This window comes from uncultured Nitratireductor sp., from assembly GCF_913053745.1.
Classification (GTDB): domain Bacteria; phylum Pseudomonadota; class Alphaproteobacteria; order Rhizobiales; family Rhizobiaceae; genus Nitratireductor.
On the sequence record NZ_CAJXGF010000011.1, the window covers coordinates 1 to 50,386 of the forward strand.

General features: G+C 59.8%; 53 protein-coding genes, 1 tRNA gene and 1 riboswitch. Of the genes, 29 read left to right on the plus strand and 25 right to left on the minus strand.

Features of this window, described 5'->3' with window-relative positions; genetic code table 11:
* Position 1: 1 nt before the first annotated feature.
* On the plus strand, positions 2-466 hold the full coding sequence (locus tag QZ638_RS03225) for a MarR family transcriptional regulator (protein ID WP_295806786.1): 465 nt from the start codon (positions 2-4) through the stop codon (positions 464-466).
* A 2-nt stretch (positions 467-468) separates the two neighbouring features.
* On the opposite strand, the gene QZ638_RS03230 is transcribed toward QZ638_RS03225, so the two are convergent.
* The gene (locus QZ638_RS03230) at positions 469-1,101 is read right to left on the minus strand and encodes a queuosine precursor transporter (protein ID WP_295806788.1); all 633 of its coding nucleotides are present in this window, start codon (positions 1,099-1,101) and stop codon (positions 469-471) included.
* Between the two features lie 146 nt (positions 1,102-1,247).
* The gene (gene rpmB, locus QZ638_RS03235; protein ID WP_295806793.1) at positions 1,248-1,544 is read right to left on the minus strand and encodes a 50S ribosomal protein L28; all 297 of its coding nucleotides are present in this window, start codon (positions 1,542-1,544) and stop codon (positions 1,248-1,250) included.
* A gap of 256 nt (positions 1,545-1,800) precedes the next feature.
* Between rpmB and QZ638_RS03240 the strand changes: the two genes are divergently transcribed.
* Positions 1,801-2,565 (plus strand): DUF3108 domain-containing protein, encoded by a 765-nt coding sequence (locus tag QZ638_RS03240; protein ID WP_295806794.1) that lies wholly within the window; start codon positions 1,801-1,803, stop codon positions 2,563-2,565.
* A 26-nt stretch (positions 2,566-2,591) separates the two neighbouring features.
* Positions 2,592-3,482, plus strand: coding sequence for an EamA family transporter (locus QZ638_RS03245; RefSeq protein ID WP_295806795.1), 891 nt, complete (start codon positions 2,592-2,594; stop codon positions 3,480-3,482).
* Between the two features lie 11 nt (positions 3,483-3,493).
* On the opposite strand, the gene gloB is transcribed toward QZ638_RS03245, so the two are convergent.
* Complete coding sequence (gene gloB, locus QZ638_RS03250) at positions 3,494-4,261, minus strand: hydroxyacylglutathione hydrolase (RefSeq protein WP_295806797.1); 768 nt, start codon at positions 4,259-4,261, stop codon at positions 3,494-3,496.
* A 104-nt stretch (positions 4,262-4,365) separates the two neighbouring features.
* Between gloB and QZ638_RS03255 the strand changes: the two genes are divergently transcribed.
* The 3 genes from QZ638_RS03255 to QZ638_RS03265 all read left to right on the plus strand — a co-directional run bounded on the left by QZ638_RS03255 (position 4,366) and on the right by QZ638_RS03265 (position 6,618).
* Positions 4,366-5,130, plus strand: a complete 765-nt coding sequence (locus QZ638_RS03255; protein WP_295806800.1) for a class I SAM-dependent methyltransferase — start codon at positions 4,366-4,368, stop codon at positions 5,128-5,130.
* Between the two features lie 3 nt (positions 5,131-5,133).
* On the plus strand, positions 5,134-6,219 hold the full coding sequence (locus QZ638_RS03260; RefSeq protein ID WP_295806804.1) for a nitronate monooxygenase: 1,086 nt from the start codon (positions 5,134-5,136) through the stop codon (positions 6,217-6,219).
* Between the two features lie 66 nt (positions 6,220-6,285).
* Complete coding sequence (locus QZ638_RS03265) at positions 6,286-6,618, plus strand: DUF1330 domain-containing protein (RefSeq protein ID WP_295806809.1); 333 nt, start codon at positions 6,286-6,288, stop codon at positions 6,616-6,618.
* 4 nt (positions 6,619-6,622) lie between these two features.
* Here the strand turns inward: QZ638_RS03265 and metA are convergent, their stop codons facing one another.
* Positions 6,623-7,546, minus strand: coding sequence for a homoserine O-succinyltransferase (gene metA, locus QZ638_RS03270; RefSeq protein ID WP_295806811.1), 924 nt, complete (start codon positions 7,544-7,546; stop codon positions 6,623-6,625).
* A 53-nt stretch (positions 7,547-7,599) separates the two neighbouring features.
* Positions 7,600-7,677, minus strand: a riboswitch (SAM riboswitch).
* A gap of 119 nt (positions 7,678-7,796) precedes the next feature.
* Here metA and hisC point away from each other — a divergent pair.
* The gene (gene hisC / locus QZ638_RS03275) at positions 7,797-8,897 is read left to right on the plus strand and encodes a histidinol-phosphate transaminase (RefSeq protein ID WP_295806813.1); all 1,101 of its coding nucleotides are present in this window, start codon (positions 7,797-7,799) and stop codon (positions 8,895-8,897) included.
* Positions 8,898-8,900: 3 nt separating this feature from the next.
* Positions 8,901-9,836: a prephenate/arogenate dehydrogenase family protein gene (locus QZ638_RS03280; protein ID WP_295806815.1), complete on the plus strand. Its 936-nt coding sequence runs from the start codon at positions 8,901-8,903 to the stop codon at positions 9,834-9,836.
* Positions 9,837-9,839: 3 nt separating this feature from the next.
* Here QZ638_RS03280 and QZ638_RS03285 read toward each other — a convergent pair whose 3' ends face one another.
* Positions 9,840-10,835 (minus strand): DUF2125 domain-containing protein, encoded by a 996-nt coding sequence (locus QZ638_RS03285; RefSeq protein ID WP_295806818.1) that lies wholly within the window; start codon positions 10,833-10,835, stop codon positions 9,840-9,842.
* 75 nt (positions 10,836-10,910) lie between these two features.
* Between QZ638_RS03285 and QZ638_RS03290 the strand changes: the two genes are divergently transcribed.
* Positions 10,911-11,444: a gamma-glutamylcyclotransferase gene (locus QZ638_RS03290; protein ID WP_295806819.1), complete on the plus strand. Its 534-nt coding sequence runs from the start codon at positions 10,911-10,913 to the stop codon at positions 11,442-11,444.
* Positions 11,445-11,453: 9 nt separating this feature from the next.
* Here the strand turns inward: QZ638_RS03290 and QZ638_RS03295 are convergent, their stop codons facing one another.
* The 4 genes from QZ638_RS03295 to ftsE form a co-directional block, all read right to left on the minus strand.
* Positions 11,454-12,242 carry a 1-acyl-sn-glycerol-3-phosphate acyltransferase gene (locus tag QZ638_RS03295; RefSeq protein WP_295806821.1) on the minus strand — a complete coding sequence of 263 codons (789 nt, stop codon included), beginning with the start codon at positions 12,240-12,242 and terminating at the stop codon, positions 11,454-11,456.
* 69 nt (positions 12,243-12,311) lie between these two features.
* On the minus strand, positions 12,312-13,028 hold the full coding sequence (locus QZ638_RS03300; RefSeq protein ID WP_295806825.1) for a YdcF family protein: 717 nt from the start codon (positions 13,026-13,028) through the stop codon (positions 12,312-12,314).
* 81 nt (positions 13,029-13,109) lie between these two features.
* A complete protein-coding gene (locus QZ638_RS03305) occupies positions 13,110-14,099 on the minus strand; it encodes an ABC transporter permease (RefSeq protein ID WP_295806826.1) in 990 nt (329 codons plus the stop codon).
* Complete coding sequence (ftsE, locus tag QZ638_RS03310; protein WP_295806827.1) at positions 14,092-14,751, minus strand: cell division ATP-binding protein FtsE; 660 nt, start codon at positions 14,749-14,751, stop codon at positions 14,092-14,094. The genes QZ638_RS03305 and ftsE overlap by 8 nt, the downstream gene beginning before the upstream one ends.
* Positions 14,752-14,919: 168 nt before the next feature.
* Here ftsE and QZ638_RS03315 point away from each other — a divergent pair, with 168 nt between their 5' ends.
* The 3 genes from QZ638_RS03315 (at position 14,920) to QZ638_RS03325 (ending at position 16,598) form a co-directional block, all read left to right on the plus strand.
* Positions 14,920-15,552: a hypothetical protein gene (locus QZ638_RS03315; RefSeq protein WP_295806828.1), complete on the plus strand. Its 633-nt coding sequence runs from the start codon at positions 14,920-14,922 to the stop codon at positions 15,550-15,552.
* A 66-nt stretch (positions 15,553-15,618) separates the two neighbouring features.
* Positions 15,619-16,161, plus strand: a complete 543-nt coding sequence (gene hpt, locus QZ638_RS03320) for a hypoxanthine phosphoribosyltransferase (RefSeq protein WP_295806829.1) — start codon at positions 15,619-15,621, stop codon at positions 16,159-16,161.
* Between the two features lie 71 nt (positions 16,162-16,232).
* Positions 16,233-16,598, plus strand: a complete 366-nt coding sequence (locus QZ638_RS03325) for a response regulator (RefSeq protein ID WP_295806830.1) — start codon at positions 16,233-16,235, stop codon at positions 16,596-16,598.
* A gap of 42 nt (positions 16,599-16,640) precedes the next feature.
* On the opposite strand, the gene QZ638_RS03330 is transcribed toward QZ638_RS03325, so the two are convergent.
* Positions 16,641-17,063 carry a helix-turn-helix domain-containing protein gene (locus QZ638_RS03330; RefSeq protein WP_295806831.1) on the minus strand — a complete coding sequence of 141 codons (423 nt, stop codon included), beginning with the start codon at positions 17,061-17,063 and terminating at the stop codon, positions 16,641-16,643.
* 91 nt (positions 17,064-17,154) lie between these two features.
* Between QZ638_RS03330 and QZ638_RS03335 the strand changes: the two genes are divergently transcribed.
* Positions 17,155-17,661 carry an SRPBCC family protein gene (locus QZ638_RS03335; RefSeq protein ID WP_295806833.1) on the plus strand — a complete coding sequence of 169 codons (507 nt, stop codon included), beginning with the start codon at positions 17,155-17,157 and terminating at the stop codon, positions 17,659-17,661.
* Positions 17,651-17,986: a TfoX/Sxy family protein gene (locus QZ638_RS03340; protein WP_295806834.1), complete on the plus strand. Its 336-nt coding sequence runs from the start codon at positions 17,651-17,653 to the stop codon at positions 17,984-17,986. Before QZ638_RS03335 ends, QZ638_RS03340 begins: the two co-directional genes overlap by 11 nt.
* Positions 17,987-18,055: 69 nt before the next feature.
* Here the strand turns inward: QZ638_RS03340 and QZ638_RS03345 are convergent, their stop codons facing one another.
* From QZ638_RS03345 to argH, 4 genes are all read right to left on the minus strand, one after another.
* Positions 18,056-20,644: a TIGR02302 family protein gene (locus QZ638_RS03345; protein WP_295806837.1), complete on the minus strand. Its 2,589-nt coding sequence runs from the start codon at positions 20,642-20,644 to the stop codon at positions 18,056-18,058.
* Between the two features lie 124 nt (positions 20,645-20,768).
* On the minus strand, positions 20,769-22,040 hold the full coding sequence (gene lysA / locus QZ638_RS03350; RefSeq protein ID WP_295806841.1) for a diaminopimelate decarboxylase: 1,272 nt from the start codon (positions 22,038-22,040) through the stop codon (positions 20,769-20,771).
* An 84-nt stretch (positions 22,041-22,124) separates the two neighbouring features.
* Positions 22,125-22,328, minus strand: a complete 204-nt coding sequence (locus QZ638_RS03355; protein ID WP_295806842.1) for a lipoprotein — start codon at positions 22,326-22,328, stop codon at positions 22,125-22,127.
* Positions 22,329-22,364: 36 nt separating this feature from the next.
* Positions 22,365-23,786: an argininosuccinate lyase gene (gene argH, locus QZ638_RS03360; RefSeq protein ID WP_295806847.1), complete on the minus strand. Its 1,422-nt coding sequence runs from the start codon at positions 23,784-23,786 to the stop codon at positions 22,365-22,367.
* 32 nt (positions 23,787-23,818) lie between these two features.
* Between argH and QZ638_RS03365 the strand changes: the two genes are divergently transcribed.
* Positions 23,819-24,499 carry a TlpA disulfide reductase family protein gene (locus QZ638_RS03365; protein WP_295806850.1) on the plus strand — a complete coding sequence of 227 codons (681 nt, stop codon included), beginning with the start codon at positions 23,819-23,821 and terminating at the stop codon, positions 24,497-24,499.
* Between the two features lie 57 nt (positions 24,500-24,556).
* Here QZ638_RS03365 and QZ638_RS03370 read toward each other — a convergent pair whose 3' ends face one another.
* Positions 24,557-24,916: a 6-carboxytetrahydropterin synthase gene (locus QZ638_RS03370; RefSeq protein ID WP_295806853.1), complete on the minus strand. Its 360-nt coding sequence runs from the start codon at positions 24,914-24,916 to the stop codon at positions 24,557-24,559.
* A 321-nt stretch (positions 24,917-25,237) separates the two neighbouring features.
* Between QZ638_RS03370 and QZ638_RS03375 the strand changes: the two genes are divergently transcribed.
* Both QZ638_RS03375 and QZ638_RS03380 read left to right on the plus strand, forming a co-directional pair.
* Positions 25,238-25,720 (plus strand): oxidoreductase, encoded by a 483-nt coding sequence (locus tag QZ638_RS03375; RefSeq protein WP_295806912.1) that lies wholly within the window; start codon positions 25,238-25,240, stop codon positions 25,718-25,720.
* Between the two features lie 44 nt (positions 25,721-25,764).
* Entirely contained in the window at positions 25,765-28,158 is a 2,394-nt protein-coding gene (locus tag QZ638_RS03380; RefSeq protein ID WP_295806856.1) for an EAL domain-containing protein, read from the plus strand.
* A 37-nt stretch (positions 28,159-28,195) separates the two neighbouring features.
* On the opposite strand, the gene QZ638_RS03385 is transcribed toward QZ638_RS03380, so the two are convergent.
* Together QZ638_RS03385 and QZ638_RS03390 are read right to left on the minus strand one after the other, a co-directional pair.
* The gene (locus QZ638_RS03385; protein WP_295806859.1) at positions 28,196-29,821 is read right to left on the minus strand and encodes an AMP-binding protein; all 1,626 of its coding nucleotides are present in this window, start codon (positions 29,819-29,821) and stop codon (positions 28,196-28,198) included.
* 49 nt (positions 29,822-29,870) lie between these two features.
* A tRNA-Leu gene (locus tag QZ638_RS03390) sits at positions 29,871-29,955 on the minus strand.
* A gap of 157 nt (positions 29,956-30,112) precedes the next feature.
* On the opposite strand from QZ638_RS03390, the gene QZ638_RS03395 reads away from it, so the two are divergent.
* The gene (locus QZ638_RS03395; protein ID WP_295806861.1) at positions 30,113-30,694 is read left to right on the plus strand and encodes a YqaA family protein; all 582 of its coding nucleotides are present in this window, start codon (positions 30,113-30,115) and stop codon (positions 30,692-30,694) included.
* 9 nt (positions 30,695-30,703) lie between these two features.
* Positions 30,704-31,210 (plus strand): disulfide bond formation protein B, encoded by a 507-nt coding sequence (locus tag QZ638_RS03400; protein WP_295806863.1) that lies wholly within the window; start codon positions 30,704-30,706, stop codon positions 31,208-31,210.
* Between the two features lie 66 nt (positions 31,211-31,276).
* On the opposite strand, the gene QZ638_RS03405 is transcribed toward QZ638_RS03400, so the two are convergent.
* Together QZ638_RS03405 and QZ638_RS03410 are read right to left on the minus strand one after the other, a co-directional pair.
* Entirely contained in the window at positions 31,277-31,834 is a 558-nt protein-coding gene (locus QZ638_RS03405; RefSeq protein WP_295806865.1) for an HNH endonuclease, read from the minus strand.
* 123 nt (positions 31,835-31,957) lie between these two features.
* A complete protein-coding gene (locus tag QZ638_RS03410) occupies positions 31,958-32,611 on the minus strand; it encodes a DNA-3-methyladenine glycosylase 2 family protein (protein WP_295806868.1) in 654 nt (217 codons plus the stop codon).
* Between the two features lie 88 nt (positions 32,612-32,699).
* Between QZ638_RS03410 and gluQRS the strand changes: the two genes are divergently transcribed.
* The gene (gene gluQRS, locus QZ638_RS03415) at positions 32,700-33,590 is read left to right on the plus strand and encodes a tRNA glutamyl-Q(34) synthetase GluQRS (RefSeq protein ID WP_295806871.1); all 891 of its coding nucleotides are present in this window, start codon (positions 32,700-32,702) and stop codon (positions 33,588-33,590) included.
* Here gluQRS and QZ638_RS03420 read toward each other — a convergent pair.
* Positions 33,574-33,864, minus strand: coding sequence for a hypothetical protein (locus tag QZ638_RS03420; RefSeq protein WP_295806873.1), 291 nt, complete (start codon positions 33,862-33,864; stop codon positions 33,574-33,576). The genes gluQRS and QZ638_RS03420 overlap by 17 nt on opposite strands.
* Positions 33,865-33,996: 132 nt before the next feature.
* Between QZ638_RS03420 and QZ638_RS03425 the strand changes: the two genes are divergently transcribed.
* Entirely contained in the window at positions 33,997-34,902 is a 906-nt protein-coding gene (locus tag QZ638_RS03425; RefSeq protein WP_295806876.1) for a DMT family transporter, read from the plus strand.
* On the opposite strand, the gene QZ638_RS03430 is transcribed toward QZ638_RS03425, so the two are convergent.
* A complete protein-coding gene (locus QZ638_RS03430) occupies positions 34,866-35,720 on the minus strand; it encodes a YihY/virulence factor BrkB family protein (protein ID WP_295806879.1) in 855 nt (284 codons plus the stop codon). The genes QZ638_RS03425 and QZ638_RS03430 overlap by 37 nt on opposite strands.
* Before the next feature lie 99 nt (positions 35,721-35,819).
* On the opposite strand from QZ638_RS03430, the gene QZ638_RS03435 reads away from it, so the two are divergent.
* From QZ638_RS03435 to QZ638_RS03465, 7 genes are all read left to right on the plus strand, one after another.
* A complete protein-coding gene (locus tag QZ638_RS03435) occupies positions 35,820-36,653 on the plus strand; it encodes an SDR family oxidoreductase (RefSeq protein WP_295806882.1) in 834 nt (277 codons plus the stop codon).
* A 19-nt stretch (positions 36,654-36,672) separates the two neighbouring features.
* Complete coding sequence (locus QZ638_RS03440; RefSeq protein WP_223021638.1) at positions 36,673-36,873, plus strand: twin transmembrane helix small protein; 201 nt, start codon at positions 36,673-36,675, stop codon at positions 36,871-36,873.
* A gap of 8 nt (positions 36,874-36,881) precedes the next feature.
* Positions 36,882-37,463 (plus strand): cob(I)yrinic acid a,c-diamide adenosyltransferase, encoded by a 582-nt coding sequence (locus QZ638_RS03445; protein WP_295806889.1) that lies wholly within the window; start codon positions 36,882-36,884, stop codon positions 37,461-37,463.
* Between the two features lie 40 nt (positions 37,464-37,503).
* Positions 37,504-38,271 (plus strand): rhomboid family intramembrane serine protease, encoded by a 768-nt coding sequence (locus tag QZ638_RS03450; RefSeq protein ID WP_295806891.1) that lies wholly within the window; start codon positions 37,504-37,506, stop codon positions 38,269-38,271.
* Positions 38,272-38,454: 183 nt separating this feature from the next.
* Entirely contained in the window at positions 38,455-39,204 is a 750-nt protein-coding gene (locus tag QZ638_RS03455) for an electron transfer flavoprotein subunit beta/FixA family protein (protein ID WP_295806893.1), read from the plus strand.
* 18 nt (positions 39,205-39,222) lie between these two features.
* Positions 39,223-40,152: an electron transfer flavoprotein subunit alpha/FixB family protein gene (locus QZ638_RS03460; protein WP_295806895.1), complete on the plus strand. Its 930-nt coding sequence runs from the start codon at positions 39,223-39,225 to the stop codon at positions 40,150-40,152.
* Positions 40,153-40,355: 203 nt separating this feature from the next.
* Positions 40,356-41,237, plus strand: coding sequence for a 3-hydroxybutyryl-CoA dehydrogenase (locus tag QZ638_RS03465; RefSeq protein WP_295806897.1), 882 nt, complete (start codon positions 40,356-40,358; stop codon positions 41,235-41,237).
* A gap of 9 nt (positions 41,238-41,246) precedes the next feature.
* Here QZ638_RS03465 and QZ638_RS03470 read toward each other — a convergent pair whose 3' ends face one another.
* The 4 genes from QZ638_RS03470 to secA form a co-directional block, all read right to left on the minus strand.
* Positions 41,247-43,541 (minus strand): acyl-CoA dehydrogenase, encoded by a 2,295-nt coding sequence (locus QZ638_RS03470; protein WP_295806899.1) that lies wholly within the window; start codon positions 43,539-43,541, stop codon positions 41,247-41,249.
* Positions 43,542-43,628: 87 nt separating this feature from the next.
* Positions 43,629-44,894, minus strand: a complete 1,266-nt coding sequence (locus QZ638_RS03475) for a GNAT family N-acetyltransferase (protein ID WP_295806902.1) — start codon at positions 44,892-44,894, stop codon at positions 43,629-43,631.
* Positions 44,891-46,303: a lipopolysaccharide biosynthesis protein gene (locus tag QZ638_RS03480; protein ID WP_295806903.1), complete on the minus strand. Its 1,413-nt coding sequence runs from the start codon at positions 46,301-46,303 to the stop codon at positions 44,891-44,893. Before QZ638_RS03480 ends, QZ638_RS03475 begins: the two co-directional genes overlap by 4 nt.
* A 164-nt stretch (positions 46,304-46,467) precedes the next feature.
* The gene (gene secA, locus QZ638_RS03485) at positions 46,468-49,197 is read right to left on the minus strand and encodes a preprotein translocase subunit SecA (RefSeq protein ID WP_295806906.1); all 2,730 of its coding nucleotides are present in this window, start codon (positions 49,195-49,197) and stop codon (positions 46,468-46,470) included.
* Between the two features lie 244 nt (positions 49,198-49,441).
* On the opposite strand from secA, the gene QZ638_RS03490 reads away from it, so the two are divergent.
* Positions 49,442-50,353 (plus strand): peptidylprolyl isomerase, encoded by a 912-nt coding sequence (locus QZ638_RS03490; protein ID WP_295806909.1) that lies wholly within the window; start codon positions 49,442-49,444, stop codon positions 50,351-50,353.
* The last annotated feature ends 33 nt before the right edge of the window (positions 50,354-50,386 follow it).

Below are 50,386 nucleotides of genomic sequence, written 5' to 3' on the forward strand. Positions count from 1 at the left end.
GATGAGCGTGGAGCACAACAAGCTCAAGGTTCTGGCCGGCGGCAAGTCGGCCGATGCTTACGATTTGAGCGAACAGGTCGGCTTTGTGCTGCGCAAGGCCAATCAGCGCCATCTGGCGATTTTCGCAGCCCGGATCAGCGATCTGACCCCACCCCAGTTCGCAGCTCTTGCCAAACTCTATGAAGTGGGCGCGACATCTCAGAACCAGCTCGGCCAGTTGGTGGCAATGGACGCGGCCACTATTAAGGGCGTTATCGACCGGTTGAAGGCGCGCGCACTCGTCGCGCTCGAACCTCATGGGCGCGACCGGCGCCGGCTTGTGGTCAGCCTGAGTGAGAGCGGCAGGGATCTGATCGAAGCGCTGTTGCCGGAGGCGCTGGAGGTAAGCGAGGAAACGCTCGCCCCACTCACACCGCGTGAAACCGCTACGTTCCTGCGCCTTTTGGCAAAGCTCGCCGAGGGCTAAACCTATCCGCGATCATAGGCGGGGCCGGCGCGCTGTGTGGCGAGCAATGCGCCATAGGGCACAAGCATGGCCAGGCCGATCAGGATTTTTACCGCAAAATCCCCAAGCGCCAGAGAAAGCCATAATGGTGCTTCGATCCCGGTGCCGAACAGCGAAACCGGGAAAGCCAACGACCCGTCTTCAAGACCGAACGCGGTATCGAGGAAGGCGAAATTGGCGGCAAACGCCAGCGAGAAGAACAGAACGGTATCGAGGACGGAGCCGAACAGTGTCGAGATCAGTGGGGCATGCCACCATGCGTTGCCCCGCAGCCGGTCGAAAACGGCTACGTCGAACAGCTGCGCAAAAAGGAATGCCGCGCCCGAGGCAATGGCGATGCGAGGGCTGGCAAGCCAGATCGAGAGTATCGCGGCCAGCACAAAGCCGGAAAATACAACGCGCCGCGCGGCGATCGGGCCGAAACGGCGATTCGTCAGGTCATTGATGAGGAAAGCCACCGGATAGGTGAAGGCACCCCAGGTGAGCAGGTCGCCAAGGCCGAAATGTTGGAACGGATACTGGACGAGAAAATTCGAAGCGGTGACGATCAACGCCATGGCGGCCATGAAAGGCCAGATCGCATAAAGACGGTTCATTTTTTTAACCTGGGTGATGGAACCAGAAAGCCCGCCATCAGTACATGCTCGGAAAGAAGGCGAAAGCCTTGCTCATCCGGTGCACGGCCATGGCAGGCCATGATCTTGTCGAGCACTGCCTCCGGCTATGCCGGAGCAATCACCAATCAAGCAGCGGCCTGTTCAGCGATCTTCTTCTCGATCTGCTTCTTGAGCAGACGAGCGCGCTGGGACAGTTCGCCAATCTTCGCCTTAACGAGGAATGCGTCGAGACCGCCGCGATGCTCCACGGTACGCAGGGCATTTGCGGAAACGCGCAAACGCACATTCTGGCCGAGGGTCTCGGACTGCAGCGTCACGTGGCACAGATTCGGCAGAAAGCGACGACGCGTCTTGTTGTTCGCGTGGCTCACATTGTTGCCGGTCATAACGGCTTTGCCGGTCAATTCGCAGGCGCGGGACATGTTTCAAACCTTCATCGTCTTGGCCCGTCCATACCCCACTGCCGCACCTGAAATTGGCGGCGCGCGGTCGGTCATTGGCGGCCTTATGGAAAAAGTTGCCGTTCCATAGAGATATTTGGCGTGTGGGTCAAGCGCCCAGCGCCGACGTTCGGACAATCTCCATGGCCATTTTTCAAAGAAATGCCGTATTATTCTTCTCTACGCAAGGGGAGGGACATTGTCGGCTTTCCGGCCTCGCTGGAGGATACCGCCCGTGATGCGGCCCGCTGCATATCGTCTCTGTCTCGCAATTACGCTGGTCGGGTTGGCCGGCGCTGCCCATGCGGACAGCGAAATCCATCGTCTTCGCTACAGTGCTTCCCTGTTTGGCATCCCCATTGGAAAAGCCGATTTCACGAGCCGATTGGAAGAAAGCGATTTCGAGGTGTCCGGCCGCTTTGCCAGTGCCGGTGTCGCCCGCTTGTTCGACAAGACCGACGGAACGGTGACATCGAAAGGACGGCTCTCAGGCCAATCCGTGGTGCCGTCTTCCTACGAATTGGCTTATACCAGTGGCAGAAAACGTGAAACGACCTCCATTCGCTTTGCCCGGGGGCGGGTCTCCGAAACGGTGATAACACCCAAACCCAAAAAGCGCGCCAAGGACTGGGTCGCGGTGACGAAAAAGGATCTCGCGGGGGCGCTCGATCCCCTCTCCGCCCTGTTGTCCCCAACGGCCGATGCGGAGGAAGTCTGCAATCGTCGCTTCAAGGTGTTCGATGGCGAAATGCGCGCCGATATCGCTTTTTCGCCGGCGGAGCGCGGCGAGCGGATCGGTAAGGACCTGATCACCTGCAAGGCACGTTTCATTCCCGTGTCGGGTTACCGCAAGGGGCGTTCGACCATCGCTTTCCTGCGCGATAAAGCTCGTATATTGGTTGCCTTCAGGCCGCTTGGCGCGCGTGGTCACCACACGCCTGTCGAAGCGCGAATCGGAACCAAGATCGGCACGGTTCATATTCAGGGCCATCCGGTCGAGTAAGCGCGCGAGTGCGCCGGGAGAGAAATTTGGCGCGCGCCACTCTGGTTGGTTTTTCGGCGGTTGTTATGTGGGCGCTTCTGGCGCTCTTCACTGCCGGGTCGGGAACGGTGCCGCCGTTTCTCCTCTCCGCACTTTCTTTTTCGGTAGCGACACTGATCGGCCTCATCATACGCGTGGCTGCGCCGACCTCGGCGCCCTCCGTTTCCATCCCGCCGGCGGTCTGGCTGATCGGCATTTCAGGGCTGTTCGGTTATCACTTCTTCTACTTCACGGCGTTGCGCAACGCGCCAGCGGTGGAAGCGAGCCTGATCGCCTATCTCTGGCCGCTGCTTATCGTGCTGGGGTCCGCACTGATGCCGGGCGAGCGACTGGGCTGGCACCACATCGCCGGTGCGCTTCTCGGCCTTGCCGGCACGGCGCTCATTATCACCAAGGGCGGCGGTTTCACCTTCGAAAGCCGATATGCACTGGGCTATATGGCGGCAGGAGCCTGTGCGCTTTTCTGGTCCGGTTATTCGCTGTTGTCCAGGCGGTATCAAGCGGTTCCGACAAGCGTCGTCACGTGGTTCTGCGCAGCAACCGCCGTCCTTTCCGCGCTCTGTCACATCTTGCTGGAGGAAACCGTCTGGCCGGTCTCATCGGCGGAGTGGCTGAATGTGCTCGGTCTCGGTCTGTTGCCGGTCGGAGCAGCTTTCTATGCGTGGGATTTCGGCGTCAAACGCGGCAACATTCAGGTCTTGGGCGCGGCGAGCTATGCCGCCCCGCTGCTTTCCACTCTTATTCTGATCGCTGCCGGTGCGGCCGAACCCACCGCGAACATCATTGTGGCCTGCCTTTTGATCACATTCGGCGCGGCGCTCGCGGCGAAAAACATGATCCTCAAACGGCGAAAGAAACACGTCGGCGAAGCGGCTTAGCTTCGAGTGACTCAGGAAATATCCTTGCGCTTTCTGATCTCGGCAAAGACGGCCTCGTCGCTAGCATCTTCCATGCCGAGATTGCGGCGGATGACCGGGTCGTGCCAGCGCAGGAAGGGGTTGGTTGCCATTTCCGCGCCGATGGTGGTCGGCAGTGTCGGTTTGCCCTCGCTTCGCAGGCGGGAAACTTCCTTTGCGCGCTCTTTGAGAACCGAGTTGGTCGGGTCCACCGTCAATGCGAAGCGAGCATTGGTTTCCGTGTACTCATGGCCGCAATAAACTGCCGTTTCGAGCGGAAGCGCGGTTAATTTCTTCAACGAAGCGAGCATTACCGGCGGTTTGCATTCGAAAAGACGCCCACAACCGAGCGCAAAGAGTGTATCGGCTGTGAAGGCTATGCTGGCCTCTGCAAAATAATAGCTCACATGTCCGGCTGTATGTCCCGGCGTTTCGATCACCTGTGCCGTGTGTTTGCCTATGGAAACCGTGTCGCCTTCCCTCACCGCCCGGTCGATGCCGGGAATGCGGTCGGCTTCCGCCGCCGGGCCGGTAATTGTAAGACCGAAGTGCTCCTTCAAGGAAAGATTGGCTTCCACATGGTCAGGATGATGATGGGTGGTCAGGATCATGGTGGGACGCCAGCCCGTGCGCTCCACCGCCGACAGTATGGCGCGCTCTTCCGGCGCGTCGATCAGCGCGGTTTCGCCCGTCTCGGTGTCATGGGCCAGAATGCCGAAATTGTCGCTCCGGCATATGAACTGTTCGATTTCCAGGGCCATGAATCTCTCCGTTGTCGCTCGGACGATAGGGCCAGGGCGGCGGCTTGTCACGCAGGGTGCGACAATTCTTGCCGGTGTCCTGGAAGGGGGATACCGTCCCAATCATGATTTCGGACATCGTTGCGCTTCGAGCTTTCTATTCTTCCTTGCTTGGCCGTCTGGCCGAGCGCTCCATCGCCATGGCGCTATCTTCCATCTGGTCGAAAAGCACCAGCGAGCGTTTTGTCGGTCTTGGCTACACCCTGCCCTGGCTCGATCGGTTCGGGGCCGATGCGGAACGCACCTTCGCATTCATGCCGGCCATGCAGGGTGCGGTGCCCTGGCCGACGGGGCAGCCTTCCGCCACAGCGCTGGTGTTCGAGGAGGAATTGCCGCTTCCCGATTCGTCGGTCGACCGGATTCTGATGGTTCATGCGCTGGAGCATGCGGAGAATCCGCAGCAGGCTCTCCTGGAAATATGGCGCGTTTTGGCACCGGGCGGACGTCTGATAATCGCCGTGCCGAACCGGCGTGGCATGTGGGCTCGCTTCGAGCATACGCCTTTCGGGACAGGCCGTCCTTATTCACGTGCGCAGCTTGCCGAGGCGTTGCGCGAGGCTAACTTTACCGCGACCGCATGGGGCGATGCCCTTCATTTTCCACCCTCGGAGCGGCGCTTCGTTCTGCGCCTGCACCGGTTGCTGGAACAGGCCGGACGGCGGTTCTGGCCGATTTTCGCAGGTGTTCTGGTGGTGGAAGCTGAAAAGCGTCTTTATCAGGGTTTGCCGGTGGCGGCCCGTGCATCGCGCCGTGTCTTCGTGCCGGTGCTGTCGCCCCAGGGGGCGACACGGATCGGTGCTGTTCGCTGCAATCAGGGAAAGGAATACTGAATCATGGCGATGGACAGCCGAATTACCGACCTTTTCGGTATCGACCTTCCGATTCTCCTTGCGCCGATGGCGGGTTCGGCCGGATCGGAACTTGCCATTGCGGTGAGCGCTGCAGGCGGACTGGGATCGCTACCTTGCGCCATGCTGACACCGGAAAAGATTCGCGCCGAGATGGGGGTCATTCGGCAGCGTACCGACAAACCGGTCAATCTCAATTTCTTCTGCCATGTGCCGCCGGCACCGGATGCCATACGGGAAGCGGCCTGGCGCGAGCGGCTTCGGCCCTATTACTCGGAGTTCGGCATCGATCCCGATGCGGCGCCGCCCGGTGGAGGGCGCAACCCCTTCAACGATGAAAGCTGCGCGATTGTCGAGGAGTTTCGTCCCGAAGTGGTGAGCTTTCATTTCGGCCTGCCGGACGAAGCGCTGATGAAACGTGTCAGGGCGGTTGGGGCGAAGATCGTCGCATCCGCTACGACCGTTGCAGAGGCCCGTTTTCTGGAAGAGAACGGTTGCGACGCCATCATCGCGCAAGGAGCGGAGGCCGGGGGGCATCGCGGTGTCTTCCTTGAACCGGACATTGCCACGCAACCCGGCACACTGGCTCTGGTGCCGCAGGTGGTCGACGCCGTATCCGTGCCGGTTATCGCGGCCGGAGGTGTTTGCGATGGTCGCGCGGTCGCTGCCTGTTTTATGCTCGGCGCTTCCGCAGTTCAGGTCGGCACGGCCTATCTTCAGTCGCCAGAAGCCCTGACCGGCTCCGGCCACCGCGACGCGCTGGCATTGGCGCGCGACGATCGTACGGTCCTGACCAACGTTTTCACGGGCCGACCTGCGCGGGGGCTGCTGAACCGTTTCGTCAGCGATGTTGGACCGATGAGCGATGAGGCTCCAGAGTTTCCCCTGGCGACAGCCGCAATCGGTCCACTGCGCGCCGCGGCCGAAAAGGCCGGTGTGAGCGATTTTTCGCCACTCTGGGCAGGACAGGCGGCGCCCCTTGCAATCCCGATGCCAGCGGGCGAACTGACGGTGAAGCTCGCCCGTGATGCGGCAGTGCTCCTGGGAGAGCGACGTTTACCTCAGGGGTAATTGGTTTCATTCGGCAAGCGTTGCAGAGTGCCTTCGAACATCGATTGAGACAGAAGGATTATCCACATGCCAGCTTATGCCGTCGGCCATATTCGCAATGTCGTTATGGGACCCGCCCTCGTGGAATATCTCGAGCGTATCGACGAAACGCTCGAGCCGTTCGGCGGTCACTACGTCATTCATGGCGGTTCACCGGAGGTGAAGGAGGGCGATTGGAGGGGCGATCTGATCGTGATCGCTTTCCCCGATCGTGAGCATGCGAATGCCTGGTACGCATCTTCGGCCTATCAGGCCATCAAGAAGCTGCGCAGCGACAATTCGCAGGGCGAGATCCTGTTGCTCGACGGTGTCGATGCCGGCCACAAGGCAACCGACGTCCTCATTCACGCCGGCGAGTGACCGGCTAACCCCTCACACCGATATGCTCGAGCTCGTAGGGCGTGGACTGATAGACCTGGTTGATCCAGTTGCCGAAGAGCAAATGCGCGTGCGAGCGCCAGCGATTGAGCGGCGGTCGGCCGGGGTCGTCGGAAGGGTAGTAACCGTGAGGCACAGCGACCTCGATGCCCGATGCGACATCGCGGTCGTATTCTTCCTTGAGCGAAGTGGAATCGTACTCGATATGGTTGAACATATAGAGCCGGTTGCCGGTCTTCTCCGTCAAAAGACAGGGTCCCGTGACTTCCGATTCCATCAGCACCTGAAGCCCACGATCTGTAGGGATATCGGTGGAGCGGACCTCGGTCCAGCGTGAAACGGGAATGGCGAAATCGTCGGAAAACCCGGCGAGGAACGGCGAGGCGGGTGCGTTGTTGCGATGCCGGAAGACGCCGAAAGCTTTTCTGTCCAGCGTGTATTTGGGAACACGATGGAAATGCCATGCAGCGGCCATCGCGCCCCAGCAAATGTAGAAGGAGGAATGAACGTTGGTCACCGTCCATTCGAAGATCTGCTCCAGTTCCTTCCAGTAGGTGACGTCCTCGAATGGAAGAAGCTCGATCGGCGCGCCGGTGACGATGAAACCATCGAACTTGCGCGCGCGAACCTCCTCCCAGGTTTGGTAGAAAGAGATAAGGTGATCTTCCGGTGTGTTCTTTGCGCGGTGATTGCCGATGCGCACAAGGGACAGCTCCACCTGGAGGGGGGACGCACCGATCAGTCGGGCGAACTGGGTTTCAGTGCGAATCTTGTTGGGCATGAGGTTGAGAAGCCCGATCTGCAGCGGCCGGACGTCCTGCCGCAGCGCTGTTTTCTCGTCCATGACGGACACACCCTCGCGTACAAGCACGTCGCGGGCTGGAAGCTGATCGGGAATCTTGATCGGCATTGCGTTGCTCCAACAAAAAAGACCGGCGGCGAAATCGCGACCGGTCTCAGCAAACTCTGCTTCGCTCGGTCTTTTAGCGAGTTGTTTAACGTGGCTGCAAGCCGACCGGCCAAATCACCACGAATGGAGCTTACTATTTAAGGTGGCGTTTTCTTTGCGTCAATCGCTCTCATGGTCTAAAGCAACGGACGGATTTTCACCTTGCGCGGTGGGAGGTCCGTCAACCGTTTTCCAATCACAGGACCAGTCAATGAGCATGTCCGTCCGTCCCGAACCGAAGCCCGGTGTCATGGATATTGCCGCTTATGTGCCCGGCCGCGAGAGCGCTCCCGGTGCGACGAAGGTGTGGAAGCTTTCCTCGAACGAGTCCCCGCTCGGCCCGTCGCCGGCGGCCGTCGAAGCGATTTCCAACGCCATGGGGCATCTGGAGCTTTATCCGGACGGGTCGGCGTCCAAGCTGCGTGATGCGATTGCGGAGACGCACGGTCTGAACCCGGCCAATATCCTGTGCTCGAATGGGTCCGACGAGCTCCTGGGCCTGCTCGCGCAGACCTATATCAAGCCGGGTGACGAAAGCATTTTCACCGAACACGGTTTTCTGGTCTACCGCATTCAGACCCTGGCCGCCGGCGGCACCCCGGTGGTGGTGAAAGAAAACAACGAGCGTGCGGATGTGGATGCGATCCTGGCGGCGGTGACGCCGAAGACGCGTGTCGTTTTCCTCGCCAATCCGAACAATCCGACGGGCACCTACCTGCCGGTTGACGAGGTGCGCCGTCTGCAGGCAGGACTGCCGAAGGATGTGCTTCTCGTGCTCGATGCCGCCTATGCCGAGTATGTGCGTCGCAACGATTACGAATCCGGCATCGAGCTGGTCTCTTCGAGCGAAAACGTCGTAATGACGCGCACATTCTCGAAGATTCATGGCATGGCGGCGCTGCGCATCGGCTGGATGTATGCACCGGCCCATGTGGTGGATGCGGTGAACCGTGTACGCGGACCTTTCAACGTTAACGCGCTGGCGATTGAAGCGGGGGCGGCGGCAATCCGAGACAAGGGACATATCGATCGCGCCATCGCGCACAACGAGACCTGGAGCGTCTGGCTGGTTGAGGAACTCGTGAAACTTGGCCTGCGCGTCACGCCGAGTGTCGGCAATTTCCTGCTGATCCACTTCCCCGAAAACGGTGGAAAATCTGCGGCGGATGCGGATGCCTTTCTAGGAACACGCGGCTATGTGCTGCGCCGGGTCGTGCCTTACGGTTTCCCCAATGCGCTGCGCCTGACCATCGGTCCGGAAGAGGCCAATCGCGGCGTTGTGGCCGCCCTCAAGGAATTCATGGAAGGCTGAACTGTGTCCGACCCACTTTTCGACAAGGTCGCGCTGATCGGCATCGGCCTGATCGGTTCGTCACTGGCGCGCGCCATCCAGCATGCCGGGCTGGCGACCACTGTCGCGGTCTCCAGCCGCAGTGGCAAAACGCTCGCGAGAGCGGGTGAACTGAAACTGGGGGACGTCTATGAACAGAATGCAGCCGAGGCGGTGCGCGATGCGGATCTTGTGATCGTTTCTGTACCGGTCGGCGCATCGGCTGCCATGGCGCAGGCCATTGCGCCGGGGCTCAAGCCGGGGGCGATCGTCACCGACGTCGGATCGACCAAGGCTTCAGTCATCGCGCAGATGCAGCCGCATCTGCCGGACAACGTGCATTTTATTCCCGGCCACCCCATCGCTGGCACCGAGGATTCCGGCCCGGATGCAGGTTTTGCCGATTTGTTCGAAGGACGCTGGTGTATTCTCACCCCGCTGCCTGATACGGATGCGGACGCGCTCGCGCGCTTGACCGCCTTCTGGGAAGGTTGTGGCGCCATGGTCGACAGGATGGATCCCGAGCATCACGACATGGTGCTGGCCATTGTTTCGCATCTGCCCCACATCATAGCCTACAACATCGTTGGCACAGCCGACGATCTGGAAGCTGTTACCAAATCGGAAGTCATCAAGTATTCGGCCTCCGGTTTCCGCGACTTCACGCGTCTGGCAGCCTCCGACCCGACTATGTGGCGGGACGTGTGCCTGCACAACAGCGATGCGATCCTGGAAATGCTGGCCCGTTTTTCGGAAGATCTTTCGGCGCTTCAGCGCGCAATCCGCTGGGGCGATGGAGAAAAGCTTTTCGAAATGTTCGAGCGCACGCGTGCGATCCGCCGCTCCATCATCGAAGCGGGGCAGGATATCGACGTGCCGGACTTCGGCCGCCACGCGTTGGCACATCCCGAAAAGACCTAGAGCCTACTTTACCGGCGGCAATTTTCCGAGCGGTAGAAACCCAACGAAGATACGGCCCTGGCGGATATTGACCGGCAGGGTCGGAGCGGAACCGAGATTGGCAAGCCCTGCCGTTATCCCGTCGATTTCGTTGCGTTTGTCCGGGAAGATTTGCCCGACGAGCTGCGCGATTTTCTGCGGTTCATTGACGGTGACGCGCAGCTCGGCATCGACCAGCCCGTTGTTATCGATCCGGATCGGACCGTTGAGGCTGATCCCGGCGCCGCCTTCCGCCGCCTTTATGTTGAGATTTTCGATGGTGCCCGAACGGCCGCTCAATCCCGGCGCGGCATTACCGACCAACGCCACGCCATCGTTCAACGTAACGAGCAACTCACCGTCGAGGGCCGGCATCGCGGCGTCCCTTGTCAGCGTGGGATCGATCGACAGGCCCTGCGCGATGAGGGCGATATCCAGATCCGCTCCGTTCTGGCGGGTGTGTGCCTGAATGCTTTCGGCGCGCGCGATGGGTTGCCGGGCATCGTCGTCCAGTGTCAGCACGACCTTTTTTGCCTGGCTTGAGATGCGTTCGGGCAGGCTTGCCGTCAGGTGCGCACTGATGCGCATATTGTCCCAATCGGCTTCGATGGCCGGCAAATAGGGAGTGGCGATGCGGGCCGGAGCGTCCAACTCGCCGACCGTGCGCATTGGCTGATAAACCTGTGCGGCGGAACGGAAGGCGCCGGCGCTGACGGACACGCCGTTCTCGGCATCCTCGAAAAAGATGCTCCGGCAGAACAAACCTATCCGGAACGGGTAGCCGCGCGCCGTCGGCTCCTCGCAATTGACCCGCTGGTGACCGAGGTTGAGATCCTCTATCGCTGTGATGGTGCGCTGTTCCAGCGTATCGGCGGCATAGAACCAGCCAACTGTATAGGCCAGGATTGCCAGAACGATGAAGAGCGCGAACAGGAAGAAGCGACGGCTGAAGCTGCGTTTGGCGCGTTTTCTTGACGGCATAAGGTCCTCCGGTTAACCCGTTCGTCTCCAGTGATGACGACACGGCAACACCCTTTCAAGCATTGGGCAGGCGATATGGACGATTTTTGGGTCTTTGGCTATGGATCGCTGATGTGGCGACCGGGTTTCGCGCATGTGGAGACCCGCAAAGCCAGGTTGCACGGATATCGTCGCGCATTGTGCATCCATTCGCATGTGCATCGCGGCACGCCCGACCGGCCGGGGTTGGTTCTGGGGCTCGACCGGGGTGGTTCGTGCCTTGGTCTCGCCTTTCGCGTGCCGGGGGACCTCGAGGGAGAGGTGGTCGCCTATCTGCGCGAACGCGAGCTCGTCACGAACGTCTATCGAGAGCGCCGGGTCGGCATTCGTCTGGAAGATGGCGCTCTGGTGACGGCGCTCACCTACGTGGTCGATCGCAGCCATGACCAGTACGCAGGCAGGCTCGATGTTGAACACGCCGCGCAACAGGTCAGTGCGTCGGCGGGGCAATCGGGACCGAATGTCGATTATGTACGCAACACGGTCGAGCACCTGAAGGCACTCAGCATTCGCGATCACTGGCTGGAAGCCGTGGCCGCCCGTATCGCTAAAGCGGGCGACACTCTCTAGGTCTTCGCGCTAATGCTTCGGAATGCCCAACTGCCTCAAGCGGTTGCGGGCGGTTTCGGGCAACGGGGGCGGATTGGCAGAGGTTGCTGCTTCCACCAGCATTTCATCGCAGGCAGCCTCCGTCTCGTTCATCAGCCGCGTCTGAAACGCTTCACGCGAAAGGCCGGGTTCGATGGGTGGCAGAAATTTCGCGCGGATGACCCCTGGGTGGCGAAGAAATTTGCGACGCGGCCAGAAAAGTCCCGCGGCGTGTGCAACAGGCACCACGGGAACGCCGAGCTGCGCGTAGAGCTCGACGATGCCATATTTGTAAGCCGGTTCGGCGCCCGGCGGACGGCGTGTGCCTTCCGGGTAGATGATGAGCTGACGGTTATCCTTCATCAATTCATGGGCTGATTTGACCGCCTGTTTCAGCGCTTTGGTGCGGCTTCCGCGATTGATCGGGATCATGCGCATCTTGGCTACATACCAGCCGAAGAAAGGGATCCAGACCAGTTCGCGTTTCAGGATGTAAAGCGCGTCAGGAATATTCGGCAGAAAGGCGATCGTGTCCCAGAAGGACTGATGCTTCGGCGCAATGATACACGGACCGTCCGGGAGGTTCTCCAGGCCTGTTATTTCCGAGCGGGCGCCGGTGATCACCTTCTGCAACCAGAGGCTTGAGGCGGCCCAGAATTTTGGGACGAACCAAGCTTTCTTTCGGGGCAACAAGAAGAAGATCGGTGTCCAGAACAGCATCTGAACAATCAGGTTCAGGTAAAAGACGGCATTGAAAACGGCGGAGCGGATAAAGAGCATGAAGATGGCCCGTTCGGTGTCATCCGAGGCTCTTACATCATGCTGGCGGCGAGGCAAAGCGCTCGCGGATCAGTCCTGGCGCACCGTGGCCTTGGTGATCTCCGCTGGCCCGTTGGCAGGCGTATTGCGGGGGAGGGGAACGACCTCGCGGACGAGCGCGCCGACATATTTCGTATACTCGGTGGCAAGCACCCGCAGCGCGTCGGGTTTGGCGAGCCAGGCCCCGTTGTCCAGCGGCGTGTTGACCACAGGATATGGATGGACTTTCGAATAAGGAAGAAGCCGGCGCATTTCCAGAAGACTGCGTGGCATATGATAGTTGTTGGTCACGAGGATGATACTGTCATATGCATTTGCTCGCACCCATTTGGCGCTTTCCTCGGCGTTTCCGATTGTATCGAGAGCCGCATGGTCGATGTCGACGCAGCAATCGAAAAGCTCGGCCTCGCTGCCGGTGGCGATGCGCAGATCGTCGGCCCTGGCGACAGGATTGACACCGCTGATTAACAGGCGTTTGCCTTTTCCGGCCTTTAGAAGGCTGACGGCGGCGTCGATGCGCGATTGTCCACCCGTCAGTACGATAATTCCGTCGGCATCGTCCACGTCGCGTGGAACCGACAGATGGCCGATATGATCGGCAAACAGTCCGAACCCGGCAATGAAGGCGAACGCCGCCAGAACACACACCAGCAAGGAGGGGCCGATCAGGCGGCGCACACCCGATCGCCCGCCGCGTCGGGGCGGCTTTCCCTTGCCGCCAAGGCTGTGCCGGTGTTCTCGTTTCATGCTGCGATCGTTAACCGCAAATTGCGGCAATGGATAGTCGGCGGGGCGCTGGTGAACAAGACAATAGCCGTTGTCGAATCGTTACATACTGTCGGGATGGGTGCTGTCGACGTTCTTCAGGTAGGACAAGACGGTGACATGCGTGGTGGCGGCAGTCAGCACGGCGATGACGATGACGATTGCGCCGACCCCGATATAACCCGATGGGCCTATTGCGAAATTGCCGAACAGGGCCGTCGCCTGATCCGCTTCGGGCGTTGCCATGTTGCGGGACGACCACCAATAGAATCCGATAAAAACCAGGATTGCACCGATTCCGCCCGCGGCGGCGCCCTTCATGCCGGCAAGCAGGAAGTGTCGACGGAACTGGGATGCGATAAAGGGTGCTTCCGCGCCAACGAAATGCAACACTTCGATGATGTGGCCATTGCCGGCCATGGCCCCGCGTGTGGCGAAAATGACGGTCAGCGCTGTGGCCGAAAGCATCAGCGCAAGCGCTGACATTCCGATGGTTACCGTGGTCCGTGCCATGGCAACCAGCCGATCGACCCAGGTGCGGTGATCGTCCAGTGTCGCGTTGGCGACAGTCTCTTCGAGCTCGGCGCGCATGGCCGCAAAATCGGGCCGTGACATCGGGTCGATGGTGACGATCACGAGACGAGGGACGGGCAGGCTTTCGATGTCGAGGCCGGTGCCGAGCCATGGCTCCAGAAGACGCGCGGTGGCCTGCGCATCGACAACGCTGGCGTCGATAACGCCGCTATAGCCGGCGGCTATGTCACGCGCCCGGGTGAGGGCAGCCGCCATGTCGAGCCCTTCCTCGGGCTTGATCTGGATGGTCGCTTCTCGGGCGATTTGCGTTTGCCAGGTTGCGGCCGTATCGCGCACCAGCGTTACCGCGCCCAGTGTCAGGCAGGAAAGGAAGGTCATGATCGCGATGACCAGCACCATGGCGCGACCGGCCACATTGTCCGGCGGGACGATTGGCATCTGCTTTCGCGCTACCGCGCCCCGTGCGCTGGAACTCAGGCGGGCACCAAGATTCTTCAGGAGGCGGGTGGTCTCAGTCATAGATTTCCAACCTCCCGCCCGACAGCACCATGCGGCGCGCATCCACCTGATCCATCAAGCCGAGATCGTGGGTGGCGATGACGACCGCGGTGCCAAGCCGATTCAATTCGAGCAGCAATCGAAGCAGGCGGCGGGCGAGTTGCGGATCGACATTGCCGGTCGGTTCGTCGGCGAGCAGGATGCGCGGCTGTTCGATCAGTGCACGGGCTATGGCGGCACGCTGTTTCTCGCCGCCTGAAAGGATCGGCGGTAGCACATGCATGCGCTCGCCTAGGCCCACCCACTTCAAAAGCTCGATCACGTCGCCGCGATAAGTGGATTCCTCGCGGCCGCGCACGCGCAAGGGAAGGGCCACGTTCTCGTAAGTGGTAAGGTGATCGAGCAGGCGGAAATCCTGAAATACGACGCCGATGTTGCGTCGTAGCAGCGGTAGCTCCGTGCGGGTGATCTTGGAACGATCCTTGCCGAAAATGGTGATGAGACCGCGTGTGGGTTTCAGCGACATGAAAAGCAGGCGCAGGAGCGTCGTCTTGCCGGCCCCCGATGGACCGCTCAGGAATTGGAACGACCTTTCCGGCAAGTGGAAAGAGACATCGCGGAGGATCTCCGGACCCATCCCATATCTATGGCCGACATTTTCAAATCGAATCACGAGGAACCTGCGTTCTGTGAGTGGCGGACGCTGCCTGGACGCATTCTGCCAGACCATCAACCCGCATGGTTAATAGCAAGTTAACTCCTGCTTGATAGGCGTGATGTCGAAGCATTAACCATTTCCATTTACCTCGGAAAGGCGGATCACGAAAGGACAGTCTGCCGCATGAGGCACTCCGACAACGCACGCCTGGTTTCGGGCGAAATCATGATGCCGGACGGGAAGGACGGTGCGCCGCGCCGGGGCGCGGTTTCGCATGATGCGATCGATGTGGAATTCGAAACGATTGGTCCGGCGGAAGAGGCGGATGCCGGTCCGTGCTCCGCATTTCTGGGTGGCGGTGCCGTCTCGGGGCTCGACCTGCTGAAGCCAGGCGGGCGGACGCAAGGCAAGAAGCCTGCTCGCGCGGGGCCGCTTTTCTGGGTGTTCGGCGTGACTCTCATCGCCGGTGCTTTCTGGGTTTCCGGCGGTCACAGCCTTGTGGGCGCGACGGATAGGCACGCACGCGACACGCCGTTTCAGATTCTGCGCCTTGTGGATGTGACATCGCGGGTGGAGCGGCAGGGTTCGAACGCCGTGCTTGTCGTCGACGGTACGGCGCTCAACAGTGGCGGAAAAAGCGTTGCTTTGCCCTCCATCTCTATCAATGTCTTGACAGAAAACGGCTCGACAACGCGATATTTTTTGGGGACAACCGGTCAGCACCTCGGCCCCGGAGCGCGCTTTCCCTTCTCCAGCAGGCTCGTCGCGCCTAGGGAAGGGGTCAAGTCCGTCTCTGTGACGTTTCGTTCGTCGTAGATCATCTCGTTTATGCGGGTCCGGGAGAAAAGATCTCCGGAGCCGCCCTGACAGGAGTCGCCGCCCATGCCTGTTGTCCGTGGCAAGGAGATCGAGGTTTTGTTTTCGGCCTCGACCATCGCCAGGCGCAATCTGGAACTCGCCAAGGATATCGCTTCGCGCGAGTATGACGACCTCCTGGTCATTTCCGTTCTCAAGGGATCGTTCATTTTTGCCGCCGATCTGATCCGCGCCATGCATGATGTCGGTATCTCGCCGGAAGTGGAGTTCATCATGATTTCCAGCTATGGCAGCGGTACGGAAAGTGGGGAGATCAAGGTGTTGCGCGATATCGACAACGACGTGACCGGTCGCGACGTTCTCTTGATTGACGACATCCTGGAATCGGGCAAGACACTGAAGCACACCCGCACACTGATGCTTTCACGCGGTGCGAAGTCGGTTTCCATCGCCGTTCTGCTCGACAAGCATTCGCGCAGGCAAACCGAGGTCGATGCCGATTTTGTGGGTTTCGAGTGTCCCGATTATTTCGTTGTCGGGTATGGAATGGATGTGGCCCACGCTTTTCGCGAACTGCCCTTCGTCGGCGTCGTCAAGGACGATGCTTGATCAGCACACATTTGAAGAATCTGAGACCGGCGCGTTTACCTAAGTGTAATCGGATCAGGCGAAAAAAGGCCATGGCTAAGCTTCTGATCGTTGAAGACGACGACTCCGTACGTAATTTTACCGCCCGCGCGCTGAGTGCAGCCGGTCACACCGTGGAAACCGCGGCTGATGGGCTGGAAGGACTTGAGAAGATCAATGCCACGGCTGGCGATTACGATCTGGTTCTGTCGGATATTCGCATGCCGGCAATGGACGGCATCGAGATGGCGCGCGCCGTGGCCGAAGCTTTTCCCGGGTTGCGGCTTCTCTTGATGACCGGTTATGCGGATCAGCGCGAGCGCGCGGCGGAACTTGAGGGCACTGTTTCGGGTGTTGTGAACAAGCCATTCACGCTAAGTGAGCTTCGCGAACGGATTGGCCAGGCGCTCGCAGCTTGAAGCCCAGTCCTTTCGCTGAAGGTGTTGCAGGTCGAAAAGCGCTCATTCGGCCGATGCGTTGGTCGTTGCAAGAATGTCTTCATGCGCGCCGGTGGCGCCCCAGCGGATAATTTCCGACAGTATCGGAAGCAAGGCTTCGCCACGCGGCGTCAGTGTATATTCCACTTTCTTCGGCACCACGGGATATTCTTTGCGGCTCAAGAGGCCGAGGCGTGTCATATCCTTCAGTTCGCGGCTGAGAATGCGGGGAGTCACCGGGTTGCCCAGTCCTCCCTTCACCAGCGACCTTCCAATCTCGCCGAAACGAAGCGGCCCGCGATGCAGGACGCAAAGAATGTGCAGCTTGTAGCGGCCACCGACGATCCGGTTGAATCCAATTGCCGGGCAAAGTCGAATGTGGCTCATGTCGAGACCTGTCAGAAGCGACACGGCGGGCCCGCTACCGATCTCCTCATCATGTTCCACTCACAATCTCCATACTATCGTTTTTGTCCGTATTTACGAAATCGTACTGGCACATATAGCCTTCTGGCAATGCCAGTGGTGGAGAGGAAACATGACAAGCTCCGAAGTACGCGATCAGGGAAAAATCGTAACCGCGACGGCCGACCATGAAGCGGGAGAGGTCGACGCGTCTGCTTTCTTCAGATGTACGCCCGAGCGATTGTTTCGTGCACTCGTCTCCGATGAAATCTGCAAATGGTGGGTCAGGCCCGGTGTGTTCGACACGCGTGAATGGAGCGGTGAGGTCTGGGAAGGTGGAGCGTGGAAGGCTACCGGCGTCGGCGGTGGTCAGCCTTATCGGCTAGAAGGCGAGTTCGTGGTCATCGATGCGCCGCGCAAACTCACGCAGACGTGGAAACCGGCTGGCGCTCCTATCGCTCCGGCGTTGCTGAGTTACACGCTGGAACCCTCGAACGATGGCGTTCAACTTCGACTTCGTCACACGAACCTCACGAACCCGGACATCTGCGAAAAGACGCGGGCGGGTTGGGAGACGAGCCTCTCGCGGCTTCAGGAAATCATCTCGCCTGAACCGGGAGGTTCAAGCAATGGCCTATGATGAAGAGCTGGCAATTCGCGTAAGGACGCATCTCTCCATTGCTGGTGAGGTCGTTGAAAGGCGCATGATGGGCGCGTTGTGTTTCATGCTCCACGGGCACATGTGTTGTGGTGTGACCGGGAATGCATTGATGGTGAGAGTGGGGCGGGACGACTACGAAGCGGCGCTTGAGGAGGACCATGTGCGGCCGATGGACATATCCGGACGCATACTGCGCGGTTTCGTGCTTGTCGATCCTCCGGGTGTGAAGACCGGTCGGTCATTGAGATTCTGGATCGGACGCGCGTGTGGGCTAGTCTCAACGCTCCCGGCGCGCGAGGGATAACAGCGAAGACAGCGGGTTGTATCTCGGCGCTTTGCGAAAACGGCTTTCGTTCCAGAAAGCTGCGTTCGGCTATTGCATATCAAGCAACCGTTCCAGATATTCCTTTTCCAATGCAGGGCTCAACGCGTCGCCAAGCCGCTTGCGGATCGCATCCAGGATACGGCGCGCACGTTGGGTATCGATTTCGTCGGGGACTTCGACCGAGTCGCCAAAATCGGGACCCGTCGTTGCCTGGGGGCGGCCGAGCGGGTCGCGACCATTGTTACCCTGCCGATAGCCTTGCTCGCCGCCACCTTGCTCGCCGCGCATCGCCTGCTGCATCTGGTTCATCATGTCCTGCGCGCCGCGCCGCAATGCCTCTAGCGCACGCCCTTGCTCGCCGACGGCTTGTTCGCCCTCGCCCTCACCGAGTGCTCCCTCGGCCTGTCCCATCGCCTCGCCGGCCTCACCGAAACCTTCTCCAGGCTTTATACCCAGCCCTTCGAGCCCATCCATAAGGCCCTGCAGATCCTGTCGCAGCGAACCTTGGCCCTGTTGCAAACCGCGCATGGCATCCGCAAACTCCTGCGGTGACATGCCTTGGCCCTGCCCGGGTTGTTGTCCCTGCCCGGGTTGTTGGCCCTGACCCGGCTGGTTCTGGCCCTGTTGATCCTGCTGTCCTTGTTCGCCCTGCTGGCCCTGTTGCCCACGCTGCATCTGGTCCATGCGGAAGGTCTCGTTCATCAACTCCTGCTGACGGCGCATAAGATTGCCGAGCTCGTCCATCTGCTGACGCATTTCCGATTGCTGGTTGCCGGACTGACCTTGCTGAGAACGCCCGGCCTGCAGGTTGTTCATCATGTTTTCGAGCTGCGAAAGAAGCTCTTGTGCCTGATCGCGCGCGCCGGATTTGGCCAGTTCCTCGATCTGATCGAGCATGCGGTCCAGATCGTTCTGGCTCAACATCTCGCTGTTTTCCGGCATTTGTTGCGCCATGTTGGGATTCTGCTGGGCACGTTCGGCGAACTCGCGCATGAACTCCTGCATGGCACTGCGCAGCTCGTCCATGAGGCGAGCGATTTCCTCTTCGCTCGCGCCGTCTTCCAGAGCCTTCTTCAGGGCTTCCTGCGCCTGCCGCAATCGCTTCTCCGCAGCGGTCAGATCGCCGTCCTCGATGATGAGCGCGATCTCCCAAAGGTAATCGACAACGTCGCGGAGTTGGTCGTCGGTCTGGGCGGTTTTCAATCGTGACCGTGCGGCTGAAATGCCGAGAAACTGCGACAGTTCTGTCAGCGTTTCCTCAGGCCAGGTCATGACGGCGTCCATCATCGCGAGCACGCGCGGCTTCTTGTTGGCGTCAAGCGCCAGAACGCGCCTTTGCTCGATAAGCGCCTTGGCGAGCGGATTGGTGAAAATCCGTTCCGGAAGGGTGAAGACCTTCTTGTCGCTTCGTGCTTCCTGTCCGGCATCGTCGACGGCACGCAGGGTCGTGGCCACCGAACTGCCGGCCCACGGATGTTCCGTGAGGTCGCGCGAGGTTTTTGCAGCGATTGTGCGTCCGTCGCGCCGTGGCAATGACAGGGGCAGCTCTGGTGCTTCGTAGAGAGGCCGTACATCGGGCATTTTGTGGGCCTGTTCGAACACCGCTTGCGCTTCCGCAGCACCGTAATCGTCCTCGATTTCGTAGGCGAGTTCCAATGCGCCATTCACAGCCCGCTTGGGATCTTCGGCGAAGCGGATTTCGGGGGGATTGTCGGGCGTCACCGAGAAGAGCCAGCCCTCGACCTCCTGTTCGTCGCGCTTCAGCACCAGTTTTCCATCTTCGCTCAGTGTGCTGGCAAAGCGCCGCGCGGTGCTGTCTGCCGACAGAGCGCCGCTCTGCGAGGCGCCCTCCGGCTCGATGGGCGTTTCCGTGTCGCCTGTGTCGAGGAAGGAGAGTGTTTCGGTTCCCGAGCCGCCTGTAACCCTGAGCGCCAGCATACTGCCTTGCGGCACCGTAAAACTTTCGGTTTCGCGGTTTGCCTCGGCTGTCAGATAAATGGGCGCACGGCGGGTGTAGGTGGGAGGTGTCACCCAGGCATCGATACGTGGCGGTACGACGTCCACTCCGCTATGGGCCCGAAACGCATCGAGGACGCTGCCGCCATAGGGGCCGGTGGAGAATGCAGCGGCAATGACCAGGAGCAAGGCCGCCGCCGCCCGTACGCCCCAGGGATCTTTCTCCGGGATGCCGGTTTCCGGCAGGTCTCCGTGTAGTTTGTCGAGCCGGCCGGCCATGCGTTTCTGGTGTTCTCGCCAAAGGGCATCGGCAAATCCGTCCTTGTTGCCGGCAAGCCGATCCGATTGTACGGCGACGGGTTCGTGCGTCAGTTTGTTGACACGCTCAATGCGCCGGTCGATCTCGGCTGGCCGGGGGTGGCGGAAACTGCGCAGGGGCCACAGCGATGCAAGGCCGAAGAGGCCGAGTATGCTGATGACGCCAAGGCGTGTCACATCGGGCATGAGCCTGAACAGGCCGAGCCAGGAAATGCTGAGGAACAGGCTGACAATGACCAGCAGCGGGAGGATAAGCGGCCATAAGCGCTCCACGAGCATGACGGAGCGGATGGCGAAGCGGGTGCGCGTCAGCCGCGCGAGCCGACCACCCATATGCGTCTGTCTTGAAGGTGTTTCAGTCATAGACGCTCTCAGCACATTGCCGCAGCGTGCGTGAATCACACGCCCTACCGTTCACAAGGATAGCAGCAAACACGGCGAAGGCGAGGCGGCGCGCGAAATTGTGATCCGCGCATTGCGGGTGTCTTCAGTCAACCAGCCAGGTTGGCATTGAATCCATCGCGATGAGCTCCTCGTAGCTCGGGCGGGAGCGAATGACATGAAATTCGTCCCCATTCACCAGCACTTCCGGCACGAGCGGACGCGAATTATAGGTACTTGCCTGGACGGCGCCATAGGCGCCGGCAGAGCCTATGGCGACGAGGTCGCCTGCCTTGAGGCTCGGAATCTTCCGGTCGAGCGCCAGATAGTCACCGGTTTCGCAAACCGGACCCACCACATCGGCGACAAGCGTCTCGGCGTTTTTTCCGGCCTCCGTCACGGGTCGGATAGAATGGAAGGCATCATAAAGCGTGGGGCGGATCAAATCGTTCATCGCCGCATCGACGATGACGAAATTCTTGGCTTCTCCCTCTTTCACGAAGACGACCTCGGAGACAAGAATGCCGGCATTTGCTGCAATCAGGCGGCCAGGTTCGAGCATCACCTTTAAGCCTAGTTTCGTCACATGTTTACGCACAACCTCGGCATAGGCGTCGGGCAAGGGCGGCTGGTTGCCGTCTTCGGCATAGGGTACGCCAAGCCCGCCGCCGAGATCCACATGTTCGATGGCGTGACCGTCGGCACGCAGCGTCTCGGTCAGTTCGGTGAGCAACGCGAAGGCGTCGTCAAAGGGTTGCAACTCGGTGATCTGACTGCCGATATGCATGTCGATGCCGGTGACATTGAGACCCGGTAGTTCCGCAGCACGCGCGTAAGCGGTGCGGGCATCCCGCCAGCCGATGCCGAATTTGTTTTCGGCCTTGCCGGTGGAGATTTTCTTGTGTGTTTTGGCGTCAACGTCCGGGTTGATCCGCAACGACACGTTTGCGGTCAGGCCCAGGGTTGTGGCGCGGGCGGAGAGTTGCTCAAGTTCCGGCATGGATTCCACATTGAAGCACAGAATCCCGGCATTCAGTGCGAAATCCATTTCCCGCGCGGTCTTGCCGACGCCTGAGAACAGTATTTTGTCGGCTGGAACGCCAGCTGCGAGCGCGCGGCGGAGTTCGCCTTCGGAGACGACATCCATGCCGGCGCCCAGGCGCGCGAGCGTGGCCAGAACGGCCTGGTTGGAGTTTGCCTTCATGGCGTAACAAACAAGCGCATCCAGCCCCTCGAAGGCTTCCGAGAATACGCGGTAATGACGCGTCAACGTTGCCGTGGAATAGCAATAGAATGGAGTTCCAACCGCCTCGGCGATGGCAGGCACCGGCACATTTTCGGCATGGAGCACGCCGTCACGATATTCGAAATGATTCACGGCAGCAGGCTTTCGGCTGAGCTGTTTTCCTGAAAGCGCCGTTAGACAGCGCAGGTTTTGTGCAACACGCCCCGGATTCAGAGTTCAGAGCAGTCCGTCCAGGATAAAGGGTCGGTCCTGAACGGGTTTGTCCGGTGCAGGTGGCATGGGCTCGTCGTTCTCTTCGGCCTGTTTTCGCGCGTCCACCGCTGCCTCGTAAGGCGAATCGAGCGGGGCCTTGCGCCCGCAGGCGGCTAAGCCAAGCGCGAAACCGAGCAAGACAAGGGTGAGCGTGCGGCGGGCCGTCATGAGCGTTCCATTCCTCGATGGTGTGTTGGCTGGGTTTTAGCGCTTTTTGACCGGGCTTGCATCCCGTTTCAGGCGTTTCTTCCAGTTACGGATCTGGCGCCGCACTTCCGATGGTGCGGTTCCGCCGTAGGATGTGCGGCTTTTCACGGAATTGCTGACCGAAAGGACGGAGAAGACACCCTCGTTGATAGCCGGGTTGATGGCCTGGAGATCTTCCAGCGCAAGCTTTTCCAGCCCGCATTTTCTTTCCTCGGCAAGCGCTACGGCGCGGCCCGTGACGTGATGGGCCTCGCGGAAAGGCAGGCCCGCCTCGCGCACCAGCCAGTCCGCAAGGTCTGTGGCGGTGGAGAAGCCGGCGCCGGCGGCTTTTTTCATGGCCTGAGTGTCGACATTCATATCGCCGACCATGCCGGTCATTGCGGCCAGCATAAGATCGAGTGTCTCAGCGGCGTCGAAGACGGCTTCTTTGTCTTCCTGCATGTCTTTCGAATATGCGAGGGGAAGCCCCTTCATCACCGTCAAAAGCGCGACCAGGTCGCCATTGATGCGGCCGGTCTTGGCGCGGATCAGTTCGGCGGCGTCAGGATTCTTCTTCTGCGGCATGATGGAGGAGCCGGTGGAGAAGGAATCCGACAGCCGCACGAAGCCGAATTGCGGCGTCGACCAAATGACGATTTCCTCGGCCAGCCGCGAAAGATGCGTGGCGCAGATCGCGGCAACCGAAAGAAATTCGAGTGCGAAGTCGCGGTCCGATACGGTGTCGATGGAGTTGCGGGTCGGTTCGCGGAATCCAAGTGCCTCCGCCGTCATGTGGCGGTCGACCGGAAAACCGGTGCCGGCGAGCGCGGCCACGCCGAGCGGGCCTTCGTTCAGGCGCTCGATGGCGTCGCGCACGCGCGAACGATCGCGGCCGAACATCTCGACATAGGCCATCATATGGTGGCCGAAGGTGACCGGTTGCGCGGACTGGAGATGGGTGAAGCCCGGCATCACGCTGGCGGCATGCTCTTCGGCCCGAGTGAGGAAGGCTTCAATCAGGCCACCCAGCGCGCCATCAATGCGCAGCAATTCTTCCTTGACCCAGAGGCGGAAGTCGAGCGCTACCTGATCGTTGCGCGAGCGGGCCGTATGCAGGCGACCTGCGGCGGGTCCGATCAATTCGGCCAGACGCGCCTCGATATTCATGTGGATGTCTTCAAGTCTGGCGGAAAAGGTGAACTTACCAGCCTCGATCTCTGACAGGATCGTGTTCAGCCCGTGAACGATGTTTTTTTCGTCCTCTGCCGAAATTATGCCAGTCTTCGCCAGCATGGCGGCATGTGCCAGACTTCCGCGTATATCCTGGGCGTAGAGCTTCTTGTCGAAACCGATGGATGCGTTGATCGCTTCCATGACGGCATCGGGTCCTGAGGCAAAACGTCCACCCCACATGCGGTTGCTGGCTTGGTCTTCGCTCATCATGATAACCGGGCGCTAGTGTGGAAAGAAATATGTCGAAGCAGAAACAAAAATTCCCGGCACTCCGCCTGGTTTTCCTGGCCGTCGCCGCGGGCGCCGTAGCGGGTGCGATTGCGGTATACGTGAAGGGCGGGTTGGATGGCAACATGGCCGCTACACCGATTGCGGCCGAGGCAGAGGATGCAGCCTGCACCGCCAAGCAGGCGCAGGCCAAGGCGGTTGGCGATGCGGCAACGGGACACGTGGCCGCGATGCTGGCGGCAGATCCGCCCCGTTCGCTGAATGCGCTGACGTTCGCGGGGCCCGAGGGTGAGGCGATGTCCATTGCGGACTTCGCAGGTCGCACGGTTCTGATGAATCTCTGGGCCACGTGGTGCACGCCATGCCGGGAGGAGATGCCCGCCCTGGATGCACTTCAGGCCGCGAAGGGCTCGGACGATTTCGAAGTGGTGGCGGTCAACGTGGATCGCGGCGGCGACGAAAAACCGACCGCCTTCCTTGAGGAAACCGGCATCCAGTCTCTTGGGTACTACCGCGACAATTCCATGAAGATATTCAACGACCTAAAGAGCCAGGGGCTGGCTCTCGGCCTGCCCGTGACCTTGTTGATCGATGAAGAGGGGTGCTTGCTGGCGCACATGAACGGTCCGGCAGAATGGGCAAGCCCCGATGCCGAGCGTCTCGTGGATGCGGCGCATTCAACCGGTAAATAAGGCGAGCACCGGGAAATTTTTTAATCACTGCGATCGCGGCGAGATCGGTCTGTTTTTTCAGGCGGCTTCGCGCGGTCGCCGATAGATACAGCCTTCGGCCTGGCCTTCAGCACCGCGCTTGAGTTCCACGCGGTCGAGTTCCGGAGATTTGTCCGCCAGCTTGTCGTAGATCCATTTGGCGAGGTTCTCCAGCGAGGGAACGGAGAGACCGTCGATGTCGTTCAGATACGTGTGGTCGAGCGTCTTGTGAATCTCCTCGATCTGCTTTTCAACCTCATAGAGATTGGCTGCCCAGCCATAGACGGGATCCGGGTCGCCGACCAGATGGACGGAGACTTTGAAGGAATGGCCGTGGAGACCGGAGTAGGGCTCCAGCTTGTGCGCTGCCTCGAAGGTGAATTCCTTGTACGTTTCCACTTCCTAAACCCCTGATCTGGAGATGTATTTATTGGTTTTTTGAGTGTCTTTCTCCCACGTGTTTTCGCGTTGGGAGACATGTAGACTTGAGGCCGTTATGAGGACCGGGCAATCTACTGTACAATCCTTTTGACTTAGAGCTTTGGCATCGGCTGCGGAGCGTGTCAATCGCCCGTAACGTGTAGGCCAAAAGACCGCTGTCGTTAACCTGTTGTTTGGTTAGCCGGCATTATCGTGGGCTGCGTTCCAGTATACGCCAGTAAAGAGGCTCAAGAAATGTACAAAAAGAATCTCATGGGAGGCTGGCTTGCGGCAGCGGCAATGCTGCTCTTCTCGGTTATGGCTCCTGCCAATGCACAGGACGCCGCTTTGTCGACGCCGCAGGGCGATGTCATTTTGACAGTTGACGGCAATATAGGCGCGACCAACGGTGAAGGGGTCGCGGATTTCGATCTCGCGATGCTTGAGACGCTTAAATCCGCAAAGATCCGCACAAGCACGCCTTGGTTCGACGATGTGGTCGAATTTGAGGGCGCGCTGCTTACCGAACTGATGGCGCTAGTCCAGGCAAATGGCGAAGAAGTGGTCGTAACGGCCCTGAACGATTACCAGGCGCCGGTGCCGATAGCGGATTTCGCCGCGCATGGCACCATTCTCGCCTACAAGCGGGATGGCAATTACATGCCAGTCAGCGACAAGGGGCCCTTGTTCATCATCTATCCGTACGATTCCGACCCGGAACTGAATACGCAGAAATTTTTCTCGCGTTCTGTATGGCAGGTTCGACGCTTTACCGTCCGGTAGGCGTCTGACAGGCTTTGTCCATGTCGGAACCGGGGAACAAAAAGATGAGGCGTCGCACAGCCTCGCGCGTCGTGCAGATGGTGCTGTCCATTGGCATGATCGCGTTGGCGATCGCGGCGCTTTATATCTCCGTTCTGGTTTTTCAGCGTCAGGAAGCGCTGACGCAGATCTTCCGCTACAACATCGCCTACAGCGCCAGCCAGGGCATGAACGAACTTCTGCGTTTTCGCCAGCGGCTCACGGCTATACTGGTTGAGCCGTCGCAAGCGAGCAAACAGGACGTGGAGTTGCGGTATCAGATCCTGGTCAGCAGGCTCAGCCTGTTCGAACAGGGTGAGTTTGTGAATTTCGTCTCGGCGATGCCCGAAAACCAGCAGACGGTGGATGAACTGGCCAATGCCGTGGATCAGATTTCTCGGTTCATCGGCCGGATCGACGATCCCGCAAACGCCCAGCGTGCACTCCAACTGACGGCTCCGCTGGAGAGCAAGATGGTGGCGCTTGCGTCCAAGGCCAATGAATACGGTGCGACGGCCCAGGCGAAAGACCAAGGCGAACTTCTCCGACTTCACTGGATATTCTCCGCGCTTGCGCTTTCCCTTGTCGTCACAGGCTTTGTCTTCATCGCCATGCTCAGATGGCAGCACCGGTTGCAGATCAGCGTCCAGCAGCGTCTGAAGGCGACCAATGAGGACTTGTTGCGGACAAGCGCTGAGCTCAGTGAAAGTGCTGCGGCGGCGCGGCGCGCAAACGAGGAACTGATCACGCAGAATCTGCTGTTCAATACCGCTTTGAACAACATGTCCCATGGCCTGTGCATGTTCGATGCAGAAGACCGTCTCATCGTCAGCAATCAGAAGATGGAGAGCATTTACGGTCTCACTCAGGAACAACTGCGGCTGGGAACCTCGCTGAACACGCTGATCGACCACATGGTCGACGCGGGTGCCAGTGCCGAAGACGAGGCCGAGCAACTCGCGCATCTGCAGTCGCGTCTCATCGAACAGGGCCGATCGGATACGTTGACGCAGGAATTGCGCGACGGGCGCACGATCCTGATTTCGCATCAGCCGATGCGTGGCGGTGGATGGGTCGCAACCTATGAGGACATCACGGAACGCCACAAGGCCCAGGCCCAGGTTGCCTATATGGCACGCCACGATACGCTCACCGATCTTCCGAACCGCATGATGATGCGTGAGCAACTCGAGGAAATTCTGGCGGGAAGCACCGAACGAGGTCTCTATACGGCCGTCATGTGCGTCGATCTCGACAATTTCAAGAGCATCAACGATACCCTCGGACATCCCGTCGGCGACGGTTTGCTGCGTGCCGTTGCCGGGCGCATTCGCAACACGGTGCGGGAAACGGATGCGGTTGCGCGTCTGGGGGGCGACGAGTTCGTCGTCGTCCAGGGAAACATCGAGAAACCGGAACAGGCAAGCAGCCTTGCCAAACGACTGATAGAGGCACTGGACGAACCCTATATTATCGAAGGGCATCAGGTGCTCACGGGTGCGAGCGTGGGCATCGCCGTCGCCAGTCTGGAACCGGAGGCCGACGATCTTCTGATGCAGGCCGATGTGGCGCTTTATCAGGCCAAGGGGGACGGTCGAGGCATTTTCCGCTTTTACGAACCGGGCATGAACAAGCGCTTGCAAAGGCGCCGCACGCTCGAGGCCGAGCTCCGCTCAGCCAATCTGGACGAACAGTTTCATGTCGTGTTCCAGCCCATAATCGGGCTGGGTTCGAACCAGGTCACGACGTTCGAGGCTTTGCTGCGCTGGACGCATCCGGTTCACGGACCGATTCCGCCCGACGAATTCATCCGGATCGCCGAGGAGACGGGCGCGATTGTCCAGCTTGGCGAATGGGTGCTGCGGCAGGTTTGCCTGGAGATGAAATCGTTGCCCGACGGTATCAACATCGCGGCGAACCTCTCGCCGATGCAGTTCAAGCGGGACGACATCGTTGAAACCGTCGCGCGGGTTCTCGTCGAAACCGATACACCGGCAAACCGGCTGGAGTTGGAAATCACCGAAACGCTCCTGCTCGAAGACAATCGTAAACTGCACGCAGATCTCCGGCGCCTTCGTCAGCTTGGAACGCGCATCTCCCTCGATGATTTCGGCACCGGTTACTCCTCGCTGAGTTATCTGCAGAAGTTCGCCTTCGACAAGGTCAAGATCGACCGCCTTTTCATCAAGGAGATCACCAAGAGTGCAGACCAGGCGGCGATCGTTCAGACGATCGTCAATCTGGCCTTCACGCTTGGTATGACGACGGTGGTGGAAGGCGTTGAGATGGAAGAACAGTTGCGCATTATCCGCGCTATGGGCTGCGACGAGGCGCAGGGCAATCTGTTCAGCAAGCCGATTCTCGCCAAGGAAATTCCAGCCTTTCTCGATGAACACAAGCGCAGACGTTACGCGGCCTGATCATCGCTCCTGGAGCGAAGATGCCCGACGCGCGGCGTCATTCGCGCCCCGCGCGCTCGCGGAAGATACGACGGATCACTTTGCCGGTGGTGGTCAACGGCATGGATTCGACGAAGGCGATTTCGCGGGGGTATTCGTGCGCTGAAAGCCGGTTGCGGACCCACAGGCGGATTTCTTCCGCCAGCGCCTCGCTTGGCTCCGTTCCTTCGCGAAGAACGATATAGGCCTTGACGATTTCCGTACGTATGGGATCGGGTTTGCCGACCGCAGCCGCGAGTGCGACTTTCGGGTGCCCGGTCAGACAATCCTCGATTTCGGTGGGGCCGATACGATAACCGGCAGATGTGATGACATCGTCGTCGCGCCCGACGAAGTGGACATAGCCTTCCTCGTCGCGGACGCCCTGATCGCCCGTGGTCATCCAGTCGCCGATGAACTTCCCGCGTGTTGCGCTTTCGTCTTCCCAGTATCCTAGGAACATGACCGGATCCGGCCGGAGGACGGCAATATCTCCTGCCTCGCCGTCGCGCACAGGCCGAGCCTCGCCGTCGATGATTGCGACGCGATGGCCGGGGACGGGAAGGCCGATAGCGCCAGGCTTGCCGATATGCAGTGCATGGCAGGAGGAGAGCACCAGATTGCACTCGGTCTGGCCGTAGAACTCGTTGATCTGCAGGCCCAGTTCGGCGCGGGCCCATTCGAAGGTTTCACGACCGAGCGCTTCGCCGCCGGAACCGATGGTGCGCAGAGAAAGGTCGAAGCGCGCTTGAATGTTCGCCACGCTTCTCAACATGCGCAACGCCGTCGGCGGGATAAAAGCGTTGCGAACCTTCATCTTCTCCATAAGGCTCAACGCCATCTCCGGATCGAATTTTTCGAAACGACCGGCGACCACGGGAGTGCCGAGATGGAGCCCGGGCAGGAGAACGTTGAGCAGACCGCCGGCCCAGGCCCAGTCGGCCGGGGTCCACAAAAGATCGCGCTCCTGGGGCAGGAACTCGTGGTGAAATTGTACGCCCGGCAGATGCCCCAGCAGGACACGATGCCCGTGCAGCGCGCCTTTCGGTGGTCCGGTGGTGCCGGAGGTGAAAATCATCATCGCTGGATCGTCGGGACCGGTGTCGGCGGGTGTGAAGGGTCCGGAATTATCGGCGACGATTTTGTGGAAGTCCCGTGCCCCGCTGTTCTCGCCGTCGATGTTGACGGTGAGTTGCAATGCCGGCAGGCGGTCGCGGATGCGGAAAACCTTCGCAAACCCGGCATCGTTTGTGATCACCGCGACCGCACCGGAGGTGAAAAGCCGATATTCGAGCGCTTCCGAGCCGAAGAGAAGGGCAAGTGGTACGGCGATGGCGCCGAGCTTGTATATGGCGGCATGGGCGATCGCGGTTTCGAAGCATTGCGGCAGGAGCAGCGCGATCCGGTCGCGCCGCTCGATGCCGGCCTTGGCAAGGCCGGCTGCGAGCGCGTCGGACTTTTGGGCAAGCGCGCCATAGGTGAGCGTTGCCAGTGGATCCTCGGCGCGATGTTCGAAAAGCGCGATGCGCTCCGGCACGCGAGCGGCCCAATCGTTGGAAATGGCGGTACCGATGTTGAACGCTTGCGGGATGTTCCAGCGGAACCCGTCGTAAAGCTTTCTGTAGCTTTCGCGCCGTTCAAGCATTCTCGCGATGGTTCCTCCCCTGTCCCGCACTGCGATGCTTCGGGGAAAATGGTGCCCCTGGCCGGACTCGAACCAGCACTCCTTGCGGAACTCGATTTTGAGTCGAGCGCGTCTACCAATTCCGCCACAGGGGCCCGCCGCGAACGGCCGGACAGGGTGCGGACTATACGGGGAAGGGGGCTTGCGTCAACACTTTGCGATGCAAATCGTCACGCCCGCCGTCTCTTTTGTCATGAGCGTTGCACCCGCCCGCTCCAAGGGCTAGACAAAGCACCTCATCGAGGGCCCTTCATGCTGCGCAAACTCTACGATTGGACCATGTCGCTCGCTGCCACACGGCATGCGGAGAAGGCTCTGGCTTCTGTATCTTTCATAGAGAGCTCGGTCTTTCCCATCCCCCCGGATGTGCTGCTGATCCCCATGGTGCTGTCCGAGCGCGCCAAATGGTTGCGCTATGCTTTTATTTGCACGATCAGTTCCGTTCTGGGTGCGCTCCTGGGCTATGCGATAGGGGCTTTTCTTTACGAGGCGGTCGGTCAGCCGATCCTTGCTTTCTACGGCAAGGAAAACGCGTTCGAACAGGTGGCCGGTTGGTACAATGAATGGGGAGGTTGGGGCGTGCTCTTTGCCGCTGTGACGCCGTTCCCATACAAGGTGCTCACAATCTTTTCGGGGGCGACCGGGCTCAATCTCATGATTTTTGTCGTCGTCTCGGTGATCGGTCGGGGGCTTCGCTTCTTTCTTGTGTCTTGGCTGCTCTACAAGTTCGGCCCACCGATTCGGCTCTTCATAGAGAAGAATCTCGGCCTTCTTTTCACCGTTTTCATGGTTTTGCTGATCGGCGGTTTCGTCGCCATACGCTATGTATTCTAGAGGCTCTGAATGTCCCTTTCCGCTCCCACCGGCGTCACCCAAACCTTAAGCGCCGGATTGCTGACCGTCGGAATGGCGGCAACGGTGGGCACCGCACTCGGATTCGAGCATATCGGTGGCTATATCCCCTGTCTTCTTTGTCTGGAGCAGCGCACGCCGTATTACATCGGCGCGCCGCTAATGCTGCTTGCGCTTTTGGCTTCCTGGCTGAAGGCGCCGCCCTTTGTAACGCGTGGACTCCTTCTCGCAGGTGGTGCGCTCATGCTCTACGGCATGGGGCTCGGCATCTACCACTCCGGTGTCGAATGGGGCTGGTGGGACGGTCCGGCCGATTGTGGCGCCGGTGCCGCGAATCGGGAATTCGGCGGCAATCTGCTCGATCAGTTGAATGCCGTGGTGCCACCGTCTTGTAGCGAGGCGGCGGGCCGTTTCCTCGGCTTGTCCTTTGCGGGCTGGAATGTGCTGGCAAGCGCGCTCTGGGCTGCCGTTGCACTGCGTGCCGCCTTCAAGCGGTAAACGCTTGGGTTCTGTCGCGCACTTGCGTGTTTTCAGGCCCCTTGTCGGCCAAATGCTTCGGCAGGGCTACGGCTCCAGTTCGACGTCCCAATAGAGATAATCCATCCAGCTCTCGTGAAGATAATTGGGTGGAAAAAGTCGCCCGTTATTATGCAGATCGTGCACGGTGGGGCGGTAAGGCCTCTGCTGAGGCCACATCTTGGCGCGGGCGGGCATAACGCCCCCCTTCTTTAGATTGCAGGGCGAGCAGGCCGCGACGACGTTCTCCCAGGAGGTTACACCGCCGAGGCGGCGTGGAATGACATGGTCGAAGGTCAGGTCTTCTCGGGTGCCGCAATACTGGCACTGGAAACGGTCGCGCAGGAAAACGTTGAAGCGTGTAAAGGCCGGGTAACGCGACGGCTTTACATAGGTTTTGAGGCTGATCACGCTCGGCAGTCTCATCGCGAAGGATGGCGAGGAGACTTGCTGCTCGTACTCGGCGACAATGTTGACCCGGTCCAGGAAGACTGCCTTGATGGCATCCTGCCACGACCACAGTGACAAAGGATAGTAACTGAGCGGTCTGTAATCCGCATTCAGCACCAGAGCAGGCATGCTGTCTGGCGAAGTCGCGATCGTCACGTCCTTGAAGCTCCTTCAACTGACCAAGTCGATCGATGCGGATACTGTAAGCCTGCCGTGACAGGAATGTGAAGCGCATATTTTGCTTTATGACGCTTCAAACACCTGGATTCTCGCAGTTTTTTACGTTGCTTGGGGCAAAGGAGCCGCTTCTTTGCCCTTCATCTCGCGATAATAGGCCCAAAACAGGCGTGCGGCGACCGCACGGAATGGTGCCCATGATTCGGCCAGCTTCGCCAGATCGCGTGTATCGGGCCGGTTCGGAAGCGCCAGAGCGTCGGCCACGGCGGCCTGTAGAGCCACGTCACCGGCCGGAAAAACGTCCGGATGGCCGGCCGATACCAGTAAGTAGACCTGTGCAGTCCATGGACCGATGCCCGGAATCGCGATGAGACGGGAAATGGCCTCGTCGGCATCGAGCTCGCAAAGTTTATCGAGGTCCAGTCCTTCCTCGCAAATCGCGTGCGAAAGCGCGACGATGGTGCGTTGCTTGGCACGCGACAGGCCTGCGGCGACCAGTGGTTCTTCTCCCGCGGAAAGAACGTTCGGGGGCGTGAGCGGGTCGATGAGATTGACGAGCCGTCCCTGGATGGCATCGGCGCTGGCGCGGGAGACCTGCTGCGATACGATGATCGAAACCAGACTTGCAAAGCCGGGTGTCGAACGCCTGAGTGGTACGTCACCCGAGCGCGCTCGCACAGCATGGAGCCGGCGGTCGATGGCCATCAGCGCGTCGAGCGCCTTTAGCATCTGCGCATCGGTGTCGATCCGGTCCATAGCGGCAATGTGTCCTCTTCTTGCCCAGAGCCAAAGAAACCCGTAGCAATCGTCCGATGCCGACCGCAACCCGATTCAAGCACCTCTCATGACACATCCGGTTTTCCGGTTTGCCCCGAGCCCGAACGGCCAACTTCATCTCGGCCATGCCTATTCCGCGCTTTTGAACCGCCAGTTGGCGCGGGAGGCGGAGGGTCGGTTCCTGTTGCGCATGGAAGACATCGACGTCACTCGCTGCACGCGGGAGCTGGAACGTGGCGTTCTGTACGATCTCACCTGGTTGGGTCTGGACTGGGAAGAGCCGGTTCGACGCCAATCGGATCATTTCGATGATTATCGTGCCGCCCTGGAGCGGCTTATCGACGCCGATCTCGTTTATCCCGGTTTCATGAGCCGCGGCGAGGTGCGCGCACGCATCGCCGACCATGAATCGGGGGGCGAATTCTGGCCGCGCGATCCGGATGGCGCACCTGTGTACCCCGGTGATGATCGCTATCTGAGTGCTACGGAGCGAGAGACGCGGATGGCCGAAGGTGCGCCCTTTGCCTGGCGGCTCGATATGTCGGCTGCCGTCGCGCATGTAGGGCGCGCACTCTCCTGGGATGAGACGGGGCAGGGACCGGAGGGGGGAACGGGGCCTGTAGCGGCGGAGCCTGAACGATGGGGCGATGTGGTGATTGCCCGCAGGGAGATCCCTGCAAGCTATCACCTTTCTGTGGTGGTGGACGATGCGCTGCAGAGCGTGACGCATGTTGTGCGTGGGCGCGATCTCTTCCACGCTACGGCCGTGCATCGTCTGCTACAGGAGCTTTTGGGCCTGCCGGTACCGTATTATCATCATCACGATCTGGTGTTGGACGACGACGGTCGCAAGCTTTCCAAGAGTCGCGGCGATACAAGCCTTGCAGCCTTGCGCAACAGTGGCGCGACACCTGGCGATATTGCGCGGATGATCGGGCTTTCTAGCTCAGGCGCCTGAAAAGCGCTTTTGCCATGACGAGAACGAGAAACGCGGCGAAAGCACCACCGAGCCCGGCAGTTGCGCCTTCGATTAGGCTTGTGAACCGAATACCGCGTTGATTAACCAGATAGATTGTGCCGAAAAACGCCACGGTTATGATCGTGGCGTTTCCCATGGCGCCAAATCCGTCGTCACGCATCGCGGCATTGAGGCCGAGCGAGAGGATATACGCGATCATCGTGACGGCAACGAGCGCGAAGATCAGCCAACTTGTGTCCAGTTTCATCAGCATTGGCGCATCCCCGGCGGTAGAACGGATCACATTCATTGATCCTACAATGGAAATGTTTCGCTTTCCTTGCCGGGGGTGTGGCTGATAAAGCCGCGGTTGAAACCCGCGCCACCGCATCCAGGGATACATTCGATGAAAGATATCACAAGGGCGATCCCGGCCTTGTTCGTCCTTCTCTGGGCGACAGGTTTCATTGGTGCGCGCTATGCCATGCCATGGGCGGAGCCCTTTACGTTCCTTTGGGTCCGCTTTGCCCTGACCTTTGCCGTTCTGCTGATGATCGTGCCGCTGGTGAAAGCGAAGTCCATCGGCCCGCGCAATGCTTTGCACGCCGCGATTGCGGGCGTTTTGATGCACGGCGTTTATTTAGGCGGTGTTTTCTGGGCGGTTCGCAACGGCTTGCCGGCAGGGTTTGCCGGTCTCATCGTCGGGCTTCAGCCGATGCTGACTGCCGTTATTGCGGGCTTGTTCCTCGGTGAAAAAGTGACCCGGAAGCACTGGCTGGGTCTTGTGGTCGGACTCGTTGGCGTCGTGACCGTGCTTTCACCGAAATTCGGCACCGTAAGCGGCGGGGTGACGGTCGCGACCATCGGCGCGTCCATCATTGCAGTGGTCGCAATGAGCGTGGGCACGGTCTGGCAGAAGCGCTTCGTGGCAACCGCCGATCTGGTTACCGTAACGCTTTATCAGTATGTCGGCGGTTGGGCGGTAACGTTCTTCGTGTCGTTGATGCTCGAGACTTGGCGGTTCGAGCTGAACGGGGAACTGATCTTTGCTATGGCCTGGCTGGTTTTCGTTCTGTCCATAGGGGCGATCTTCCTGCTTATGATCCTTATTCGGGAAGGCGAGGTGGCGCGCGTGGCCTCGCTGTTCTACCTCGTACCGGCGGTGACCGCGCTGATGGCGTGGGTGCTTTTTGACGAGACGCTGACCCCGGTGCAACTCGTTGGTATGGCGATCACGACGTTCGGCGTGGCGCTGGCGACGCGGCGCGCATCGCGTCATCCGGTTCCGGCAACGGCGCGTGCCTCTCGGTAGCGTTTGATGGAGGCGTTCAGCTCCCCGCCTAGGATGAACACGGCCGAGATGATGTAGAGAAACACCACTGCGATCATAATCGAGGCGAGGCCGGCATAGGTGCTCGCATAATTGCTGAAACGGCCGAGATAGGTTGCGAAAAGGCTTGATCCGATAAATGAGCCGAGCACGGTGAAGGTGACGCCGGGCAGCACGTCCCAAAGGTTGCGCCGGCCGGCCGGCAGCCACAGATGCACCGAAATGAGCGCAAGGACGAGCACCGTCAATGCGATGACGTAGCGCCAGAACGTGATGGTGCCGACATAGGGGGCGATCCATTCGAGATTGTTTGCGGCGATGCGCAGTGCCACTGGCGCGATGACGAGCAACAGGCTGATGGCGAGAAATCCGAGCGTCGCGACGAGCACGAAGAACAGGCTTTGCGCACGCAGGCGAAAGATGGAGCGCCGTTCACTGACGCGATAGGCCCGGTTTAGCGAAAGCCGCAATGCCTCTACGCCGTTCGAGGCGAAGACACCCGCCAGAACGACACCGACTGTGAGGACATCGCTGCGCCGCACGCCGAGCACATTGTGAACTTCCTGCGCGATCGGCTCGGCGACTTCTTTCGGCCAGGTGTCGAAAATGAGATCGACGGCTTGTTGCGAAAAGGCATCCGCGCCGAGAAAACTCGCCAATGCGGTGGCGAAGATCAGGAACGGAAAAAGGGCCATGAGTGCCGAAATGGCGACATGGCTGGCCATCGCCCAGCCGTCATCGGTGTTGAAGTGACCGAGCGCATCGCCGACAATGCGTCTGGTGGCTTTCAATCCGCGCACGGCAATTCCTTTCGTGGTTCTCGACGCTGCTTCTTGTTGTTTCACTTCGGCCAATATGTGAAACCGTGACACTTATAGACAAGTGCTGACGGGAATTTCATGGGCACGGACCGCACGATTCTGATCACCGGTGCATCATCCGGCATCGGCGCCTGGTGCGCCAAAGCACTGCGTAAGGACGGTTGGCGGGTCTTTGCAACGGTGCGCCGAACGGAGGATCGTCAGTCGCTCGAAAAGGAGGGGATAGAGCCCTTCTATCTCGACTACGCCGAGCCCGAATCGATTGCCACCCTTGTCGATGACGTCATGAACCGAACCGGCGGTTCCCTGGATGCGCTGTTCAACAATGGCGCCTATGCACAAGCAGGCGCGGTCGAGGATCTGCCGGTGGATGCATTGCGCCATCAATTCGAGGTGAATGTCTTTGGCTGGCACGATCTTACGCAACGCATTGTCCCGGTGATGCGGAGGCAGGGGCATGGCCGGATTGTGCATTGCTCATCGATACTCGGGCTCGTTCCCATCAAATTCCGCGGTGCCTATGCTGCGTCGAAACATGCTCTGGAGGGGCTCATGCTTTGCCAGAGAGCAGAGCTCGAAGGCTCGGGCGTTCATGTTTCGCTGATCGAGCCGGGCCCGATCGCCTCGAAAATGGCCAGCAACGGGTTGCCCTGGTTCGAACGTTACATCGACCATGAGAATTCCGTTCACCGGAAAGCGTATGAGGCGCAGCTTGCGCGTTTGCGGCAAGGCGGTGTGAAGTCGCGTTTCAAACTCGGACCGGACGCCGTCTATGTCCGGCTTTCCCACGCACTCCTTTCTCCGCGCCCGAAACCGCACTATGTGATAACCACACCGGCGCGTATCGGTGTCGCATTGAAACGGCTCCTTCCCTCGCGCATGCTGTATCGCTTCCTGTCCAATCAGGGCTGAACCCGAGAAGAAAGCCGTCATGTCCACAGTCTTTAACATTCTCTCCATCCTCGTGATGATGGCGGTCGTGATCGTCCTCATTCGCGGCCTCATGAACATGATGCGCGGGGGCTCGGCCAACACGTCGAACAAACTTATGCAGGCGCGGGTTGTGCTCCAGGCTGTCGCCATCGTCTTTGTTGTGCTCGCGCTTTACTATGCGCGCTCCAAGGGCGGTTGAGGCGTTTCATGGTCAAGCTGAACAAAATTTACACTCGCACGGGCGATGACGGGACCACGGGTCTCGGCTCGCGCACGCGTCGCTTGAAGAGCGATCTCAGGGTCGCCTCCTATGGCACCGTGGACGAGGCGAACGCCTGTATCGGTATGGCGCGTATTCATCTGGCCGACACGCAGCCAGCAATTGATGCGATGCTTGCGCGCATCCAGAACGACCTGTTCGATCTCGGGGCGGACCTCGCCACGCCCGACACGGGTGAAGCGCTGGAATATGAGCCATTGCGCATCATTCAGAGCCAGGTGGATCGGCTGGAGTCCGATATCGATGCGCTGAACGCCAATCTCGCTCCGCTGCGCTCCTTCGTTTTGCCTGGCGGAAAACCGGCGGCCGCGGCGCTGCATCTTGCCCGCACCGTTTCGCGACGGGCCGAGCGTTTGATGGTGGAGCTCAGGACCGTTGAGGGCGAGACCGTAAGCGATGCGGCCATGCGCTACATCAATCGTGTCTCGGATTTTCTGTTCGTTGCTTCGCGCGCTGTAAATGACAATGGCGCGCTCGACGTGCTATGGGTGCCGGGGCAGAACCGCTGACGCATTAGGGCCGGAATCGGGGCCCGCAACGAGGGCTCCGATGTTCATACCGCTGCACGATGCCAACAGCCTGCGCCATATCAAACGACAATATGTCACGCTGACGATTATCGCGGTCAACATCCTGGCCTATCTGGTGACGGCGGTTGGCGGTACGGATTTCGCGTTCGCAGCCGCCCTGGGGCTTGGTTATATCCCTTCCGTTTCCAACGACCTGGCGGTATTGCCGCCGGAGCTCGATCTGGTTCCCGAACCGCTCACCTACATTACCTACTCCTTCCTGCATGGCGACCTGATGCATCTTGGCGGCAACATGCTGTTTCTCTGGGTGTTCGGCGACAATGTGGAGGATGCGCTCGGGCATTTCCGCTATCTTGTTTTCTATCTCGCCTGCGCTGTCGCAGGTGCCTATATGCATGGTTTCATTGCACCGGATTCCAACGCGCCGCTGATCGGTGCATCCGGTTCCATTGCAGGCATCGTCGCCGCCTATCTGATCCTACATCCACGGGTGAAGATTTGGGTGCTGGCGTTTGCGCGCATCCCGCTGCGCATACCCGCCTTCATTCTTCTCGCCTTATGGATCGGCTTTCAGTTTCTGATGCTGTTGATCGACACCGAAAACCAGGTTTCCTGGGCCGCACATGCAGGCGGTATCCTTGCGGGCGCCGTGCTCGTGTTGGTGCTTAGGCGTGGCGACGTTCCGCTGTTCGACCGGCGGCTTGAAAAACCACGCGCCGTCGAGCTCGAAAAACCGGATATGGCGCGGCCGTTGGAAACGGAACAGCCACGCTGGGGGCGACAATAGCGCATTGCAACATATTGACGTGAACGTCAGGCCTCTCTACGGTCCCGCCAACTTCGGGGACGAGCCGCAACGAGGGGAGGAGTGTCTCATTTTCCTTGCATATGTCGGCATTCGGCTACCCGGCGGGTCCATCTGCTGATATTCAGCACCAGAACCGAAATCCACCATGGAAGGTGATTGCGCATGAAAGTCCTTGTTCCGGTAAAGCGGGTCATCGACGCCAATGTGAAGCCCCGCGTGAAGGCGGATGGCTCGGGTGTCGAGCTGACGAACGTCAAGATGGCTATGAACCCGTTTTGTGAAATCGCGGTCGAAGAAGCGATCCGCATGAAAGAAGCCGGCAAGGTGGAAGAAATCGTCGCTGTGTCGATCGGCCCGGAGAAGGCCCAGGAGACATTGCGTACCGCCCTCGCAATGGGCGCTGACCGCGCCATTCTGGTCAAAACCGACGACGCTGTTGAGCCACTCGACGTCGCCAAGATTCTCAAGGGTGTCGCCGAAGAAGAAAACCCCGAGATCGTTATTCTGGGCAAGCAGGCCATCGACGACGATTCCAACCAGACCGGCCAGATGCTGGCCGCGCTCCTTGGCTGGAGCCAGGGCACGTTCGCGTCCGATGTGGAAATTTCCGACGGCAAGGCCAAGGTCACCCGCGAAGTGGATGGCGGTCTTCAGGTGGTCGAACTCAAACTGCCGGCCATCGTTACCACGGATCTGCGTCTGAACGAACCGCGCTACGCTTCACTGCCGAACATCATGAAGGCTAAGAAAAAACCGCTCGATGCCAAGACGCCGGGTGATTACGGCGTCGAAGTCAAGGCCCGCCTCAAGGTGCTGAAAACCGAGGAGCCGGCCGGTCGCAAGGCAGGTATCAAAGTGGGTTCCGTCGCCGAACTGGTCGACAAGCTCAAGAACGAAGCCGGCGTGCTTTAAGCGGAAGGGAGAAACAAGATGGCCATTCTTCTGATTGCCGAACACGACAATGAAACCCTTTCCGATCAGACTGCCAAGGCGCTCTCCGCGGCGAGCCAGATCGGCTCTGACGTGGATGTTCTGATCGCCGGCAAAGGCGCAAAGGCTGTGGCCGAGGCCGCATCGAAACTCTCTGGCGTGCGCAAGGTTTTGCTGGCCGAGAGCGATGCGCTCGCCGAACGCCTGGCCGAGCCGCTCTCCGACCTTGTGGTTTCGCTGGCAGACGGTTACGACACCTTTGTCGCCCCCGCCACGACCACAGGTAAGAACGTGATGCCGCGCGTTGCAGCGCTGCTCGACGTGATGCAGGTGTCCGACATTGTCGAGGTGGTTGACGCCAAGACGTTCAAGCGTCCGATCTACGCCGGCAACGCCATCCAGACGGTCGAGGCGACGGATAGCAAGCACGTGATTACCGTCCGCACCGCTTCGTTCCAGGGGGCCGGCGAAGGCGGTTCTGCTTCGGTGGACAGTGTCGATGCACCTGCCGATTCCGGTCTGTCGACTTTCGTCGAAAACCGCATCGCCGAGAGCGATCGTCCGGAGCTGACATCGGCCAAGATCATCATTTCCGGTGGTCGCGCGCTCGGCTCGGAAGAAAAGTTCAAAGAGGTTATCCTGCCGGTGGCCGATAAGCTGGGCGCCGCCGTGGGCGCTTCGCGCGCAGCGGTCGATGCGGGCTATGCTCCGAACGACTGGCAGGTGGGACAGACGGGTAAGGTGGTTGCGCCCGATCTTTACATCGCCTGCGGCATCTCTGGTGCTATCCAGCACCTGGCGGGTATGAAGGATTCCAAGGTGATCGTTGCGATCAACAAGGATGAAGAGGCTCCGATCTTCCAGGTTGCCGATTACGGCCTGGTCGCGGACCTTTTCGACGTGCTGCCGGAGCTCGAAAAGGCGCTTTGAGCCGATAATCAGAACACCGGAATCTCAGGCAACAGCCCCGCTTTCGAGCGGGGCTTTTTTTGTCCGGAATGAAGAGCCCGGGTGGCCGCGTGCGGATGCGAAGGATTTTGGGCGCGGGGGTAGACGTCATTGCGCGGCGCATCTAGTTTGCAGCGCAACAATAGTGACGAAGGGTGCGTGGTGCGCCTCACGGGGTTTTCGACATGACTGGAAAGATTGAGAAAGTGGGTGTGATCGGTGCGGGTCAGATGGGCAGCGGTATCGCTCATGTCGCCGCGCTGGCAGGCTATAATGTAAAACTCTACGATCTTTCCGCGGAGCGGATCGAAGCGGGCATCGCGACCATTTCCGGCAACATGGCGCGACAGGTTTCCTCTGGCAAGCTGGAAGACAAGGTTCGCCAGGATGCACTGGCATGCATTGCGCCGGCCACAACCATGGAGGCGCTCGCCGACATGGATCTGGTGATTGAAGCGGCCACCGAAGACGAGACGGTCAAGCGCAAGATTTTCGCGCAGCTTTGCCCCGTCCTCAACCCCGAGGCCATTGTCGCCACCAACACCTCCTCCATTTCCATCACGCGCCTTGCAGCACAGACCGATCGGGCCGAACGCTTCATCGGCATTCATTTCATGAACCCGGTTCCCGTGATGAAGCTGGTGGAACTGGTCCGCGGCATTGCTACGGAAGACGATACGTTCGAGAAGGCGCGCGGCTTCGTTGAAACTCTCGACAAGACCATTACGGTGGCCGAAGATTTCCCGGCCTTCATCGTCAACCGCATCCTTCTGCCGATGATCAACGAGGCGATCTACACGCTCTATGAGGGCGTGGGTACGGTGGAAGCCATCGACACGGCCATGAAACTGGGTGCCAACCACCCGATGGGACCGCTACAGCTTGCCGATTTTATCGGCCTCGACACCTGTCTGTCGATCATGCAGGTGCTCTATGAGGGGCTGGCCGATTCCAAATACCGTCCTTGCCCATTGCTCGTGAAATATGTCGAGGCGGGTTGGCTCGGCCGCAAAACCGGCCGTGGCTTCTACGATTATCGCGGCGAGACGCCGGTGCCGACGCGTTAGCCCGCCGAATTATTCGGCGGCCTGTCGGGCCTGTCGCTGCGGTGTTCGACGCCGCGCGGCGGGCTTTTTTCGTTTATGCTGGGCCGCGGTTGCAGAGATTTCGTCCATGGGGAAAGCGTCCACCGCGATCACCTTTTCGACGGCTTGCTGTGCTTCGCGAAGCTGTGTGAACTCTCCGTCGCTGATGAGGTCCATATCGTGTGCTTCCTGCGCGTCGCTAATCTCCTTGGCGCGCATTTTCTTTTCGATTGGCGCCGCATCGACGACGAGACGGAACGCGCGTTCGAGGTCCTTGAGCGGATGTGTGTCATGCCCCTGGCCGAGATAAAGGTCGGGCGTCAGTCGATCCCGCTGCTCCGAGGGTTTCATGAGGATTTCGGCCAATTGTGTGGCGAGCTTGTCGGATGGGGCTGGCCTGGCCACGCCTGCAGGGAAGGCGATCAGTCGAACCAGCCAGGCTGCCGGACGCGCCGGCAGGTTGTCCAGAACGCCTCGGAACGCGACGCTCAGGCGCGCCTCGCCCTCTAGCATGAGATAGTCGACAATCGGCTTATCCTCGGCAAACCGCCCCTCGCTCTCATAGCGTTTGAGGACAGCGCCCAGCAGATAAAGCTCGGCCAGAATATCGCCCAGCCGTGCCGAGATCATCTCTTTGCGTTTGAGTGATCCGCCAAGCGTCAACAACGCAAAATCGGACAGGAGTGCAAAGGCGGCGGAATAGCGCGAGAGTTTCTTCCAGTGATGCGGCATCGCGGCGTTGTCGGGCGCGGGGCCGATCAATCCGCCGCTCCAACCGCGGACGAAGGCACGGCCAGCCGTTTTGAAGGCATGGCCGACATGCTTCCAGAAGGTCTGGTCAAAACGATCGAGCCCCTCTTCCCGGTCTTCGTTCGAAAGCGCGAGAAGTTCCTCCAGCATATAAGGATGGGAGCGGATCGCGCCTTGCCCGTAAATCATCAGGTTGCGGGTCAGGATGTTGGCACCCTCGACGGTGATGCCCACCGGCACCGCACGATAAGCCGCGCCCATGTAATTGTTCGGACCGTCGATGATGGCCTTGCCGCCATGAATGTCCATGGCGTGTTCCACCGAACGGCGCATCCGCTCCGTGGCGTGGTATTTCATGATGGCCGAAACGACGGACGGCTTGTGTCCCTCGTCGAGCGCGGCAAGCGTGACCCGCCGCGCTGCGTCGACCAGATAGGCGTTGCCGCAGAGCTCAGCAAGGGGCTCCTGGATGCCTTCGAACAAGCCGATGGGCACGTTGAACTGGGTGCGCACCCTTGCATAGGCGCCTGTGGCACGCGCACACATGGCTGCGGATGCGGCGGATTGCGAGGGAAGCGATATGCTGCGGCCGGCGGCGAGTGCCGTCATGAGCATGGTCCAACCCTGTCCGATTTGCTCCTCGCCGCCGAGAATGTGATCGAGCGGCACGAACACATCGTCCCCGTAAAGCGGACCGTTCTGGAAGAATGTGAACTGTGGAATGTGCCGGTCGCCGTGGCGCACGCCCTTGGTGTCGGTCGGCAGAAGCGCAACGGTGATGCCCAGATCCTCGCCCCGACCGAGATGGTTTTCGGGATCCTGCATCTTGAAGGCGAGACCCATGACGGAGGCGACGGGGCCGAGCGTGATATAGCGTTTGTGAAAGTTGAGACGCAGGCCGAGGACCTTCTTGCCTTTCCAGGTGCCGTATTCCACGACGCCCGTGTCTGTCATGGCGGCGGCGTCGGAGCCCGCATGGGGGGAGGTTAGGCCAAAACAGGGAATTTCGCGCCCGTCGGCCAGGCGCGGCAACCAGTATTTACGCTGTGCGTCCGTGCCGAAATGCATGAGCAATTCACCGGGCCCGAGCGAATTGGGCACCATCACAGTCACACCGGCGACGATGCTGGCGGAGGAGAGTGTGCGCACCACTTCCGAATGGGCGGTGTTGGAGAAACCGAGTCCGCCGAACTCCTTTGGAATGATCATGCCGAAGAATTTGTTCTTGCGCATGAAGTCCCAAACGGCGGGCGACAGATCCCGGTCTTGCCAGTTTAGTGTCCAGTCCTCCACCATAGAGCACAACTCGCGAACCGGTCCATCCATGAACGCTTGCTCGTCCTGGGACAGACGCGCCGGGGGCATCGCCAGAAGCTGTTCCCAATCGGGATTCCCTGTAAAGAGTTCACCGTCCCACCAAACCGTTCCTGCGTCGATCGCCTCCCGCTCCGTCTCCGAAATCGGGGGCATGATCTTACGCGCCCAGTTGAAGATGGGCTTCGAAACGTGGTCACGGCGAAAGGTTTTGAAACGCATGGCCGGCCTCCAGTTTTGCGCCAATATATCAGGCTTGCCTGTGTGAGGCGAACGGGTGGTGCGGCGGGATGGTTCCGCCCTTCATTTTTAGCCGCGCAGACGATTGCGTAAAATACGCAGGCGATTGCGCACACGCCGTGCAAGACCGAGTTGTGCGGCTGCCTTCCGCACATGGCGGTCTGCGTCCGGGGTGAGCCCGACGACCATGGTGCCAAGGGGGCGACGTTCTGTCCACAGTCGGCTCATCACGGGATGATCGGGCACGGCACATGAATCCGTCATCATGATATTCGGATCGTCAAGATGCGTTTTTGTCACCTCGATCATCAGAAGTGTGCCTGGCGAGTAACCCGCAAAGCCTTCGTCATAAGCTGTTTTCCATGTGTAAGCCGTGCCGTTCTCGATGAAGACGATCAGGCAGGCGATCACCGTATCGTCGAGAGTCAGCATGTGGATGCGGCACATATCCCGTTCGCATAGGCGGTGAACCGCCTCGCGGGCGAACGCAGCGCGATACCGGTCGATGGCCATGGCCGACCGTTCGCGCCCCTTCCATCCGGAGGCCTCAAGTGTGAGAAACGCCTCGATGCCGTGCCGTACTTCGTCCGGATGGCGGGCGATCTTGTATTCAAGACTGCCCAATTCTTCGAGCCGGCGTTTCAGCCGGCGGAATTCGCGATAGTGATGTGAGCGCAGCGAATCGCGCAGATAGGTGTTGCCGTCGAGTGCGCTCTCAAGCGTTGGACGTTCGACACGATTGGTGATCTGAAAGGGCAGATTGCGGGCGTCTACCACCGTGCGCAGGATCGCGGCGAACGCGCCGTCGAGGCCCACATCTGGGAGGACAAAGACCTTCGGATGATCGAGATGCGGTCGTGCCAGCATGGTGAAGAAATCCTCGATCACGCCGGCCGGGTCGTCATAGTCGACAAGCGGTGTACCGAGTGGGCCGAAAGGATTTGACCATGTGCGCAGCACTGGAACGCTGAATGGTAAGAGCGGGCGTTCGATGGTGAAGGGCACCAGAAGCCGAAGGCGGTTGCGCTCTTCGGTGCCGTCGCGAATCACCGCGAGCCTTACCTCCCGGTCTTCGAGCCGCGGCATGGCCGGGGCCAGAAATCGCGGATTGAAGAAGATGTTCGTCTCGATGGAGCGTGCTGCCAGATAATCAAGTTCATCGACCAGTTCGAAGCCGGCCGATGCCGGATAGATGGCAAGTTTCCGTTCGCTCTGCTGTGCTGCGAGCAAAGCGAGATGTTCCGGGTCGAGTTTCCGTGTAGCGTCGGCGGTGTGGTCGCTTGTCGCGCCGGGTGTGCCGGTGCTCGATTCTTCCAGGAGAGGGGGAATGCTCAAGAGCTCGTCTCCTTTCTGGCGCGCGGGAGAAACACCAACATGCGGATCCCAAGTTTCCGCCAGGCGGTGAACGAGAGGGCTGCAGCCTCGAATAGAATCGCGAGTCCCGTGGCAATGGCCGCACCCCAGAGACCGTAAAGCGGGATCAGCAGCATGTTGAGCCCCACATTGATGCCGAGTGTGAAAGCGTAGATTCCGGCGCAGACTTTCTGGTAGCCGCTCATGGTAAGCAGGCTTTCGGCTGGTCCGACGGCAGCACGGGCGACCACGCAAGAGACGAGCAGGAAGAGTAGCGGATAGCCGGCGGTAAAGCCGCTGCCGAAGAGCATCAGCATTGGCCTGCCGACAATGAGCACGACGAGTCCCATCGCCAGCGATGGCCAGAAAGTCCAGGTCACGGTCTCGGCGGCGAATGTGGCCAGCCCCTTTTCGTCGCCACCATGCATATAGGCTGAATAGCGTTGTGCAACGCTGGCCTTTACCGCGAAATACACAAAATGAACGAGGGCCAGCGTTTTTACAGTGGCGAAATAGACGGCGACGTCGGTGGGCGCCATGTAGCGACCGACCATGAGGACGTCGGCGTTGGTGAGCAGGAAATAGAAGCTTTCGACGAGAAAGATCGGCAGGGAAACGCCCACCCAGTGCTTCATCATGAAGCGCGGCTTGCCTGGCGGGGTGTTGCGTTTCACCCGCGTCGTGATGCTGAAGAACTGCACCAGCGTGGTGACATAAGTGGCGAGGATGGCTGTGACGATTGCTGTCTTTGCGTCGGGGGCATAGCCGGACAAAACGGCCACCGCCATAAAAAGAAGGATCAGGAGAGGGCGAATGAAATAAGCTGGGATGAGAGCCCAGATAACCCAAGCATTGGCTCGCGAAACACCCTGTAGTAGATCGCTTAGCGCGAGCATCGGCAGGCAGATCAGACCGAGATAGAATGGGACCACATAGTAGGATTCGATGAACGGTTCCAAATAACGCAGCCCAAGAAGACCGGCGAGCATGAACAGGGTCGAGGTGGCGAGCACGAACAAACGTCCGGCAACGTTGACCCCGCGCAGCTCTGCAAAGGCCTGTTTGGTACGATATTCGGGAATGAAGCGGATGATGGCTGTATGGAAACCAAGGCACGAAATGTTGCCCAGGATAATCATCGTCACCCAGACCAGTACATAGATGCCGTATTCGAAACTGCCCATCCAGCGCGCCAGAAAGACCTGGCTGAAGAAGGCGATGACGGCGTTCACGATCCGAATGGCAAAGGCGATAAGGGCATTGCGGCCGGCTTCGCTGCGCGCGTCGCGCGCGGAAACAAGGCCGTCGATTCTGGCGAGCCATGGACGTATGCGGGCCGAGAGCCGCTCCGGCAGCAAACGTTCACCGGTCCCCGTGGCTGAAAAGCGCACCCGCCAAACTCCGTTTCAAATTACCCAGACTGGGGTTTAGCGCAAACTGCTTAAGAAAAAGAAAGGGCCCGATCCGCCACCGTTCCGGCCGGCGCATGTAGAAAAGGCCGGGCAAGAACCCGGCCTTCCTGATCTCCATATTCTCCGGCTTTGGCCGCTAAAGCCTAGGCGAACGCCCCGTGGCAATGTTTGTATTTCTTACCCGAACCACAGGGACAAGCTTCGTTGCGGCCCACTTTGCCCCAGGTCGCGGGATCGTTCGGATCGCGCTCTGCCGCAGGCACCGCGCCGCTGGCTTCGCTGCGGGTTAGGGTCATCGTGTCGCCAGCGAATTCGTCTTCTCCCGTCGATCCATCGACGTGATGGGCCTGCATGTCCGGAGTTTCGGGTGGCGGCGCATCCGCGGCTTCGCGGACCAGCTCCACCCGCATAAGCTGCGAGGTAACCACCTGGCGCAGATTGCTGAGCATGGACTGGAAAAGTTCGAAGGCCTCGGTCTTGTACTCGTTCAGCGGGTCGCGCTGGGCATAGCCGCGGAAGCCGACGACGGAGCGCAGGTGGTCGAGATTGACCAGGTGCTCCTGCCACAGGCTGTCGAGCGTCTGCAAGAGAATAGACTTCTCCACATAGGTCATGATCTCGGGACCGAAACGCTCTGCGCGGTCCTTGGCGGCAGCTTCTGTCGCCTCGCTGATGCGCTCGCGAATATCGTCTTCCGCAATGCCTTCTTCCTGCGCCCATTCCTCGATGGGCAGATCCAGGTTCAGCGAAGTCTGCACGGCTTCGCGCAGTTCCTGTGTCTCCCACTGTTCGGCATAGGCTTTCTCGGGGATGTGGCGCGCGACCAGATCGTCGACTGTGTCCTGCCGCATCTCGGCGACGGTCTCAGAGAGATTCTCGCCATCCATGAGTTCGAGGCGCTGCTCGAAGACCACCTTGCGCTGGTCGTTCATCACATCGTCGAATTTCAGCAGGTTCTTGCGGATATCGAAATTGCGCGCCTCGACTTTTTTCTGCGCCTTTTCCAGTGCCTTGTTGATCCAGGGATGGACGATCGCCTCGTCTTCCTTGAGGCCGAGTTTTTGCAGCATCCCGTCCATGCGGTCGGATCCGAAGATGCGCATCAGGTCGTCCTGCAGCGACAGGTAGAATTTGGAGCGGCCCGGATCGCCCTGACGCCCGGAACGGCCGCGAAGCTGGTTGTCGATCCGGCGGCTTTCATGGCGCTCCGTGGCCAGAACGTAGAGCCCACCGGCAGACAGGGCTTGTTCCTTGAGCTTTTTCACATCCTCACGGATGGCCTGTTCTTTGGTATCGCGCTCGGCCCCCGCTTCCATCTCGCCAAGCTCTTCAGCGATCCGCATGTCCGGGTTGCCGCCGAGCTGGATGTCGGTGCCGCGACCGGCCATGTTGGTGGCGATCGTAATGGCGCCGGGTTTGCCTGCCTGGGCGACGATAAAGGCCTCGCGTTCATGATGGCGCGCGTTGAGAACCTCGAAACCCTTCACGCCTTCCTGGCGCAGGCGTTCGGCCAGGAACTCGGACTTTTCGATGGAGGTGGTGCCGACGAGGATTGGCTGTCCCTTGGCGCTGGCGTCTTTGATTTCGCTGACGATCGCCTTGTATTTCTCTTCCACTGTCCGGTAGACTTCGTCGTCCTCGTCGAGGCGCTGAATAGGCAGGTTGGTCGGGATCTCGATAACCTCGAGACCGTAAATGTTGCCGAACTCCTCCGCTTCCGTGGATGCCGTGCCTGTCATGCCGGCCAGCTTGTCGTACATGCGGAAATAGTTCTGGAAGGTGATCGAGGCGAGCGTCTGGTTCTCGGGCTGGATCGCCACATGCTCCTTGGCCTCAAGAGATTGGTGCAGACCTTCGGAGAAGCGTCGGCCCGGCATCATGCGGCCGGTGAATTCGTCGATGATGACGATCTCGCCATTGCGGACGATGTAGTCCTTGTCACGTTGGAAGAGCTTGTGCGCTTTCAATGCGTTGTTCAGGTGATGAACGATGGCGACGTTCTCGATGTCGTAAAGCGAATCGCCTTTGAACAGATCCGCTTCACGCAGCATGTTCTCCATCTTTTCCGTGCCTTCCTCGGTGAAGGTCGCGGTGCGTTGCTTTTCGTCGATCTCGTAGTCGTCTTCCGCCAGGTGCGGAATGAAGGTGTCGATCTTGTTGTAAAGATCGGAGCGGTCGTCCAGTGGACCGGAAATAATAAGTGGCGTGCGCGCTTCATCGATCAGGATCGAGTCGACCTCGTCGACGATGGCGTAGGAATGTCCGCGCTGCACCATCTGGTCGCGCTCGTACTTCATGTTGTCGCGCAGATAATCGAAGCCGAGTTCGTTGTTGGTCCCGTAGGTCACGTCGCAGGCATAGGCCGCGCGGCGCTCCTCGTCCGACATGCCATGCACGATAACGCCTGTCGTCAAACCGAGAAAACCGTAGAGTTTGGACATCCACTCGGAATCGCGCGTGGCCAGATAATCGTTCACCGTCACCACATGCACGCCCTTGCCGGACAAAGCATTGAGATAGACGGGAAGGGTTGCCACCAAGGTCTTGCCTTCGCCGGTTTTCATCTCGGCAATGCACCCGTCGTGCAGCACCATGCCGCCGATGAGCTGCACATCGAAGGGGCGCATGCCAAGCGCGCGGCGGGAAGCCTCACGCGCCACCGCGAAGGCGGGAATCAGAATGTCGTCGAGCGATTTTCCTTCGGCAAGTTCCTTTCGGAACGCTTCCGTTTTACCGCGCAATGCCTCGTCGGACAGAGCCTTCATTTCGTCTTCAAGCGCGTTGATCGCGGAGACGCGCGGGTGAAAACCCTTGACGCGGCGATCGTTCGAGGAGCCGAAAACCTTGCGGGCGAGACCGCCGAGACTGACCATCCAGTGGTCCTTTCACTTCCTGACAGACGGCATGTGCGGAGCAGGGATCGAACCCCACTCGTGCCGAGCGAGAGCAATTATATAACAATTAGCGTCCGGAAAACGGTTCTGGACGCAGGACAACAGGACAGATAAGAGGGGCCAAGAGTGATGTCAACGCCGTGTTAAACATGCGCTCTTGCGCAAAATTCCGCCATATTCATGGGCGGTTTGGGCAAATTCTGAATCACGAACGGAGAGTTTCATGCTGAAATCGTTTCGCCGTTTCCTGGCCGTTCAGGTTGGGGCCGGTCTGACGCTGGCCGCCGTGGGCTTCATGCCCGCGCACGCTGCCGATGCCGATGTCGTCGCCACTGTCAACGGTATGGAGATTACGGAAGGCGATTTGGCGGTCGCCGGCGCCGAATATGGCGCGCAGTTCGGCAATCTGCCGGAACCGCAGCGCCGGGCAGCTTTGCTTTCGGCGCTGATCGAAATTCGCCTTCTTGCTGCCGAGGCCGAGGAAAAGGGGCTAGCCGAGGGCGAGGAATTTGAAAAACGGCTCGCGTTTTTGCGCGAGCAGGCCCTGCATGCGGCGTTCATCGAGAAAGTGGTCGATGGCGCTGTCACAGAGGACGAGGTGCGCGCCAGCTACGACAAGCAGATCGCCGATGCGCCTGCGGTCAACGAAGTGCACGCGCGTCATATCCTGGTGAAGACCAAGGAAGAAGCCGAGACGGTTATCCAGCAGCTCGAAGAAGGCGGCAATTTCCAAGAAATCGCCAAGGAGAAATCGACCGACGGTGCCGCCGCCAATGGCGGTGATCTTGGTTATTTCACTTCCGGCCAGATGGTGCCGGAGTTCGAGAAGGTGGCCTTTGAACTCAATCCGGGCGAGTATTCCAAGGAGCCGGTGGAGACGCAGTTCGGTTTCCACGTCATCAAGGTGGAAGATAAGCGCGCCAAACAGCCGCCGGCATTCGATGCGGTGAAAGATCGGGTGCGCTCCATGCTGGTGCGCGAGAAATACGTCGAGGAGGTTTCCGCTTTGCGCGATTCTGCCGAGGTTGATGTGAAGGATCCCGCGCTCAAGGAGTTCATCGACGGAATAGAGAAGCAGCGTGAAGGCGCTGCACCGGAAGGCGGTGAAGCTGCCGAACCGGCGAAAACCGAATAGAACTCGAATATCGTGTGATCTGGAAGCGGCGGG

Excerpts from the sequence above, each read along its gene's own strand:
- QZ638_RS03230 (WP_295806788.1), bottom strand. The coding sequence starts at position 1,101 with ATGAACCGTCTTTATGCGATCTGGCCTTTCATGGCCGCCATGGCGTTG.
- secA (WP_295806906.1), bottom strand. The coding sequence starts at position 49,197 with ATGGTCAGTCTCGGCGGTCTCGCCCGCAAGGTTTTCGGCTCCTCGAAC.
- QZ638_RS03340 (WP_295806834.1), top strand. The coding sequence starts at position 17,651 with ATGGCCTATGATGAAGAGCTGGCAATTCGCGTAAGGACGCATCTCTCC.
- hisC (WP_295806813.1), top strand. The coding sequence starts at position 7,797 with ATGAGCATGTCCGTCCGTCCCGAACCGAAGCCCGGTGTCATGGATATT.
- metA (WP_295806811.1), bottom strand. The coding sequence starts at position 7,546 with ATGCCGATCAAGATTCCCGATCAGCTTCCAGCCCGCGACGTGCTTGTA.
- QZ638_RS03450 (WP_295806891.1), top strand. The coding sequence starts at position 37,504 with ATGTTCATACCGCTGCACGATGCCAACAGCCTGCGCCATATCAAACGA.
- QZ638_RS03470 (WP_295806899.1), bottom strand. The coding sequence starts at position 43,541 with ATGCGTTTCAAAACCTTTCGCCGTGACCACGTTTCGAAGCCCATCTTC.
- QZ638_RS03300 (WP_295806825.1), bottom strand. The coding sequence starts at position 13,028 with ATGAAACGAGAACACCGGCACAGCCTTGGCGGCAAGGGAAAGCCGCCC.
- hpt (WP_295806829.1), top strand. The coding sequence starts at position 15,619 with ATGCCTGTTGTCCGTGGCAAGGAGATCGAGGTTTTGTTTTCGGCCTCG.
- rpmB (WP_295806793.1), bottom strand. The coding sequence starts at position 1,544 with ATGTCCCGCGCCTGCGAATTGACCGGCAAAGCCGTTATGACCGGCAAC.
- QZ638_RS03425 (WP_295806876.1), top strand. The coding sequence starts at position 33,997 with ATGAAAGATATCACAAGGGCGATCCCGGCCTTGTTCGTCCTTCTCTGG.
- QZ638_RS03345 (WP_295806837.1), bottom strand. The coding sequence starts at position 20,644 with ATGACTGAAACACCTTCAAGACAGACGCATATGGGTGGTCGGCTCGCG.
- QZ638_RS03285 (WP_295806818.1), bottom strand. The coding sequence starts at position 10,835 with ATGCCGTCAAGAAAACGCGCCAAACGCAGCTTCAGCCGTCGCTTCTTC.
- QZ638_RS03325 (WP_295806830.1), top strand. The coding sequence starts at position 16,233 with ATGGCTAAGCTTCTGATCGTTGAAGACGACGACTCCGTACGTAATTTT.
- QZ638_RS03225 (WP_295806786.1), top strand. The coding sequence starts at position 2 with ATGAGCGTGGAGCACAACAAGCTCAAGGTTCTGGCCGGCGGCAAGTCG.
- QZ638_RS03305 (WP_295806826.1), bottom strand. The coding sequence starts at position 14,099 with ATGACTGAGACCACCCGCCTCCTGAAGAATCTTGGTGCCCGCCTGAGT.
- QZ638_RS03440 (WP_223021638.1), top strand. The coding sequence starts at position 36,673 with ATGTCCACAGTCTTTAACATTCTCTCCATCCTCGTGATGATGGCGGTC.
- QZ638_RS03455 (WP_295806893.1), top strand. The coding sequence starts at position 38,455 with ATGAAAGTCCTTGTTCCGGTAAAGCGGGTCATCGACGCCAATGTGAAG.
- QZ638_RS03385 (WP_295806859.1), bottom strand. The coding sequence starts at position 29,821 with ATGCTTGAACGGCGCGAAAGCTACAGAAAGCTTTACGACGGGTTCCGC.
- QZ638_RS03465 (WP_295806897.1), top strand. The coding sequence starts at position 40,356 with ATGACTGGAAAGATTGAGAAAGTGGGTGTGATCGGTGCGGGTCAGATG.
- argH (WP_295806847.1), bottom strand. The coding sequence starts at position 23,786 with ATGAGCGAAGACCAAGCCAGCAACCGCATGTGGGGTGGACGTTTTGCC.
- QZ638_RS03410 (WP_295806868.1), bottom strand. The coding sequence starts at position 32,611 with ATGGACCGGATCGACACCGATGCGCAGATGCTAAAGGCGCTCGACGCG.
- QZ638_RS03290 (WP_295806819.1), top strand. The coding sequence starts at position 10,911 with ATGGACGATTTTTGGGTCTTTGGCTATGGATCGCTGATGTGGCGACCG.
- QZ638_RS03460 (WP_295806895.1), top strand. The coding sequence starts at position 39,223 with ATGGCCATTCTTCTGATTGCCGAACACGACAATGAAACCCTTTCCGAT.
- gluQRS (WP_295806871.1), top strand. The coding sequence starts at position 32,700 with ATGACACATCCGGTTTTCCGGTTTGCCCCGAGCCCGAACGGCCAACTT.
- QZ638_RS03435 (WP_295806882.1), top strand. The coding sequence starts at position 35,820 with ATGGGCACGGACCGCACGATTCTGATCACCGGTGCATCATCCGGCATC.
- QZ638_RS03490 (WP_295806909.1), top strand. The coding sequence starts at position 49,442 with ATGCTGAAATCGTTTCGCCGTTTCCTGGCCGTTCAGGTTGGGGCCGGT.
- QZ638_RS03395 (WP_295806861.1), top strand. The coding sequence starts at position 30,113 with ATGCTGCGCAAACTCTACGATTGGACCATGTCGCTCGCTGCCACACGG.
- QZ638_RS03420 (WP_295806873.1), bottom strand. The coding sequence starts at position 33,864 with ATGCTGATGAAACTGGACACAAGTTGGCTGATCTTCGCGCTCGTTGCC.
- QZ638_RS03295 (WP_295806821.1), bottom strand. The coding sequence starts at position 12,242 with ATGCTCTTTATCCGCTCCGCCGTTTTCAATGCCGTCTTTTACCTGAAC.
- QZ638_RS03375 (WP_295806912.1), top strand. The coding sequence starts at position 25,238 with ATGCTGCTCTTCTCGGTTATGGCTCCTGCCAATGCACAGGACGCCGCT.
- QZ638_RS03365 (WP_295806850.1), top strand. The coding sequence starts at position 23,819 with ATGTCGAAGCAGAAACAAAAATTCCCGGCACTCCGCCTGGTTTTCCTG.
- QZ638_RS03380 (WP_295806856.1), top strand. The coding sequence starts at position 25,765 with ATGAGGCGTCGCACAGCCTCGCGCGTCGTGCAGATGGTGCTGTCCATT.
- QZ638_RS03445 (WP_295806889.1), top strand. The coding sequence starts at position 36,882 with ATGGTCAAGCTGAACAAAATTTACACTCGCACGGGCGATGACGGGACC.
- gloB (WP_295806797.1), bottom strand. The coding sequence starts at position 4,261 with ATGGCCCTGGAAATCGAACAGTTCATATGCCGGAGCGACAATTTCGGC.
- QZ638_RS03335 (WP_295806833.1), top strand. The coding sequence starts at position 17,155 with ATGACAAGCTCCGAAGTACGCGATCAGGGAAAAATCGTAACCGCGACG.
- QZ638_RS03315 (WP_295806828.1), top strand. The coding sequence starts at position 14,920 with ATGAGGCACTCCGACAACGCACGCCTGGTTTCGGGCGAAATCATGATG.
- QZ638_RS03260 (WP_295806804.1), top strand. The coding sequence starts at position 5,134 with ATGGCGATGGACAGCCGAATTACCGACCTTTTCGGTATCGACCTTCCG.
- QZ638_RS03240 (WP_295806794.1), top strand. The coding sequence starts at position 1,801 with ATGCGGCCCGCTGCATATCGTCTCTGTCTCGCAATTACGCTGGTCGGG.
- QZ638_RS03255 (WP_295806800.1), top strand. The coding sequence starts at position 4,366 with ATGATTTCGGACATCGTTGCGCTTCGAGCTTTCTATTCTTCCTTGCTT.
- QZ638_RS03355 (WP_295806842.1), bottom strand. The coding sequence starts at position 22,328 with ATGACGGCCCGCCGCACGCTCACCCTTGTCTTGCTCGGTTTCGCGCTT.
- QZ638_RS03400 (WP_295806863.1), top strand. The coding sequence starts at position 30,704 with ATGTCCCTTTCCGCTCCCACCGGCGTCACCCAAACCTTAAGCGCCGGA.
- QZ638_RS03265 (WP_295806809.1), top strand. The coding sequence starts at position 6,286 with ATGCCAGCTTATGCCGTCGGCCATATTCGCAATGTCGTTATGGGACCC.